The organism is Ruegeria sp. YTSC004, assembly GCF_059609805.1.
Map to the genome: position 1 here is coordinate 55170 of NZ_JBXWMJ010000008.1, position 54861 is coordinate 110030.

The window sequence follows — 54861 nt, forward strand, 5'->3', positions numbered from 1 at the left end:
GGGTGTTTCGGAGGGATCGCGTTTTGTGCCCACTTCAAGACGCGTGTCCAGAAGGGGTGTCCGCTCACTCTGGTTGAGATCAGCGGACACTTCTGCATCTTCAAGCAAGACAGCCTCGTCCGTTTCAACGTCCACGTCCGGTTCTGCGCCTGTAAGAGCGGCTGCTTCTTCTTTGTTCTCACCTTTGTGTTGATTGAGCACGGCCTCAAACGTAGCGCCACTTTCATCCCCCTGCTCGGGATTGATTCCGTGGGGTTTGGCGGTTGCGGTCGGCGAGGATGACATCACTGAAAGAGGGTTGGGCATTATGCTCCGACTCCGGTTGCGCGACCGGAAACCTGCCTGCAGGAAGTTACGTTTATTTTAACTGCTTTCGCTTTTGATCGAAAAAGTTCGATGCAATTTTTGGAGAAAGCAATGAAGGTTTCCCCGCCTCTCTCCCCATCTCACCCCCCTGCCTATTCCCAGAAATTGCGGGAGGCGGCCATAGAACTAGAGGCTGCGTTTCTGAGTGAGATGCTGAAATCGGCCGGGCTGGGCAAAGCGCGCCAATCCTTTGGCGGCGGTGCAGGCGAAGATCAGTTTGCCTCATTTCTTGTTCAGCATCAGGCCCGTGCGCTGGCCAGATCCGGTGGCGTTGGCCTTTCTGAAATCCTGTTCCAATCTATGATGGAGAAAACCGATGCCAAAGACGTCTGAAGCCGACCTTGTAAAATCACTCGAAGACGTTCTTGAGCTTGAGCGAAACGCGCTGGTGCAGGGCGATCTGGATCGTCTGCATAACACGGCTCCGGAAAAGGAAAAACTGATCGGTGCGATTAATGATCTTGACGTCTTTGATAGTGATGAACTGATCCGCCTGCAAAGAAAGGTCGAGCGGAACCAGGCGTTACTAAACAGCGCCGCCGAAGGGATTCGCGCGGTGGCCAACCGCATGGCCGAGTTACGGCGCGTGCGGCAAGAATTCACCACCTATGGTGCGGACGGGCAGCGCAGCGAATTTGCCGTCCGCCATCAAGCCAAGCTGGAAAAACGGGCATAGATAAGGGTTTGATTCAAATCCGAGGTTTCTGACCTTCGCGCTTTAGCACTCCGTTAGGGGATCGACGTCAAAGGTGTTCGGGCACCTGGACAAATCAGGTGGCGCGAACAGCCCGACGGCGGATCGCACCGATCAGAAAGACGTCAAAGCCCGCACCAGTGGCGGGATGAGCATGGGCGCAAAGGGCCCGAACGGAAAAGGAAGAAAGCTAATGTCCAGCATTCTGACAAACAATGGCGCCATGGTTGCGCTGCAAACTCTCAAGTCGGTCAACAAGGATCTTGGGGCAACGCGGAACGCGATCTCCACCGGTAAGGACGTTGCGACTGCGAAAGACAACTCGGCCGTCTGGGCGATTTCCAAGGTCATGGAATCGGATGTCAAAGGCTTCAACGCGATCAAAGACAGCCTGGCACTGGGTGAGTCCACCGTAGCGGTTGCGCGTAACGCGTCCGAAACGGTCACCGATCTGCTGTCTCAGATGAAAAGCAAGATCGTTGCAGCACAGGAAGACAACGTAGATCGCGACAAGATCAACGACGATGTCACCGCGTTAAAGGGCCAGATAAACTCGGTTGTTAACGCCGCGCAATTCAACGGCCTCAACCTGGTTAACGGCTCGGCGGGTTCCGCTTCGATCCTGGCGTCTCTTGACCGGGACAACTCTGGCAACGTGACCGCGTCGTCTATCACTGTTGCGGGTCAGGACCTTTCTACCGGCGGGTACACGGCGGCTCAGGTGTTTGACGGTTCGACCGGGTCTTCCACCGGCAACGACCGCGTTGGTGCGACGATTGACAACGGCACAACTTCGGCAACTGCGCTGGTAACGGATGAATCCAGTGGTGCGTTTGCTGCAGGTGACAAGGTTGTGTTGGCGATCGACGATCAGGTCGTATCCTACACGGTTTCTGCAACGGATGCTGCGGCCTCTACGACCGGTGATATCGTTGCAGTGGGTTTGAAGGCGAAAATTGATGAACTTGGTATCACGGGTCTGACTGTTGATTATGACTCGGGCACCGCGGGCACCTTGTCCGTTGCCAATGCCACCGGCACGGACATTTCGTTCTCGGCTCAGTATGTGAACGCGGGTTCAGGCGGTCTTGGCGCATTGACGGGCATTGATGTTTCAACCGGTGCAGGTGCTACGGCCGCGTTGGCCACAATCGAGACGCTGATTGACACATCGATCGATGCATCGGCGGCTTTTGGTTCTTCGCAAGGTCGGATCGAAACGCAGAAGGAGTTCATTTCGAACCTGGCGGATTCGTTCAAATCCGGAATCGGGTCATTGGTCGATGCGGATATGGAAGAAACCTCGGCACGTCTGCAGGCGCTTCAGGTTCAGCAACAGCTGGCAACCCAGTCGCTGTCGATCGCAAATCAGGCACCGCAGTCGATTCTGTCACTGTTCCGCTAAGTTAAGGAACATGGTCGGGGCGCGGCAACGCGCCCCGATACTGACCGCCAAGTGGCAGATTACCGGAAGGATATTAAGTGACCCCGCAAGCCCTCGCACAACGAGCATATGCACAGACCGCCGCGCCAACGCGCACCCCGCGCGATACGGAATACGAAGCGATTTCGAAAATCACGCGCAGGCTCAAGGCCGCCGCGGCCCGCCAAAAATCAGATTTCGGCGCGTTTGTGCAGGCTTTAAACGAAAACCGGCGACTGTGGACCGTACTGGCCAGTGGCGTCACGGACTCTGACAATGCGCTGCCAAATGATCTGCGTGCGCGGATATTCTATCTGGCTGAATTCACCGAACAACACAGCAGCCAGGTATTGGGGAACAAAGCCTCGGTTGAGCCATTGTTGGAGATCAACATGGCGGTTCTGCGCGGTCTTCGCCAAATGGGGGCTACCTGATGGCAGGGTTGGTTTTGAAATTGGCGCCGAAAGAGCGGGTTTTGATCAACGGTGTAGTCGTGGAAAATGGCGACCGCCGTAGTCGGTTTTCGATCATGACGCCTGAGGCAAATGTACTGCGCCTGCGGGATGCGATCCACCCAGACCAGGTGAACACTCCGGTTCGACGTGTCTGCTATGCTGCTCAACTTGTGCTGTCTGGACATATGGAACCCGATCAGGCACGCCAACAATTGTTACGGCGCGTCGAAGAGCTGAGCCAGGTCTTTACTGACGCCGACAGTCGCCGGGTTCTGTCCGAGGCAACGCAAGCGCTTCTGGATCAGCAGTTTTACAAATGCCTTAAAGCCTTGCGCGCGCTGCTGCCCCGCGAAGAGCGGCTCATGGCCTACCAGTAATGACGTTCCAGCCGGTCATACCTTCGGGCGGCATTGTCGGCTGGCGATTCCTGCAGCGGACATATGACGCGCAGATCGACAGTTTTTCTTCGTCCCCTGTCAACAAAAGGGACAGTGAGTACTTTTTGGAGAAGATCAAAAAGGTCCAGACAGCAGAGGAATTGGTGTCCGATCGCCGGCTGTTGCAAGTTGCACTTGGCGCCTTTGGGTTGGAATCCGACTTGGACAATCGCTATTTCATCCAGAAGATCCTGTCCGACGGGACCAAGGCGCAGGATGCGTTGTCCAATCGTCTGTCCGACAAAAGGTACCGGCAGTTTTCCGAGGCGTTTGGGTTTGGGCCGGGCGAGGTGCGAAAAACCGGGCTGATCACCAACATGGAAGAGATTGCACGTGACAGTGTCGTGTCGCGATTTGAAATTGCTGTGGGTGAATCAGATGAAACGATGCGGATCGCTTTGTATGCGCAGCATGCTCTGGGGGAGCTGGCTCAAAAGGAAGGCAGCAAAGATACCAAGTGGTTTGATTTGATGAGCTTGCCTCCGCTGCGGCGGATGATGGAAAATGCTCTGGGGTTACCGTCCAGCTTTGGCCAGTTGAATATCGACAAGCAACTGGAAGTGTTCAAAGACAGGTTGTCAGGGCTGACCGGGTCCGATGATCTGGCCCAATTCGAGGATAAGGCCGCAATAGAGCGGCTGACAGATCAATTCCTTGCCCGTAGTCAAATCGCCCAGCTTGAAAGCGCGATTTCCCCGGCGCAGACTGCGCTAATCCTGCTTGGTGTCTAAGGCAAAAAAGTGCTTCGGACGCGCGACGACCACCAGAAGCATTGTCGGGTGGCCCTGATTGATTTGAACTGCGCGCTTTTTGTATCTTAAGCGTTCAGAACGGCATCTGCGGACGTTCTGAGAGCATAAGACTCGACCGGTTGCGAAACGTTATGCAGCTTGACGTCGCCAAGAGGCAGCGCATTGGCGCAGGCGGGCACAATATCGGCAGACACCACAATCCTGTGGTTTTTGGTTTTTCCATATTCACCCAGACGCGCAGCGATATTCGCGGCTTGTCCGATCACGGTAAAGTCCAGCCGTTCACGTGAACCGACATTGCCGTAGGTCACGCGCCCGTAGGCAACCCCGATTGAGCAATCACAATGGTTGTCGGAACCTGACTGGCGCAACTCTCCCAACTTTTCTACGATGTTGATGGCGCTTCGCTGCGCGTTCTCGCGGGCGTTTTTTGAATCCTCACCCGCTGGAAACACGGCAAGGACCGCGTCACCGATGAACTTCAGGACTTCGCCGCCGTTTTCATGCACAATGCCAGAAACGGTTTCAAAAAAGTCGTTCAGTAGATTTATGTAGTCGGCGCGCCCCAGTTTCTCTTCCAAGCTGGTCGAATTGCGCAGATCACAGAACATAATGGCGGCATCAATTTCATCCCCGTCACCGCGCCGGATCTCACCCCCTAAGACGCGCGCGCCCGAGCGTTTGCCAACATAGGTTTCAAGCAGGACCTGAGCGTTCTCGCGCTGCATGAAAACCTCATAAAACCGGGCGATGACCAGCGAGCATTCGAACACCAGCCCTAGGTTTTCCGTCGTGAAACCGTCCGGGTGATCGCAGGTCAGGGTCAGAACGTTGGTACGTCCATCCGAGAACGGCAACGGCATGGCGACATAGTCGGTCGCCCCTTTTTCACGCAGGTCCTCCATTATTGGAAAGCTATTGTGGGGATTTTCCGCGTTCAGCCGCTGTCGCACGCCGCCCAGCCCGTTCGACACATGACGTAATGGGCTGTTGATATAAGCCGGGTGGTCGTGGATTTCGTAGGTCGGAACATTGGTCGAAATCTCGGCCTCACCCTTTTCCCAGATGTAGTGCTTGCCCGCTATCAGCGGATGCAGGGACCATGTCAGGATGCTCAGGCGCTGGATGGCGATCCCATGTTCCAGCATTTTCTCGGCCAGCGCTTTGGTGAATGCCTCAGGCGTGTCATTCGCAGACGCCCCACGCATCAGCCAATCGATCAAAGGACCACTGATATTGCCGTCTTCGGGTTCCCGGAGCTGGTTATCGCCCAAATCTATCCGGGTATACGCGTTGGGCAAAAATCCGATATGCCCTTGAATGGCGGCGCTTTCTGGCAGGGCCTCCTCATAGGCCCAAACGGAATTGGCCAGTCGTTCACCATCAAGGATGACGTCGTGATAGGTCGCAGTGCCCTTGAAGGGGCAAAAAGTCTGCAACTCGGTTTCGTCGCTGAGATCCACCAGCACGTCCTCGCGCGGGATGTAGATCGTTGGCGGCAGCCGCGTTTCGTACATGACCTTGGCGTTGCTGCTTTCGGCTAAAAGGTCCTGGTCCCGGTAAATCGCAATTTTACCGCTTAACCGTTCGACCGAGATCCCATAGCCCTTTGGTCTTGCTGTGGCGTGGACGTTCATCATCATCCTCCCTGGCCCGGGGTCACTATAGGATGGGCCTTGTGAAGGGGATTTCCAAGGGGCGGTCTCGGCATTTTTATCGTGCGATAGCTGCGAAACCCCGTCGGATCAGACCATCTGGATTACATCCTTTTCGATGGACAGCATATAGCCTTTCTTGGCGATGTTCTTGACCAGCAGCTCGCTGACCATCTGATTGCCCAAGGCATCACGCAACCTTTTGATCCGCGTGGCGCCGGCAGCTTCGTCACAGTCGGCGGCGCTTTTGCCCGAGATCATCGCCTCGATCTGAACACCGGATAGAACCTCATCATCCAGTCGAGACTCAGCCAGGACGGACAATGTCTCCATCGCTGCGGGCGTCAGTTTGAAATCCATATTGTTCAGGTAGACGGTGTTTTCCTCGCGACTGATCAGCAAGGATGTCACTTGAATACCAGTTCGTTCAATTTGCGCCATCCGACGGTTCAGCATCACTAGCATCACCAGAAAAACCAGCGCCGTCACAAGCATGGCGCTGGCAAAGACCAGCAATACAAATATCACCATACGATAGCTGGACAGCGTATCGGCAAAGGCGGTGCCGGACTGGGCCAATATCTCCAACAGGCGAATTTCAGTCTGCGAGGTCAGATCGCTTTCGACAAATAGCCGTTCAACGCGTGCGTTAAAGGCGTTGGCGTCCGGCAGGGTCCAGAACAAAAAGATGGCGGCAGTGACGAGAATCAGGATGATCGCCGCAATACCCGCACCGACCAGTCTTGTTCCCGACCGTCTGGCTTCAGTAACGGAGATAGAATTGTCCGGCATTGGCCTTCCTTTTTTCCAATCCTTCCGGCCCAAAGACAGACATGACGTTCAACAAGGTCCAGCCCGAAGCACTAAGGCGTTGCGAGACTTCTTGTCGGGCCTGGCCTTTATCACAGGCCGAAACCTGCATCACGCCATAATGCAGCCGCAGGGGGTTGTCCTGCTTGGCCTTGTAGTCCGCATAGCACTCTGCCGACGCGGCGGTACCAAGCGATATCAGGGCCGCAACGGCCAGAGAAGAGAGGATCGGTTTCATAGGCTGCATCCTGCGCATGGGTTTGCACGATATTCAATAACCTAAGGGGTTTGAGGGGCGTGATATCGGATAACAACCGCCCGTTATTGCTTGTCTGAAGCGGGCGGACCCAGTGTTGGGGCATCACGTTTGCGGTCTGTGCCGGATCGCCCCGAAACACCAGGAAGGACACGCATCATGCACCGGAAGTTCATCGCTATTATCGTCGCTACTGCTGTTACCATCACCGGCGTCTCAGCCTCGCAGGCGCGGGCTGCGGATGCCAAGGACATCCTTGGTGGGCTTGCCGCTATTGCGATCATCGGGGCAGGGGTCCACTACTATAACCAGGAAAAACGCAAGAACCGGACCCGGACAACGCGTCATCAGACCTACACGCCCCAACCTTATGTAGCGCAGCCCAGCTACCCGGTGCGCCCTCTGCCGCAGCATGTCGCGCGATATGATCTGCCGCAGAAATGCCTGCGCACATTCAATACGTATTCGAACAATCATCCGCTTCTGGCGCCGAAGTGCCTCAAGAAGCACTACAAACATGCCAATAGCCTGCCGCAAGAGTGCAAGGTCGGATTCTGGAACGGCAATAAGGTGAAGCGGGCATATGAACCCGCATGCCTGCGCCAGAAGGGATACCGCGTCGTTTACAAGTAATCACTTTCGAGCAGGAGCGGCGCCACAGAAGCGCCGCGCAGGAGAGGGTGGCGCAAGCCGCCCTCTCTTTTTTTTTCTTGCGGTGGGGCGCGAAACGCGGTTTTCGGTTGGTATGACAACGCCAGATTATTCGATTGAACAGGCGGCAGTGGCGCAAGGATATCTGCGCATTGCCGGTGTGGATGAGGTGGGCCGTGGGCCATTGGCCGGGCCTGTGGTTGCCGCCGCCGTGATCCTGAACCCCGAAGATATTCCCGAGGGGCTGAACGATTCCAAGAAACTGACGGCGAAACGACGGGCTGTTTTGGATATCGCGGTTCGTGACCGGGCTGAATTTGCGATAGCTGAAGCCTCGGTTGCCGAGATTGACGAACACAACATCTTGCGTGCCTCGCATCTGGCGATGGAACGAGCGGTTGCGGCCCTTGATCCTCCGCCGGACTATCTGCTGATTGACGGAAACATGATCCCTCGCGGTTTGACGATCCCGGCGCAGGCAGTTGTCAAAGGGGATGCGCATTCGGTGTCGATTGCGGCGGCTTCTATCATTGCCAAAAACTGGCGCGATCAACTGATGGTGGATTTGGCGCAACAGCATCCCGGCTACGGATGGGAGAAGAACGCAGGCTATCCGTCAAAACAACACAGAGAAGCGCTGCGAAATCTTGGTGTGACCCCACATCATAGGCGTTCATTCAAGCCGGTACACAATATCTTGTATCAAGAGTAAATCGTAAGCCGCTGATTCAAAAAAGAAATTGACGGCGAATCGACTTTGACTCATCCTTGTCTCAACCAAATGAGCGCAAAAGCGCCGTGGATACTTGAGGCAGTAAAATGACAACAACCACCAAAAAGGGCGTGAAAACGCTCCCTTTAAACACGATTCTATCTGGCGACTGCATCGATGTGATGAACAGTCTGCCTGCGGAGTCGGTTGATCTGATTTTCGCGGATCCGCCGTATAATCTGCAACTCAAAGGCCAGTTGCACCGCCCCGATAACAGCCAGGTTGATGCGGTCGACGATCACTGGGATCAGTTTTCAAGCTTTGGTGTTTATGATCTGTTCACCCGCGAATGGCTGAAAGCGGCGCATCGTCTCCTCAAGCCCAACGGCGCGATTTGGGTGATTGGGTCCTACCACAACATTTTTCGCGTCGGTACAGCCCTGCAGGACGCCGGATACTGGATTCTGAACGATGTTGTCTGGCGCAAATCGAACCCGATGCCGAATTTCCGTGGCAAGCGGTTTACCAATGCGCATGAGACGATGATTTGGGCCTCAAAGCGTGAGGGTGCTAAGTACACGTTCAATTATGAAGCGCTGAAGGCGCTGAACGAAGGCGTGCAGATGCGCAGCGACTGGGTTCTGCCGATCTGCACCGGACATGAACGCCTCAAGGATGAAAATGGCGACAAGGCGCACCCGACGCAAAAGCCGGAATCGCTGCTGCACCGTGTCCTGATTGGTTCGACCAACCCCGGTGATGTTATTCTGGACCCGTTTTTTGGGACGGGCACAACCGGTGCCGTTGCCAAGATGCTGGGCCGCGAATTTATCGGGATTGAGCGCGAGGAAAGCTATCGCAAGGTTGCCGAGAAGCGTATCTCGAAAGTCCGCAAATTCGACCGGGAAGCGCTGGAAGTCAGCGCAAGCAAACGCGCTGAGCCGCGCGTGCCCTTTGGCCAATTGGTTGAACGCGGTATGTTGCGTCCGGGTGAAGAGCTTTATTCCATGAATCAGCGTCACAAAGCCAAAGTGCGTGCGGACGGAACGCTGGTGGGCGACAACGTCAAAGGCTCGATCCACCAGGTCGGGGCGCATCTGGAAAACGCGCCCTCATGCAATGGCTGGACCTATTGGTGCTTCAAACGCGATGGCAAAACGGTGCCGATCGACGTTTTGCGTCAGCAGATCCGGTCCGAGATGCACAACTGATTTCAAGAATGCCGCCGGTGCCTGTGGCCTGACACAAGGCACTACGCCTTGCCCCGCCGATCTCGGCGGGGTCTTTTGTTTTATTCTTCATTCAGTTCCGATATGAGATTCCTTGTCCTGCTGCTCACGGAAGGAACCTTGGCAATGTCGGATACCACAGCCAGCGAAACCCGATTTGGGCGGTTTTTTGTGACACAGCCCGACAAATATGATCTGGACAACAAGTACACCGAGGCTGCGCTGGAACGGCACAAGCGCGAAGGGTTGGAACTGGCTGTCCGCGCCCGCTGGGTAGCGATGGGCCTGACTGGCATTTTGTTGATCTACCTGAACCCCCATTGGGACGTTCTGTGGTATCACTTCATCCTGTTATTGATTTGCGCCAATGGTTGGTTGATCCGGCGGGCTGGCAGCGTGGGCCAGTCACGGGTCGAGCTTTTGCTGATCTTCGTCGACTTGCTGATCATGACTTTGGGGATGATCGTGCCGAACCCGTTCAGCGATGATGTTCGACCGCTGGCAATGCAATACCGGTTCGACAACTTCCAGTATTTCTTCATCATTCTGGCAGCGGGAACTCTGGCCTATTCGTGGCGCACGGTCGTGGCAATCGGCACGTGGACGGCGACGATGTGGACGGTAGGCTGGATCATCGCCTGGTGGGTCGCTACGCCAATTCCGGGCATCAGTGAGCGCATGTTCGAGGCATTGGCCGGGTATCCGGATGTTGCGGAGTTGCTGGACCCCAACAGTTTCATGGTCCCTCAGCGTATTCAGCAGGTGATCGTATTCCTGATGGTCGCGGTTACGCTTGGTATCTCGATGCGGCGGCTCAATCGATTGTTGATGACAAATGCCGGGCTTGAAAGGGAACGCGCAAACCTGTCGCGATATTTCTCTCCGAACGTTGTGGACGAGCTCAGCCAGAATGATGAGCCGCTCAAGCAGGTTCGCAAAGAAGACATCGCCGTTTTGTTCATCGACATCGTGGGGTTTACCAAATTCGCTGCCGGGCGCGACCCCTATGACGTCATTGAAGTTTTGCGCGGGTTTCACGCCCGAATGGAAACCGAAGTGTTTCGCCATCATGGCACGTTGGACAAATATCTGGGGGACGGATTGATGGCAACCTTCGGCACACCGGTGCCGACCCCATTGGATGCCAGCAACGCGGTCGCCTGCGCCCGTGATATGGTGGGCGTGATCGATCGTTGGAACATTGAACGGCGGCGCGCGGGCGAGCCCGAGATTCACGTGGGGATCGGTGTTCACTACGGTTCGGTGGTTTTGGGGGACATCGGAGCGAACCGACTGGAATTTGCGGTTATCGGGGATGCGGTGAATGTCTCCGCCAAGCTTGAGGCGCTGACGCGGGAACTGGGCGCGCGCGTGGTGCTGAGTGATGCGGTACGGGCACAGGTGATACAAGAAGGCAACAACGCTACCGATCTGACAGCAGGTTTTGTGAGGCATGAGAACCAGCCGGTCCGTGGGGTTCAGGGCTCTATGGATATCTGGGTTCGGTAGGACGGGTGGCTCCCGCCGATCTGCCACGCATCAAAGATGCGGGTCATCCCGTTGGGCCGGGCAGCGCGCTGGCGCGCGCTGCGGTCAGGACCGCGGCAACGGGTTGAGCGATTTGTTGTACGGCTTCCAGTCGGTGACTTCTGGATAATATTGACGCCGCCATGCCCTGACGCGGGGGTTCATGACGCGGCGCCACAGCGGTGGGATCATCGCAGCAACCGTCATGACCGGATAGCCGTAGGGCAATTGTGGGGCTGCGTCTTCCGAGTGATGCTGCAGCAACGGAAAGCGCCGGTTTGGTTTGTAGTGGTGGTCGGAATGACGTTGTAGGTTGATCAGCAACCAGTTCGACGCTTTTTGCGAGGCATTCCACGAATGGCGCGGCTGGACGTGCTCGTATTTGCCCTTGCCCAGGTGTTTGCGGGTCAGGCCGTAATGTTCGACGTAGTTCACCAGCTCCAGCTGCCATATGGCAACGCCGGCCTGTATCAGGAACAGGGCGACGCCCGACCATCCCCCAACCCCGAAGGCCAGCGCGAGCATGCCCGTCTGCAACGCCCAATAGCGCCAGAACGGATTTGCCGGGTCGGTCCAAGGGCGTTGTTTGCGCGCCAGTTTGTCCTGCTCCGCGCGGAAGGCAGAGCGAAGGCACTGCCACAGGACGCGTGGATAGAAGCGGTGAAATCCTTCGTTATACCGCGCAGTGACCGGATCGCGGGGCGTCCCGACATAGCGGTGGTGTACAAGCAGGTGTTCTGACCGGAAGTGAGAATACAGCACCATGGCTAGTAGAATATCACCCAGCCAACGTTCTGACCGCCCTTTCTGGTGCATCAGTTCATGGCTGTAGTTGATCCCGATGGTGCCCGAGATCACACCCATCCCGAAGAACAACCCAATCTTGCTAAAAACAGACAGGTGATCGGTATGTGTGGCGTACCAGAGCAACCCAAACAGCGTAAGAAACTGAACCGGGGCCCATGCCTTGGTCAGCAGAATGTACCATTTGAGACCGCCGTCCGGCGTGCCCGGATCGGCATTTTCAAGGTTCAGCCCCGTTAACCGATCCAGAACTGCAAACGCCCACCAAGTCGAAAGAGGCACAAGCAAGACCCACCAGCCTCCGGCAACGGCGGTAAGCCAGACGACGGGGATCAGCAGGAAGGACACCCAGAAGGGCAATGCCGCTTGCCAGCGTGACAGACTGTCTGATGCGATCATCGCTTCGCTCCGAGAAACTGTGGGCAGACTAGCCCCACCCGGCAATGCCACACAATGGGTTACGTAGAGCGCCAGAGATCATAGGCCTTGCGCATAACAGTTGGCAGATCACCGGGTCGGAAAGTGTGTTTTTCCATGACAATCAGATCGTCATGCGACCAGCCGACCGGCAGCTTGGCCGTCCAGATGCGCAGGATCAGGTGGAAGTGGGTAAAGGTATGGCGTACCTCGCCCGGCAGCACCTGCCATTCGCAGGGAAAGGGCGGTGCTTCGGTCGGGCCGTCTGACCATTCTGATCCCGGCCAACCCAGCATGCCACCCAGCAGCCCCTTGTCGGGACGACGTTCCATCAGAAAGGCTCCGTTATCGCCTTGGGCTATATAGACATGGCCGTATCGCGTGGGTTTGGGCTTTTTTGGTGTCTTGCGTGGCAAATCGGATTGCGTTCCAGCGGCGCGAGCGGCGCAGGTGGCTTGCACCGGGCAGATACCGCAGGCCGGAGATTTTGGTGTACAGATTGTTGCCCCCAGGTCCATGACCGCCTGCGCATAGTCTCCCGGTCGCGTGGCAGGCGTAAGCGCAGCCGCATGCTTTTTCAGTTGCGGTTTTGAACCGGGCAAAGGGTCGTGAATGTCGAAAAGTCGGGCCATAACCCGTTCTACGTTGCCGTCCAACACGGTTTCGGGTCGGTCGAAGGCGATGGCGGAAATTGCAGCGGCGGTGTAGGGACCGATCCCCGGCAAATTGAGGAGCGCGTCGTAGGTATCGGGGAACGTTCCACCATGCTGTTCGACCACGACCCGGGCGCATTTCAACAAATTGCGGGCGCGAGCATAGTAGCCAAGCCCGGCCCATTCCCCCATGACCTGATCGTCGGGCGCCGCCGCCAGCGCTTCGACAGTTGGCCAGCGGGTTGTGAATCGCACGAAATAGTCGCGCACAGCCGCAACAGTGGTCTGCTGCAGCATGACCTCGGACAACCATATGCGGTAGGGGTCGGGCATCACGCCCGCAGCCCGATCGGCTGGGGCTACGCGCCAAGGCATCTCGCGGGCATGGCGGTCGTACCAATCCAGCAGCGCACTGCTCACGTCAAATTCACCAGAGTCACGCAAGTTTTATCTATCTCCTTGTCGGGTTTCGCTGGCGCCTGTTGTTCTGCCCTTTACAATAGCGGCGCAGGAGTTGGAAACCAGATGCAGCGCAGACGTTCTTCGACCCGCGGGTTCAAACGCACCGCGACATTGCTGAACGACCAGATCAGGCACGCCGGTGAGAGCCGGGGCTTTGCCGTATCACGCCTGCTGACCCATTGGTCCGAGATCGTTGGACAGGATATGGCCGCTATCGCGCGACCGGTAAAAGTGGGTTACGGGAAGGGTGGCATTGGTGCCACGCTAACGGTTCTGACCACCGGACCGCAGGCCCCGATGCTGGAGATGCAGAAGGAACAATTGCGCGGCAAGGTGAACGCGGTTTATGGCTATAATGCCATCAGCCGGGTGCGCATCACCCAGACTGCTCCGACAGGATTTGCCGAGGGGCAGGCCAGTTTCGACCACAAGCCGAAACAAGCGAAACCCAAGATCGAACCAGAAATAGCAGCCGAGGCAGACCGCGCTGCGCAAGAAGTTCACGATGGTGATCTGCGCGCAGCCCTTGAACGTCTGGGCCGTAACGTTTTATCCAAGCAAAAACGCTGAGAAAGGGCTGAGAAATGAGCCGTATTGCAACCGGAATTTGTGCGGCCGTCGCCGTGGCCGCTGGCGGTTATTGGCTGTCGCTGTCAAATTCCAACCCCGCCTATCCGCTGATCAGCAGCGCCGAGGCGCAAGAGGCAAATCTGGACACCTCGACCATCGTCGAGATGACTCTGGGTGCCGAGGACGCACCAGTCGAGATCATCGAATATGCGTCCTATACCTGCCCGCATTGTGCGAATTTCCACTCGGGAGCGTACAAGCAGCTCAAGAAGGATTTTATCGACACAGGTAAGGTGAAGTTCATCTATCGCGAGGTCTACTTTGACCGTTATGGCCTGTGGGCGTCGATGGTAGCGCGCTGCGGCGGGCCCGAAAAGTTCTTTGGCATCTCCGACCTGATCTACGAAGGACAGTCCGAGTGGACCAACGCCGGTGGTCCCGCTGAAATCGTGGACGAGCTGCGTAAAATCGGGCGTCTGGCTGGTATCGACAATGATCAGCTTGAAGCCTGCCTGCAGGACGGCACCCGGGCGCAGACGCTGGTCGCATGGTATCAGGAAAACGCCGAGCGCGATGGTATTCAGGCGACCCCGTCCTTCATCGTGAATGGCAAGCCGGTCGAGAATCAGTCCTATGACGGCTTCAAAAAGCTGATCGAAGACGAACTGGGCAGCTAATTGCTTTTACGACCGGCTCAATCCGGGCCGGTCGTCCTTCAGGGCGACGGGGCGATCTGCAGAAGCATCTGCCTGACCTTGTCCGCCTCATCGACCTTCAGACGAACCGGAAGCGTGATGACCTTGCTGCGAAATGTAGCGGGCAGGCGAACGGCGTCTTTTTCCGTGGTGACCATTTGCGCGCGCAACAAGCGGGCTTCGTTTTCAAGACGGGTCATAAGGGCGGGTGTCAGCGGCTGGTGATCATCCAATGCCTCGGCCCGCAGCAAGGTCGCGCCTTGTTGGCGCAAAGTGGCAAAGAACTTTTCGGGGTGTCCGATTCCTGCAAAGGCGAGAACGGGCGTATCGCTCCAATCCATGCCGGTTTGCAGCGGCTCAACCGCGCCGGTCGCATGTGGGACGGACAGTTTTTTCCCCCAGCGTTCGGCAAACTCGATTTGGGCATCAGCTTCGCCAAGGGACAGCACCAGATCAGCGCGCTGTAACCCGACTTCCACCGGTTCCCTGAGGGGGCCAGCCGGTAAGCACAGTCCATTTCCGAACCCGCGTGCCGCGTCCACCACAATGACCGAGAAATCCTTGGCCACCGAGGGGTTTTGAAAGCCGTCGTCAAGCACGATGACTGTGGCACCCGCCGCGGCGGCTGCCTTTGCTCCAGCGGCGCGGTCTTTGGCGACCCAGACATCGGCAAAAGCCGCCAGCAACAGGGGCTCATCCCCGACCTGCGCCGCGGTATGCTTGCCGGGGTCCACGCGCACCGGCCCTTCGAGCGAACCGCCATGGCCGCGCGTGACCACATGTGTCTCATGCCAGGCATCGCGCAATTGCTCGATCATCCAGATCACGGTTGGGGTCTTGCCAGTGCCACCCGCGTTCAGGTTGCCAATGCAAATGACAGGAACGCCTGGGTTAATACCGGGTTCCGAGGCGACCCGACGCGCCGTTGCCCCGGCATAGAGCTGCCCAAGCGGTGCCAGCATGCGAGCGCGCAAATCCAGCCGATCCGGGGCGGTATTCCAGAAATCAGGTGCTCGCATCGTCTGCACTCCGCTGATCCAGATAGTCCTGAATCATGTCGATCAGGTGATCCGCTTGCGGCGCACCTTCGGTTACGATCTGCCACCCGGCCAGCGCCATATTGGCGGCCTGATCCGGTGCCAACAGTTCCACCACTGCATCGCCCAGCTCGGTGGCGGATCTGACGGTGCGCGCGGCCCCCGCCCGGTCTAGCTGATCGTATAGCTGTTGTTGGCTGTGCACAAACGGGCCGTGGATCACGGCGGAGCCCAGCGCTGTGGCGACGAGCGGGTCTGCGCCTCCGGCACCGCGTTCCAGTGAGCTGCCCATGAAGGTCACCGGCGATACACGGTGCCACAGGCCCAGATCCTCGGGCACGGCGGACAGGATCACTTGAGTCATGTCCTCGATCGTCCCGCTTTCATCCCAGTTGGTACAGCGCAGATCCATCGCCTCAAGCCGCCGGTGCAGCGGCCCGGCTTCTGTAATGTCGGCCACTTGCAACACCAATGCCAAACGCGGCAGCATGCGCATTGCCTGTCTATGGGCACTGAGGACCGAGATGAATTCTTTGTCCTGGACCCACGCCGCTAACCAGACCGGTCGGCCAGACAGCGCATGGTTCACTTCGATCAGCTCGTCCTCGGGCCATGAGCGCGGGTTTGGGCTGACATGTAGGGGCGGTGCCTCTTGCACCTTGTTCGAAGCGATGCCCAATCGCCGAATTTGGCGGACGATTTCCGGTGTCGTACACAGGATCGTCTGAAAACAGTCAATCGTGTATCTTGTGATATCGGGCAGCCAACGGCCGCCGCGCGCGATTTTCACGTCCGCCTGTGCTTCGATCTGCATCATGGGAATCCCACGTTCCTCGGCGCGTGTGATCAGGTTGGGCATCAGGCCGCCCCCGACCCAAATTCCGATATCCGGCTGCCAATGGTCTAGAAACACGCGCGCCGCCCCGGTTTGTTCGGTGGGCAGGTTGACCAGAGGGTATCCGCTGCTGGCCCATCTTGATAGATCTGCATCGGGTGGCGCGGTCAGAACCACCGACAGATTGGGGCGCGTCTGCTGCAACCGCTGGCAAAAATCAACAATAGCGCGGTGACGTTCCCACGCATTTATGTGCAACCACAGAACCTCGCCCTCGGGGCGCGCAATATCGCCGTTGCTGGCGGTATTCTGCATACCCCAGGACAGCACGCGATAGGCGGCAAGGCTTAACGAGCGTGGCTTGCTCATGGTGCGATTCCAGGGCTTTCCGGTTCGAGTTGTTCCGACAGTAGCCTATAAACACCTGAACCCGCAGCGATCACACCGTTCAGACGCGGAATTGCGTTGTTGAACCGCAGCGGCAGCCCCGCGCGGTCCGAACACCGGCCGAGGGCTTCGCGTATTATCAGATCACCTGCGGCGATGTCCCATTCCCAGCTGGGCCTGAGGGTCATCATCCCGTCAAATCGACCCTGTGCAACAAGGGCCATGCGATAGGCCAGAGATGGCCGGTAGTTCCGTTTGAAATCGGGTACCTGCCCCTGACGCCAGTGTTGCGGCTGCATGTTGGGTTTCGCCGCCAACACCTCGGCGCTTTCCAACACACTGAGTTCGCTGACCCGGATATTTTCGGCATTGAGCGTGGCACCCTGACCTATTGCTGCGGCGTATAGCAGGTTTCGTAAAGGCAGGTAGATCACAGCGGCCGTCACTTCGCCCTGTTCGGCGATAGCCAATGAATGGGCCCAGGTCCGCGAGCCTTCGGCAAAGCTGCGGGTGCCGTCGATGGGATCAATGATGAAAACACGGTCTTTCGATAGCCTGTCAGTTGAATCCTCGGTTTCTTCGCTCAACCAGCCATACCCCGGACGCGCTGCGGGCAGCATTTGCTCAAGCATCGCGTTCACGGCAAGATCAGCTTCGGTCACCGGGCCGGCCCCGTCGGGTTTATCCCAGCGTTGCGCCGTGGTCCCCGAAAACCGAGTGGCGATCTTTCCGGCCTCTAATGCGGCGTCAATCAGCAGTTGCAGGTCAGGTGCCGGCAAGTGTCATTCCTTCGATCAGGATCGATGGCACCACGCGGGACAAGTACGTACGTGCGTCATTTGCCGGAATAATCCGTTTCAGCATGTCACGCAGATTGCCAGCGATCGTGCATTCGTTGACGGGATGGGTGATTTCCCCGTTTTCGACCCAAAAGCCTGATGCCCCACGTGAGTAGTCGCCGGTATTGGGGTTGATCGTCGATCCGATCATCGAGGTCACCAACAGGCCGGTTCCCATGTCACGCAGCAGATCGTCCCGGCTGTGCGTGCCTTGGGTCAGGCTCAGGTTCCAGTTGCTGGGCGACGGGGGGCCAGACACGCCACGCGCCGCATTCCCGGTCGAGGTCATGCCCAGTTTTCGTGCGCTGGCCAAATCCAGGGTCCACCCGGTCAGTACTCCGTTTTCAACAACGGCCCTTCGCTGTGTTGGCAAACCTTCGGCGTCAAAGGGGCGAGAGCCCGAGATACGCGGGCGATGCGGGTCTTCGATAAGTGACAGGTGTTCAGGCAACACCTGCTCTCCCAGACTGTCCTTAAGCCATGACGCACCACGGGCAATGGCTGCGCCGTTGCTGGCGGCCAACAGATGACCGATCAGCGAAGACGAGATCCGCTCGTCAAACAGAACAGGGAACGTGCCTGTCGCGGGCTTTTGTGCCCCAATCAGAGCAACGGCGCGTTCGCCTGCTGTGCGGCCAATCTCATCAGGGCTGCGCAGGTCACTCTGGAATGTGCGGCTGTCGCCGTCATAGTCGCGTTCCATCCCTGTGCCTTCGCCCGAGATAGCAACGCAAGAGGTCGAGCGACTGCTGCGGGAATACCCGCCGGAAAAGCCATTCGTAGCAGCCAGATGCACGCGGTGGGTGCCATAGGCAGCCGCAGCGTCCGATACTTGGGACACGCCTTCTATGGCCAAAGCGGCAGCTTCAGCAGCCAGTGCATCCTGCAAAAGCGTATCCGCCGATGGTTCCGGCGTCGGGTCGAATTGTTCCAGCGCCGCGATATCCCAGTCTTTTGCAAGCTGGTCGGGCGTGGCCAACCCTGTAAAAGGATCTTCCGGAGCTTCACTTGCCATGGCCACTGCACGTTGCGCCATCGCCGTCAGCGTTTCGGGGCGACTGTCCGAACTTGAGACGATCGCCTGCCGCTTGCCCAGGAACACACGCAATCCCAGGTCGGTGCCTTCGGACCGTTCCGCGTGCTCCAGCGCGCCACTGCGGACTTCAACCGATACCGATGAGCCATCCAGAACGATGGCATCCGCCGCTTCGGCCCCGGCTTTGCGGGCCGCGTCCAGCAGGTTATGGCTGATTTCTTCTGGTGTGCGGGTCATGAGGCCTCCGGTCTGTGTGCATTCGACCTAGCCTTGGACCGCCGGTCTCGCAAGGCCTGCGGCTATTTTAGGTTGAGCAAACTATTGAAATGGAATTCGGCACGATGCGCCCGGTGCCAGAGTTCGCACCACGGGCGAAGGATTGGGAAGGCAGCGGTGCCGCCTTCCCGAAGTGTTACTTGATACGTTGGCCGTTCGCCAGAATCTGACCGTCCGCAGTGAATTCGATTTCTGAATTCAGCGTGTCGGGCTCGTCACCCGGTACGGCCATCAGACCCATCATCATCCGCGCGCCCATTGCATCGCTGTCCGACACCAGCCCCATCTCGATCAACTTGTCGATCAGGGCGTTGGCCCCATTCAGTTTCAGCTTGGCAACGCCGGTCGGCGTGGGCATTCCGTCGAACTCTGAGACGTTGGAGTTGTCGAAGGTGAAATCGCCTTCACCGGTCAGCTTGGCCCCGACCAGAGACACCAGCAGTTCGTTGATCTTCAGCGAGTGCAACTCGCCCGGCGCGGCGTCAGATGCATCCAGGTTTTCGACTGCGGTAGGATCAAAGATGTTCAACAGAACCTTGGCGGTCCCGGTCGTGTCCAGCGCAATAGTCGCCGGGTCGCGCGGCAGGGCGCCTGCTGGGTCGAACATGCTCCACAGGATATCCGACATGGTGAAGTCGGTCAGGTTCATGGCGAATCCAAACGGTTGGATTTCCTCGGATTTCTGCACCGGGATTTCAAACTTGAACCCGGCATTCTCCATCGCGATTTCAATCGGGAAGGGCAGGTCGGCGGTCGTCACTGCGACTTTCGCGCTGTTCTGCTCGATGTCATAGGCAAGACGCTCGGCGTCGATGCTGGCGCCAAATTTGCCACCTTGGGATTCGCTTCCGACCGAGAATGCCTCGCCTTCGCTGGTGCCTGCAATCGCGTTCTGGCCGGATCCGTAGGTGAACAGCCCCGAGAACGAGAAGCCCGCCTTATAGAAGGCCTGCGGGTCCGAGATGTCGAATTCGGATGGGATAACGTTTGTACCTTCAAACGCCAGCTGGCTCATCGAGCCGTCTACCTTGGCCGTGTCGCCGCTGTCCGGGTCCTGGAACGCCATATCATAGGTCATCTCACCCGCGGTGAATTTCTGATCAATGTCACGGTTTTCGCCGATTTTCATGACCGAGCTGCCAGCCAGATCTGTCATGTTCAGGCTGAGCGCCAACGCATCAGCGGGCATCTTTTCGCCGTCCACATTCAGACCATCCAGCTTGATGCCTATCGTGTCGGCCGAATAGTCGTAAGTCATTTCGTCGGGCGAGCCTGAAACGATCAGGTTCATCTCGCTCTGCGAATAATCGACATTGACCGAGAACTTTTCGCCGTCCCCCTCTCCGGAAATCGTCATGGGAAATTTCTCGGGGAAACCAATGCTGACCGTACCGTCGCCATTTTCCGTCAGGGTCATTTCTGGAACGACCATCTGAAAAGTTGCCTCTTCTTCCGGTAAGTCCATGGACATGGCCATGTTGGCAATCGTTGTGACATTTCCTGCAACGGTCTGGTCGCCCGAAATGGTGTACCCCATCTGACCCAGATAGGTTTTCCAGTCATTCCAGACGTCCTGCGTGGTTAGATCGGCAAGTGCGCCTTGTGTGATAACGGCATAAGCCAAAACAGCACCGCAACTGCGGCGAAGGAAAACGGACATTACAGTACCCTTCTAGATAATTTTGCGGGCATCGTCGTGTTTGTGACGGCGGGCGTCAAGGGGCAAGGACTGGACCCTTTACCCATTCGCGCGGTAAGCATTCACACAAATTCAAACCGTTGGAGGTAGAGGAACCAAATGCAGGGAAAAACCGTACTGATAACCGGGGCCAGCCGCGGCATCGGAGCAGAGGCAGGGCGCGTTTTTGCCGCAGCAGGCGCAAACGTGGCACTGGTCGCGCGCAGCCGCGATCAGATCGCCGCATTGGCATCTGCGCTTGGCGAAAACGCTATCGCACTGGAATGCGACGTCAGTGATTTTGCGCAGGTCGAACAGGCCGTTGCAGATTGCGTCGACCGCTTTGGCGGTTTGGATGTTCTGATCGGGAACGCCGGTGTCATTGATCCGATCTTCCATCTTTCGAACGCGGATGTTGCGGCTTGGGACAAGGCGATCGATATCAACCTCAAGGGTGTGTTCCACGGAATGCGCGCAGCGCTGCCTGTCATGCGGGCGGCGGGTGAGGGCACCGTGCTGACAGTATCGTCCGGCGCGGCCTCGAACCCGGTTGAGGCATGGAGCCATTACTGCGCGTCCAAGGCCGGTGCCAAGATGCTGACAGAATGCCTGCATCTTGAAGAATTGATCCACGGCATCCGCGCCATGGGTCTGTCACCGGGCACCGTCGCAACCGACATGCAGCGGGTCATCAAGACTAGCGGCATCAACGCTGTCAGCCAGTTGGATTGGAGCGATCATATCCCTGCCGACTGGCCAGCCAAGGCGCTGTTGTGGATGTGTACCGCAGACGCGGATGAATTTTTGGGAACCGAAATCTCGCTGCGGCGTGAAGATATTCGACAAAGGGTAGGGCTGACGTGATCGAATTAAACAAAGAAGACGGTTTGTGGATTGTTACCTTGAACAATCCTGGCAAAGCCAATGCGCTGACAGGGGCGATGCTGTCTGAGCTGGCCGAGATTGCTGAAGCCGCCTCCGAGGCGCGCGCGTTGATCCTGACTGGGGCCGGCAAAGTGTTCAGTGCCGGTGCCGATCTGGATGAGGCCCGCGCGGGTCTTGCAACTTCGGATGTATGGGAGCGTTTGTCGGGCGCAATCGCTGCGCTGCCATGCCTGACGGTCGCCGCGTTGAATGGCACCCTGGCTGGGGGTGCGAACGGTATGGTGCTGGCCTGTGACATTCGAATTGCGGTCCCGTCCGCCAAGTTCTTCTATCCCGTGATGAAACTGGGGTTTCTGCCGCAACCGTCTGATCCCGCGCGCATGTCGTCCCTGATCGGGCCATCCCGCACCAAGATGATCCTGATGGCCGGTCAAAAAATCACGGCGGATGAGGCTTATACCTTTGGTCTGGTGGACCGGGTGGTGGCGCCGGATGCGCTGATGCAGACAGCGTGTGAACTGGTCGCCGATAGCACCGCCGCCGATCCCAAGATCGCTGCCGGTATTGCCGGGCTGTGCGGATGAGGCTGTCTGGCTTGCGACTGCGCGTCGCCGATCCTGAACAACTGGGCACATTCTATACGGATGTCCTTGGGATGTCGGTTCAGGCCCAGGGGGTGAGTCTGCGCATCGGTTATTTGGGGCAGGGCGCCGATTTGCTGCTGATGCCTGGCGGCGGCGGATACTCCCATGACACAGGACAACGCTATTGGAAGATCGGCATTACAGTACCGGACGTTGATCTGGCCGCCGCGTTCCTGCGGGGCAAGGGGGTTGAGGTCTCGGACCCGAAACAGTTCATGGACATCGGGTACATGTCTCACCTCAAAGACCCCGAGGGGTTCGTGATCGAGCTGCTTCAGCATGATTTCGAAGGCAACCGGCCAGCAAATGCCGCAGACCCGAACGAGCCGTTTGCACAAGCTTGTATCGGTCAGATCACCCTGCGCACCGGGGATATGGCAGCCGAGGACGCATTCTGCCGTGATCAGGGTATGCGCCTGCTTTCGATGCAGGACGTCGGGCAGTATGGCTTTGATCTGCATTTTTACGCATTCACCGACGAGGTTCCGCCAAACCCAGACCCTTGGGCTGTGGAAAACCGCGAATGGCTTTGGAAACGCCCTTACACAACGCTGGAGTTCCAGCATGTCGACGGTGCCCAATTTTCCAATGTTCCCGATTATCGCGGGTTGGAGTTTCAGGGGCTTGCCGCGCCGACGCGGGATGCGTTTGGCGACCCGGTTAATCCCGGCTGATCAACGCCCGCGCCGCTTGCCCGGAACCTTCGACCGAAACCCGGGCGGGCGTTTGTGGACCCAATTCAGGAATTTTTCCAGCCGAGGGTGGGCGCGCAGTGCTTCCACAGTGTTGAATTCACGAGCCAATTCAGCCTCTGTCAGGGTCGCGTGCACTTCTTTATGGCAGATCTGGTGCAGCAGGACGGTGGGTCCGCCCTTGCCCCCTTTGAGTTTTGGGATCAGATGGTGCAGGCTTCCGCCCCCATCCGGGATCGGACGGCGGCAGAGCGGGCAGATCGGATCGCTGTTCGTCATCACACAGGTAAGGTTGCGCCGGGTGGCGCGAAAGGCAAGAGGGCAGGGATGGCACAGGCACTGGTGATCGGCGGTGGACCCGCAGGCCTGATGGCAGCCGAGGAACTGGCCAAAGCCGGGCACTCTGTTGTTGTAGCAGAGGCCAAGCCTTCGGTTGCGCGAAAGTTCCTGATGGCGGGAAAGTCCGGGCTGAACCTGACCAAGGACGAACAGTTTGAGATTTTGCTGAGGTCCTATGGTGAGGCCGCGACCTGGTTGCGACCAATGATTGCCGAATTCGATGCGTCGGACGTGCAAACCTGGGCGCAAGGGCTGGGGCAAGAGTTGTTCACGGGCTCGACCGGCCGGGTGTTTCCGACGTCGATGAAGGCATCTCCGCTGTTGCGGGTGTGGCTGGCACGGCTGGCAGAGGCTGGCGTTCAGATCAGAACACGTTGGCGGTGGGTTGGCTGGGACGGTGCCCAAGCCGTTTTCGACACGGATGATGGCAGGCAGAACCTGTGCCCCGATGTGACAGTTCTTGCGCTGGGCGGGGCAAGCTGGTCGCGGTTGGGATCAGACGGAGCATGGGCATCGGTGCTGACGAGTAATGGCGTGCCCCTCACACCTTTCGCACCCGCAAACTCAGCCATTTCCGTGGAATGGAGCCCCCATATGCAGCCTCATTTTGGCGCGGCTTTGAAATCGGTGCGATGGAGGGCCGGAGAGTTGGAAAGCCGCGGCGAGGCTGCGGTTTCGGCGAAAGGGTTGGAAGGGGGCGGACTGTACTCACTGACCCCGGCCTTGCGTGACAGAGCACCGCTTTTTGTCGATTTGGTTCCGGATTTGGATGCCGATACGTTGCGCAATCGTTTTGCGTCAAAGAAATCGAAAACGACCCTTTCGCAGTGGCTGAAGAAATCTCTGCGCCTGTCTCCGCAAAAGGTTGCCCTGTTTCATGAAATGTCCAAGCGCGACGGTCAGATCCAGTCGCTGGACGTGAGGGCGATCAAGCATCTGCAGATCACCCACGCGGGCCTGCGCCCGATGGACGAGGCCATTTCCATAGCAGGAGGTGTGTCACGTGCGGCGCTTAATGAGGGGCTCATGCTGACTGCATATCCCGGAGTGTTTTGCGCAGGCGAGATGCTGGATTGGGAGGCCCCGACCGGGGGGTACCTTCTGACAGCTTGCCTGGCGACCGGCCGTTGGGCTGGGCGCGCGGCGGCACATTGGTTGGATCAAAGCGGTTAGCGGGTCCGCGCCAGCATCGCCAGACGGATCATGGCGCGTTCGACCAATGCCATGGCCGGTGCGGTTTGCCCGGCCGAGCGCAGCGACAGGTCGGTATCGGTCAGAACCGTCAATGCAGTTTGCAATTTTGGCGCACCCCACCCTTGGGCCTGACGCAAAATGCGGTCGCGGCGCTTTCCATAAACGGGGGGGCGCAGCTTGCCGATTCCCTGCGCTGCTCCGCCGGGATCGGATGCGCAGGCATACAAAGTGCGGAAATGCCTTGTCGCGCCGATACACAGGCTGACCGCATTGGTTCCTTGTGACTGCAAACGTCGGATCAGCGGGCCGATTTCACCCGCGCGACCATCGGCAACCACGTTCAGCACATCGTCCAGTGCGGCCTCGGTCGAGCGGGGCGCGCAGGCTTCGACGTCTTCAATGGTCAGTTCGGAGCTGTCATCGCGTTTGTAAAGCGACAGTTTCTCAATCGTTTGGGTAAAGTCACCGGGGCTTATACTGGTTGCCAGCTCAGCAATCGCGGCCATCGAATCGCGCGGGATGTTCTGCAAACCGGCCTCAGAAAGTATTCGTTCGACTTCGGCCCGGGATGGTGGGTCGTCATAGATACCTACCGCATAGGCCGAGCGGTGTGCTTCGAACGCTTTACGAATCTTGGAACTGGCTTTGAGCTGCCCGGCGGTTACGATGATCTGGGCATCGCCAGCTACCCAATCTTCCAGCGCGGCAAGGATTGCTGGGGCGGCCGTGTCGGTTGTGTCTTCGACGAATACAGCGCGTGGCCCGGGAAAGAACCCGACCGCCTTGACCGCGTCCAGCAACAAGGCCGGATCGCCACGCAGATCGCTTCCGGGCAGGCGGGTCAGCCGCATCTCTTCTTCGGCATTGGCGCCCAGCAGAGCGGCCAAAACCTGTTGCCGCTTTAGCGCCACGCGCATCGCATCCGCACCGTAGATCAACAGCCCGGTCTTATCCGCGTCGGGTCTCGAGAAATATCCCTCGGCCTCGCGCGGGCTCAGCTTCATGCGGACAGGCCCGGCGTGGCGTACAGCCTACTGATGATCTGATCGGACAGAATCACCATCAGGCGCTGCGTAGCATCCCGCTCATCAGCCAGTGTGGATACGGTGGAACCAGCAGCCGAATACCCCACGAAGTCCGTCACCGAGCCAGAGGCAAGAACTTGCCCCGTCGCTTTCGATCTAAGCGAATAGTTGGCGGTCCCGTTGATGATAAGACGGTTGGTTTCGTTCGTTGAGGTGATCGATGCCGCCACCGTCTGGGTCACGACGGAAACGTCCAGACTGTATTCACTGCCGGATGTTGCGCTACGGCCTAGCTTTTGTTCCAGATCTTCGACCAGAAGAAAGCTGGTGACCGTGTTTGGTGCCGACACTTCTACGCGACCAAAAAGGGCCGAGCCCGATCCGCCTGGAGCGTACACAGGTTCAAACCCGCAGGCGGCAAGCGCCAAGGGCATCAGCAACAAGGTTCTGCGGTTAAACGACGACATTCACAATCCGGCCCGGTACAACGATTACTTTCTTGGGTGTGGCGCCATCCAGCGCCTTTTGCACAGCTTCGGTGCTCAGCGCGACTTTTTCAACCTCGTCCTTGGGCATATCTTTGGCCACGCAGATTTCCGCGCGGCGCTTGCCGTTGATCTGGATCGGCAGGGTGACGGTGTCGTCCACCAGCATAGCTGCATCCGCAACCGGCCATGATGCCGTGGCAACCAGCCCTTCGCCACCCAGCAGCTGCCAAAGCTCCTCGGACAGGTGCGGGGTCATCGGCGACATCAGCTGTGCCAGCGTTTTGGCGGCCTCGCGTTTGGCTGCGGTGCCCGCCTTGGATTTGGCCAGGGTGTTGGTGAAAGCATAGAGCTTGGCGATTGAGGCGTTGAAGCCGAAAGATTCGACTCCGCCTGTGACGTCATGGATGGCTTTGTGCATCTCGCGCAGCAGGGTTTCATCCTCGGCATTGGCCGGAACATCCGATTCGGCGATTTCCGAGGCGATCCGATGCACACGGCTGAGGTGCTTGAACGCAGCCTCGGCCCCGGATGCGGTCCACTCCACATCCCGTTCAGGCGGCGAATCGGACAGGACGAACCAACGCGCGGTATCCGCGCCGAAGGCCGAGATGATGCTGACCGGGTCGACCACGTTTTTCTTGGATTTCGACATCTTGGCCGAGGGGATAATTTCAACCTCGGTGCCGTCGGCCAGTTTTCCGTCGGTCACATCTTCGGGCAGGTGATAAACCGGACGGCCATTGGCGTCGCGTGTCTGATAGATTTCATGCGTGACCATGCCTTGCGTGAACAACGCATTGAACGGCTCGATGGCTTTCTTAGGCAGGTGACCCGTGATGTTCATCGCCCGCGCGAAGAAGCGCGAGTAGAGCAGGTGCAGAATCGCGTGCTCGATACCGCCGATATACTGGTCGACGTTCATCCAGTATTCGGCCTCGGCCAGATCGGTGGGTGTGTCAGCGCGTGGCGCGGTGAAACGGGCGAAATACCACGACGAATCGACAAACGTATCCATCGTATCCGTTTCACGTTTGGCAGGCGCGCCGCAAGACGGGCAAGGGGTGTCACGCCAATTGGCATGGCGGTCCAGCGGGTTGCCGGGGATCGAGAAGTCGATGGGTTTGCCGTTGCCATCGTCGTAAGGCAATTCGATCGGCAGATTTTCTTTCTTCTCGGGCACGGTGCCACATTTGTCGCAATGCACGACCGGAATCGGGCAACCCCAATAGCGTTGACGGCTGAGCCCCCAATCGCGCAGGCGATATTTGGTGACGCCTTCACCCCAACCTGCTTTTTCCGCGAAATCGACGGTGGCGTTGATCGCCTCATCCCCAGAGGCCTCGGTCAGGCCTGCGAAGTGGTCCACCCAGCGGACTTTTTCAGTTTTCGGCGGCACAAAGGCGATCTTGTCGACCGGCTTATCGTCATCCAGTGCAAAGAAGGTGTCGATGACCGGCAGGCCATACTTGCGGCAGAAATCAAGATCACGCTGGTCATGCGCGGGGCAGGCAAAGATCGCGCCAGTTCCATAATCCATCAGGATGAAATTGGCGATCCAGACCGGCAGTTCCCAATTCGGGTCCAGCGGGTGACGCACGCGAATGCCGGTGTCGTAACCCAGCTTTTCGGCCGTCTCGATGGCCTCTTCCGTGGTGCCACCCTTGCGGCATTCGGCAACAAACTCAGCAACTTCGGGGATTTCGGCCTCAAGCTGCTTGGCAATCGGGTGATCCGGCGAAATACCAACAAAGGACGCGCCCAACAGCGTATCGGGCCGAGTCGTATAGACGGTGATGGGCTCACCACCATCAGTACGTTCGAAGCCAAATTGCAGGCCGCGCGACTTGCCGATCCAGTTTTCCTGCATCAGCCGCACTTTGGCAGGCCAGTTCTCTAGCGTATCAAGCGCATCCAGCAATTCTTCGGAATAGTCCGAGATTTTGAAAAACCACTGGGTCAGCTCGCGCCGTTCCACCAGAGCGCCCGAGCGCCAACCGCGTCCATTTTCCACCTGCTCATTGGCCAGAACGGTCATGTCGACCGGGTCCCAGTTCACCACGGCGTTTTTGCGGTAAACCAACCCGGCATCGAGCATATCGAGGAACAGAGCCTGTTGCTGGCCATAATATTCGGGGTCACAGGTGGCGAATTCGCGGGACCAATCGATCGACAAGCCCAGCGGCATCATCTGCCCGCGCATGTCGGCGATGTTGCTGTATGTCCAGTCTTTCGGGTGGCCGCCAATGGCCATGGCGGCGTTTTCTGCCGGCATTCCAAAAGCATCCCAGCCCATCGGGTGCAGCACGTTGTGCCCCGTCGCCAGCTTGTGACGCGCAATGACGTCGCCCATCGTATAGTTGCGCACATGCCCCATATGGATTCGCCCTGACGGGTAAGGGAACATCTCAAGCACGTAATACTTCGGCTTGTCTGCCGTGTGGTCGGCGGTGAAGATCCCGGCCTTGTCCCAGGCCTCTTGCCATTTTGCTTCGATTTCGGTGGCCGAGTAGCGCGACATTGTGCGGTCCTTCGTGAATGAAAACGCCGGGCGTGAACCCGGCGTGGTAATATTGTGATTTTCGGCGGGTGGCTAGAGTTTGTTGTCCGCAATGCGCAACTGGCGTGCGCGGTTTAGGATCGCATCCTCGACCGCCCGCGACGTCGCGGCGCTTACCGGAGCGCCCCCGCTGGTCTGCAGTGCCACCGAAAGCGACCGCGCCGCCAGGGCCGGGTCGCTTATATGCACGGTCGCGCGATAAGAGCGTCCGCCACCAGGCGGCGTGCCGTAACCTGTTACGATCACGCCGGTAAATGGATCAACCTCCTGAATCGGGAGGAAATTCAGCACATCCAGCGAGGCAGCCCAAAGATACCGATTCACATTGACGATCTGTTCGGCATTCCCGCGGTTGAATACGTCCCAGATTGTTGTGCGCTCCGGATCGTTCAGCTCTCGTTCTTCTGTACGTGTGCTATCTGTATACAGCAATGCGGGATTCGGAGCCGCACTCTGATTCTGTCCGCAGGCCGACACGGCAGCAGTTATTATGATCAAACCGAAAATCGTCTGCAGGCGCATTGTCGACTGGTCCTGTTTCACTTGGTCTACTTTGTTAAGTGTTACTCCTAGACAAGGTCCAGTTCAGCAACAACCCTATTCTTGTTACACATGTCAGTGTGGACGGCAGTTTAGTCCCCAAATATCGACTGTGGCATCCTTGCACCAATTTGGGGCCAATGCACCCTTCACATTTAAGGCAAGCTTGCGCTTTGGGGGTAATCCGAGCGAAACGGTTCCCGTGCTGAGACATGTGCTGAGGCATATGTCGAGTAGAAAAACTTTTGAAACCGAGGGAAACAAGATGAAAAAAGTTCTCTTCGCATCGACCGCTCTGATTGCAACCGCAAGCGTTGCAGCGGCCGACGTTAAATTCAGCGGCTACGGTCGTTTTGGTATTGGCTACCTTGAAGACCGTACCGGTACTGTTGACAACTTCACCGTTGATCCGGCAACTGGCGCAGTTACTGCCGCTGGCACCGCGACCGTCGACACCGACAACACCATCCTGGTCTCGCGCTTCCGCCTGAACATCGACGGCACCGCAGAAACCGATGGCGGCGTTGAGTTCTCGGCTCGTGTTCGTCTGCAGGCTGACGAAAATGCCGGCAACGGCGAAGCCAACTCGGCTGGCCTGAACGGCGCACGTTTCTCGGTCATCTACGGTGGTCTGCGTGTTGACGCGGGCAACGTTGCGGGTTCGTTCGACAACCTGGCGAACTACTACGGTAACGAGCCTGGCCTGGAAAGCTTCATCGGCCAGTACTCGGGCGTTGACTACAGCTTCCTGGGTTACTCGTCGACCGGTTCGGGTGCGAACGCTGTGTTCTTCCAGTACGCAGTTGGCGACTTCGCTTTCGGCGCATCTTACGACCAGGCAACTGTTGCTCTGGACGGTGTTGCGCAGGACGCAGACCGCTGGGACGTTAGCGTAACCTACAACTTCAACAACATCACCGCAGCGCTGGCCTATGGTGAAACCAAGGCGAACGTGAACAGCAGCAGCGAAAAGCAGTCGCTGGCCGTTCTGACCCTGGGCGCAGAATTCGGTGACTTCTCGGGCACACTGTTTGTAGCTGACGATGACGTTGTAAACGACGCTCGCAACGGCACCGCATACGGTCTGTCGCTGGCCTACAACCTGGGCGCGGCAACCACTCTGACCGCCGCTTACGGTGACGGTTCGGCGGATGACGACCTGCAGCAGTATGGTATCGGCGTTAAGTACGACCTGGGCGGCGGCGCATCGCTGCGCGGTGGTCTGGGCCAACAGAAGCGTGGCGACGGCGACAGCCAAGTACGTGCTGACTTCGGTGCTCAGTTCAACTTCTAAGTTGATCTGAACCACAAAGTTTAAGGGCAGGTCTTTGGACCTGCCCTTTTCTTTTGCGCGGACTTGGTGTTTTTCTGCCCTCAAAGCAGAGAAAGGAATTCCATGTCGCTGCACGACATCACTGCCCGCATCGCCAAGGCCGAATCCGCCGCCGGACGACTTGCGGGATCGACAAAGCTGATCGCGGTTTCAAAGGTCCAGCCGAATGAACGTGTTGAGGCTGTGCTAAGCCAGGGCCACCGTTGTTTCGGGGAAAACCGCGTGCAGGAAGCGGCCGAAAAATGGCCGGGCTTTAAAGAGAAATTCTCAGAGATTGACCTGCATCTGATCGGACCGCTGCAAACCAACAAGGCCCGGCAGGCAATGGAGCTGTTTAACGCGATTCATTCGGTGGATCGGCCCAAGCTTGCCAAAACACTGGCACGGTTGGCGCAAGAGGTTGGCCACTGCCCGGATCTGTTCATTCAGGTCAATACCGGAGAAGAAGAGCAAAAAGCAGGGATCATGCCGGTTGATGCGGACGCCTTCATCGCCGAGTGCCGCGAACTGGATTTGCCGGTTCAGGGTCTGATGGCAATCCCGCCGGTTGAAGAGGAACCCTCGCTGCATTTTGCGTTGCTGGCCAAGATCGCCGAACGCAACGGTTTAGAAGGGCTCTCGATGGGGATGAGCGGTGACTTCGAGCAGGCGATCGCGTTGGGGGCCACCCATGTGCGCGTGGGGTCCGCCATCTTTGGCGAGAGGGTCAAACCTGCGGGATAATCAGACGCGTTCCGGGGGAAATTCTACGCGCGATCCAATGCAGATGGTCGCGGCGAAAAGCGACACAGCCTTCGGTCGGGTAGCCGGGGCGTCTCCACTGGTGAAGGAAAATGGCTGATCCCCGGCCTGACACAGAGTTCGGCCAGTTCCAGTCGGTGATCAGAACAAGATCGTACAGGGGGTCCGCGCGCCGCAGCTTTTCGTGGCTGGGGGCATAGGGCTCGCTGACCATCTGATTGTACTGGCTGTCCGCGCTGTCATCAGACCAAAGATCGCCGGGGCCTATTGGGATGGCCCATGAGGACGGAGCTGCAATTCTATCTGGTCGAAACAGCATACCGACTATGTGATGCACACCGATTGGCGTTGCCCCATCGCCTTCGTGCTTGTCATCCGTCAGGCCGCCTTTTCCGATCGAACAAGGAAAGAGGCGCCCGGCAAACCGGATGCCCCGTGGTGTAAGAACCAGATCGTCCGGGGTCACAGCAAATGGCCCGACTTTGCGGCCTTGGTTGCCAGGTATCCCCGATTATGGGCTGTTTCGCCCACTTTCAGCGGTACTCTTTCGGTCACCGCGATGCCTGTCTTTTCCATCATCGCGATTTTCGCCGGGTTGTTTGTCAGCAATCGAACCGACGAAAACCCAAGTTCTTTCAGAATGTCCGATCCCAGTCGGAAATCACGTTCATCGTCTTCGAACCCCAATCGGTGATTGGCCTCGACCGTGTCAAAACCCTGATCCTGTAGGAAATAGGCCCGCATTTTGTTGGCAAGGCCGATGCCGCGTCCTTCTTGATTGAGGTACAGCAACACGCCAGCGCCCTCGGACCCCATCTGGGAAAGCGCACCACGCAGCTGGGGTCCGCAATCGCATTTCAAGCTGCCCATCAAGTCGCCCGTGAAACAGGCCGAATGCAAACGGGCCAGCACAGGTTTGCTTCTGTCCGGGCGACCGATTTCCACGGCATAGTGCTCTTCTCCGCCATCTTCTGGGCGGAAAACGTGCAGGCGACCGGCCTCGGACACTTCCATCGGTAGGCGTGCGGCGGCAATGGCGTGCAGCGCGCTGCGGTCCGCGAGGTGCGGCGCGGCACGGGTGTGGTCGATGCAGGTCAGGCCATGTGCCACCGCAAAATCGCGACCGTCATCAATTGGAACCACCACGGCGGCCGGCAAGAGGCGCGCGGACTTCGTCAAAGCGATGGCAATACGGTGCAGGTTGGCACTACCCTGACGCTCGGACATCAGAGGGCCTTTCATCGGGGTATTTAGATCTTCCGAGGGATCGGCGACCGCCTGAACCCATGCGATGTCGGTGTCTGATGGGATAATTACCCGTGCGAGGTCGCCATCATAGGCACGTGCCTTCAGCGTTTCTGCGCGTCTTACGGTGATCGCGACCACAGGCTGACCTTCGAAGTTCCGTAGATCGGCCAGCCGTTGCGCGCTTAACGTCTCAGATGCTATCGCTATGACGCTGAACCCGCTGTCATCAGTCAATACGACGGGAACGCCCATACGCAGATCCGCGCGGGCCCGTGCCAGCAATTCCGAGATATCGGGGATAAGACTCATCTATGTTACCCTATAACGTGTTGGTCTTCGTCTAACCCGAACAGAAGAAAAAGTGAAACAATTCCTCTGCGTCAGACACGAGGGCGTGAGACCATTGCAGTAAATCTTGTTGATTGCATCTTCCGCACGCAAATGGTGGAAAAGGCTTAGGAGGACCGGACATGGCTCAGCTCAAGAAAATCCTGCTGGTGGATGACGATGAAGATCTACGCGAAGCGCTCAGCGAGCAACTCGTGATGACCGAGGATTTCGACGTGTTCGAAGCGGCGGATGGGCAATCCGCCATGGAGCGGGCGCGCGAGGCGATTTATGATCTGGTCATTCTGGACGTCGGTCTGCCGGATACGGACGGTCGTGAGCTGTGCCGTCTGATGCGCAAACAAGGCGTCAAAAGCCCGATCCTGATGCTGACCGGCCATGACAGCGACGCAGATACGATTCTGGGTCTGGATGCCGGCGCCAATGATTACGTCTCTAAGCCGTTCAAATTTCCGGTCCTACTGGCCCGCATCCGCGCGCAGCTACGTCAGCATGAGCAATCCGAGGACGCGGTCTTTGTGCTGGGGCCGTATACCTTTAAGCCGGCGATGAAGATGTTGATCACCGAAGAGGATCGCAAGATCCGCCTGACCGAGAAAGAAACCAACATTCTCAAGTTCCTATACCGCTCGGCAGATGGCGTGGTCGCCCGCGACGTCCTGCTGCACGAGGTCTGGGGTTATAACGCCGGTGTCACCACACATACGCTGGAAACCCACATATACCGCCTGCGCCAAAAGATCGAACCCGACCCATCGAACGCGCGCCTTTTGGTCACAGAATCGGGCGGATATCGCTTGGTTTCGTAACTCCGGGTGGATTGACGTGGATCAAAGTGATACTCTGGATGTGTAATTAGATTACTCCCAACCCGCGCATGTCCGGGTTATGACATGCACCTCCCTGTTGGACTGCCGGGCCTTATGGCCCGGCCTTTTTTTGTAGACGGTGGGGATTTGAAGTCCGCTTTGAGCCCAAAGGAGACATTGTCAGAACCGAAGTACAAACCGTATTGTTTGAAAGGCAACTTTTGTGGTCATGTTTGACCGACAGAAACTCAGAGCAAAGCAGAGATGAACTTCTTTGTCGCCTATTCGCGAATTACGCGGTCGATTTTTCGCTATTTGGCGTTTTTCACACTCAGTCTGATCTGCTTCCCCCTATCGGCATTGCCTATGTCATTCAATGTGGAGCCATCTCCCATCAATGACAAGGTCACGCTGGTTGTCGGTAAAGGTGCTATCGAAACCGGCGATGCGGCTCGCTTCGAGGACGCGATAAGTGCACATCCACCAAGTATTCATGCACTGTTAGTGACTAGTCCAGGCGGAAATGTTGCCGCTGCTGTTGAACTGGCGAAACGCATCACAGCAAATTCATATGGAGTCATCGCCCATCAAGAATGCGCGTCATCTTGTGCTATGATCCTCTTTCCCGCCGGAGATTATTCAATCTTGACGAAGGGTTCTATGTTGGGAATTCATTCGTGTTCTGCATCTGGCGTTCGCCACAATTTGTGCAATGAAGCTATTGCAGAATTCGCAGTCTCAAACGGATTTCCCTTTGGTACGCTCGAAATGTTTTCCGATCTCTATGGGCCGGGGGAAATGAAGTGGATGACAGAAATCTCGGCTCGTTGCTTTGGGTTTTACCGTCGTGTTGATGACCCCAAGCCAATTCACGGGGGACGCAAAGCTTGCGTAGACGGAGTTATTAATACGATGGGACCAGACGTTCGACTGCGCCCATTTGGCCCTAGTTTCAACTGCGCGAAGGCGACAACCAAAGTGGAACAGCTCTTCTGCATCGATAAAGAACTTATGCAGAGCGACAGCATCCTCGGGCGCGTATATGATGCGGCAATTGCTAGAAAGAACAGCCGCGAAAAGAAAGACTTGCGGACGAACCAGCGTCAGTGGATCGCAAGCCGCAACGCAGATTGTGAACAACTGTTTACTTCAAGTATGGATTTCATGAGCACAAGAGACGCAGCATTGTGCTTGTATCAGCAAAATGAAGAACGAATTTACACCCTAATAGACACCCTCTATTGATCCGAAGCTAGACAAGGCGAAGGCCCGTTTTGTCCGCTTAACAGCCACCGAATAATCCACGCCCTTCGGTGATCTTTTTCCATGGCACCCCATCCCACACCACGTTAACCTCCGCCTAACCGCGACAGAGGAATCCCCCATGCCCTTTACTCTTGCTACCTGGAACATCAACTCGGTCCGCCTGCGCGAGCCTATCGTGCTGAAATTACTGCAGGAAGAAGCTCCCGATGTATTGTGTTTGCAGGAGTGCAAGTCGCCGGTTGAGAAAATCCCAACCGACGGATTTGCCGAACTGGGGTACACCCACATGGTTGCAAGGGGCCAGAAGGGGTATAACGGCGTCGCCATCCTGTCGCGCCTGCCGATGGAAGAAGTCGGTGACAAGGATTTTGCAGGTCTCGGCCACGCGCGCCACATCGCTGGGCGGTTGGAAAATGGTGTCACCATTCACAACTTCTATGTCCCGGCCGGTGGCGACATCCCAGACCGAGAAAAGAACGAGAAGTTTGGGCAGAAGCTCGACTACCTCACAGATATGCGCGACTGGTTCCATGCCGAAAAGCCCGAAAAGTCCATTCTGGTTGGCGATCTGAACATCGCCCCGCGCGAGGATGACGTCTGGTCGCATAAGCAACTTCTCAAAGTCGTCTCACACACGCCGATCGAGGTTGAGGCGCTGGCCGAAACGCAGGACGCAGGCGGATGGGTGGACATTACCCGTCAGGACATCCCCGACGGGCAGCTATACAGTTGGTGGTCCTACCGGGCCCGCGATTGGGACGCAGCCGACAAGGGGCGGCGTCTGGACCATGTCTGGGCCACGCAGGATATCTCGAACGCAGGGCACTCCAGCCGCGTTCTGCGCGATGCGCGCGGGTGGGAAAAACCCAGCGACCACGCACCAGTCTTTGCGACATTCGACCTTTGACCCTGCAACTCTCCCCTTGGTTTCTGCACATTGCAGTTGCATATAGGGGCCAAATTCGAACGAAAGAGTGAATGCCATGGACCTTCTGAACGCCGCAGCCGGACCCGATACCGCCGATCTGATCAAGGACGGATCCGAGGCCACCTTTATGGCCGATGTCGTCGAGGCCTCACAGGAAATCCCTGTGATCGTGGATTTCTGGGCCCCCTGGTGTGGTCCGTGCAAAACGCTTGGGCCGCTGTTGGAAGAGGCTGTGACCGCCGCCAAAGGGGCGGTGAAGATGGTTAAGATTAATGTGGATGAGGCACAGATGATCGCCTCGCAAATGCGCGTTCAGTCGATCCCGACCGTATACGCGTTCTACAAAGGTCAACCGGTCGACGGGTTTCAGGGTGCCGTTCCAGGGTCCGAGATCAAGGCGTTTGTGGACCGAGTGATTGAGGCCTCCGGTGGTGAAAGCCCCGGAGGGCAGCTGGATGACGCTGTTCTGGCCGCCGAAGAAATGCTGGCCGATGGCGCAGCTGTGGATGCCGCGCAGACCTTTTCCGCCATTCTGGGGGAAGATCCAAACCACGCCGCCGCTTATGGCGGTCTGGTGCGTGCCCATATTGCCGCGGGCGATTTGGAGCAGGCCGAGGCCATTCTGAACGGCGCACCCGCAGAGTTTTCAACCTCGGCCGAGGTTGAAGCAGCCCATGCCCAACTGGAGCTGGCGAAACAGGCTGCCGATGCTGGTCCTGTGGGTGAACTGAAAGCGGCGGTCGAGGCGGATGCAGACAACCATCAGGCGCGGTTCGATCTTGCACAGGCGCTGCACGCCAATGGTGAAGTTGAAGAGGCTGTTGCGCAGTTGCTGGAACTGTTCCGCCGCGACCGCGAGTGGGATGACGGTGCCGCAAAGGCACAGTTGTTCACCATTTTCGACGCGCTGAAGGCCAATGATCCGATTGTTCTGAACGGGCGGCGCAAGCTCAGCTCGATGATATTTGCCTAAATCCTGATCAGGGCTACACTCGGGTACATGATGCATCCCGCTGACCTGCCGGAGACGGTATCCGTTTTCCCATTGCCCGGGGCGCTTTTGCTGCCCCGGTCTCGCTTGCCGCTACATATTTTTGAGCCGCGTTACCTGCAAATGCTGGACGACGCGCTGAAAACGCCTGAACGGCTGATCGGTATGATCCAGCCGAACTCATGTCAGTCCAACGAAAGCAAACTGCATCAAATCGGCTGTGCCGGGCGTGTGACGCAGTTCTCTGAAACCGAAGACGGTCGGTATCTGATCACACTGTCCGGCGTCTCGCGGTTTAGGATCAAGTCCGAGTTGGATGCGTTTACGCCTTATCGCCGTTGTGCTGTGTCATGGGTCGGGTTTGACCGCGATCTTGGCAAGGCCGAAGCGGATAATGCGTTCGATCGGTCGCGATTTTTGGATCTGCTTGAACGGTTTTTTTCCTCGCGCCAGCTGTCGACCGACTGGGACACGTTGAAGGATGCCGATGACGAGTTGTTGGTGAATTCCCTGTCGATGCTGCTGGATTTCGATCCCGAAGAGAAACAGGCGTTGCTCGAGGCACCTTGCCTTCGCACGCGCCGCGAGACATTGGTGACATTGATTGAATTCGCCATGCGCGGCGGATCGAGCGAGGAAAAACTGCAATGACCGAAGCCGAACACCCATTTGATCGTCACATGCTTGAGGCCCTGATCTGTCCGCAGACACACACCACGCTGCATTATGATGCCGAAAAGCAGGAACTGGTGTCCAAAGCTGCCAACCTTGCCTTTCCGATCCGCAACGGTATCCCGGTCATGCTGGTGGATGAAGCGCGCGAGCTGGATTAAATCGCGCGCCCTTGCAGGAGTTTCGGCAGATCTCCGGTCAGCCCGGCCGCCTCACGCACAAAGCCGCGGCGCAGGCCGGGGACCGAGCCAACGATCTCCATCCCGATGTCGCGCCCGAAACGCAAAATCGGGTTGTCGTTGGAAAACAGCTTGTTGAACACATCGGTCGCCATGGCCAGCGCCGCCGTGTCGAACCGTCTCCATTCCTGATAGCGCTCCAGCACCAGAACTGATGCGATATCCTCGCCGCGCCGTCCAGCCAGTGTCAGAACTTCCGCCAAAGCGCCTACGTCGCGAAGGCCTGCATTCAATCCCTGACCTGCGATAGGGTGCATGCCGTGGGCGGCGTCGCCTACCAGCGCCATACGGTCACCGATGAAGGAATTGGCGATGGTCAGGTTCAGCGGATAGGTGAATCGGTCACCCTGCAGACGGATATCACCCAGAAAATCACCAAATCGCGGGCGCAATACCTGCAGGTAATCCGTTTCGGGCATCGCGTTGATGCGCTGCGCCATTGCGGTGCGCTCGCTCCAGACGATCGAGCTGCGATTGCCAGTCAGCGGCAGAATCGCCAAAGGGCCGGGGGGCATGAAGAACTGATGCGCGACGCCATTGTGGGGCAGGTCATGCTCAATGGCACAAACCAGCGCGGTTTGGCCGTAATCCCAGCCGGTGCGCTTGATCCCGGCACGCGCGGCGGTGCCACTGCGGCGCCCGTCACAGCCAACCAACAATCCGCCGGTCAGGGTCGTGCCATCATCCAGCGTCAGCGTTACGCCGGTATCATCAGAGGCCTGCGCGACAACGGTTTTGCCGCTGATCTGCGTGATGCTGCCCTGTCCGACCATGGCATCCAGAAACGCGCGGCGCAGGTGGCGGTCTTCGACCATGTAGCCCATCGGGCCTTCTTCAATCTCGGCATGGTCAAAATGCAGGAAAAACGGGGATGGACCAACGCCGGAATGGCCATCAGTGACCTTGATCTCAAGCATGGGCTGGGCATGGTCTGCCACTTTGTCCCAGACGCCAACTGCATCCAGCAGCCGCTGCGAGGCCAGCGCCAGAGCATAGGCGCGCCCGTCAAAAGCCGCGTTTTTTCGGGCTTTTTCGGCCAATGCGTCGATGACGGTGACAGAATGCCCTGTCTGGGCCAGTGCCAGCGCCAGGGCCGGGCCGTTCAGGCCGCCGCCTACGATCAGGATATCCGAGTTGTGTTCCATGGCCTGCAATATGCGCGCCCTTTCGGGATTGTCCATGTGCGGTCCTGTCGCTACCGTCCCTCAAAGTGCTTTTTTCGCAAGGGGGCAGGGATGCAGGACTGGCTGACCATGACGGCGTGTGATCTGGGTCGGGGCATCGGCATGGGACAGATCGATCCGGTTGAATTGACCGAGACTTATCTGGCCGCCATCGACGCGCATCCGCACCGCGACAGGATCTATGCCCGCGTTACGCATGATCGTGCTAGGGCCGAGGCATTGGCTGCGCAGGAGCGCGCCAATCTGGGCCTGCGGCGGTCCCTGCTGGATGGTGTGCCGATCAGCTGGAAAGATCTGTTCGACACCGCCGGCACCGCGACTGAGGCAGGCTCGGCCTTGCTGAAAGGCCGGGTGCCCGAAATGGACGCGGTCGTTGTGCGTAACGCCACTGCCATGGGCACGGTCTGTCTGGGTAAGACGCATATGAGCGAGCTGGCTTTCTCAGGCCTTGGCCTGAACCCGATCACTGGCACGCCCCCATGCATTGACGATGAAGACGCTGTATCCGGAGGCTCTTCTTCCGGCGCGGCGGCATCGGTGGCCTGGGGGCTTGCCGCCTGTGGGATCGGTTCGGATACGGGCGGGTCAGTGCGCATTCCAGCGGCCTGGAATAATCTGGTCGGGCTGAAAACCACCGCCGGGCGCGTCAGCCTTGAGGGTACAGTGCCTTTGTGTCTGCGGTTCGACACTGTTGGTCCACTGACCCGCTCAGTCGAGGACACGGCTCAGATGCTGGCCCTGCTCGAGGGGCGCTCTCCACCGGATCTTCGCGGTGCCAGCCTGAAGGGCCGCCGCTTTGCCAATCTTCAGACTGTGGCGCAGGACGACCTGAGGGATGAACCGCGTAAGGCTTTTGAGGATGGGTTGCAAAGACTCACCGAGGCAGGCGCCGAGATCGTTCCGCTTGACGTCCCCGAGCTGCACGACGCCATGGCGCTGTCCGGCATTCTGTACACGACCGAAGCTTATGGGTTGTGGCGCGATGTGATCGAAGCCAACCCTAACGCCATGTACCCCGAGATTCTGGAACGGTTTCGGTCGGGTCAAAACGCGACCGGTGCCGATTACATCGCGGCCTGGTCCAGGCTGAAAGCCTGTCGGGCTGCATGGGATGCCGCCACATCCGGGTTTGATGCGGTGCTTGCGCCGACAGCGCCCATTTTGCCGCCGAATCTGGATCGGTTGATGAATGACCATGACTACTATGTCACGGAAAATCTGTTGGCGCTGCGCAACACCCGTATTGGCAATCTGATGGGACTTGCTGCACTGACACTGCCGACCGGAATACCCGGGTGTGGCGTGATGATCATGGGATATCCGGGGTCAGAAGAGGCCCTGCTAAGGCTGGGATCTGCCGCCGAGACGGCGTTGGCCTGAATGCCACAATCCCCTGATTCGCCACCTCTTTGTCTGGACGAAACCGGGTGCGATCTGTAGTCTGCCTGTAAAACGGGGCGAAATGATCCCGGTATTGAGGCAGTAGTTATGAATTTCCCCGAACGGTTTTCGGACCTACCGGAATATGCATTCCCGCGTTTGCGCACCCTGTTGGATCACCACCAGCCGGGTGGCGAAGTGATTCACATGACCATCGGCGCGCCTATGCATGATTTTCCGGCGTGGGTCACCGATGTGATCACAGAAAACGCGGCCGGGTTTAAGGGATACCCGCCAAACGAAGGATCGCCCGAGTTGCGGTCGGCGATTACAGGTTGGATTGATCGCCGCTATGGCGTTTCGATGGACCCCGACGCCAACGTGATGGCGCTGAACGGCACGCGCGAAGGATTGTACAACGCGGCGATGGCACTGTGTCCCGAGCAGAAAAATGGCGAAAAGCCCGCCATTCTGTGCCCGAATCCATTCTACCAGGTCTATATGGTGGCCTCGCTGTCGGTTCGTGCCGAGCCTGTATTCGTATCCGCAACTGCCGCCACAGGTCACTTGCCGAACTATTCGGGGCTACCAAAGGATGTTCTGAACCGCACCGTGGCGGCCTACATCTGTTCTCCCGCGAACCCGCAGGGCGCAGTCGCCTCGCGCGATTATTGGGTCGAACTGATCCAACTGGCCGAGACCTATGATTTCCGCATCTTCGCGGATGAGTGCTATTCCGAGATCTACCGTGACACGGCACCAACCGGTGTACTGACCGTTGCGCAGGAACTAGGGGCCAATCCGGAGCGGATCACCTTGTTCAATTCACTGTCGAAGCGGTCCAATCTGGCTGGTCTGCGCTCGGGCCTGATCGCCGGTGGTCCCGAGACCATCAAGAGGGTCAAGCAGTTACGCAACTACGCAGGTGCGCCTTTACCGCTACCTTTGCAGGCTGCCGCCGCAAAAGTTTGGGCAGATGAGGCGCATGTTGTCGAGAACCGCGCGCTGTATCAGGAAAAGTACACGATCGCGGATGAGGTTTTCGCGGGCGTGCAGGGCTATTTGGCGCCTGAAGCCGGGTTTTTCCTATGGCTGCCGGTCGAAAATGGCGAGGAAACCACATTAAGGCTGTGGCAGGAAACCGGTGTTCGGGTGCTGCCTGGTGCATATCTTTCTCAAGGTGATCCGGGGCAAAACCCGGGCGAGCAATTTATCCGGGTCGCAATGGTGGCCCCAAAAACAGAGTTGCGGCAGGGGCTTATTACGCTCCGTGACTGCATCTATTCGTGAGGTACGAGGGCAAAATGGCATCATATAACGCGCGCAACCGCGATCCATTGCTGGACAGTACGACCCAGGCCGCCATCGAAAGGCGTAGCAAGGAACTGATCGGGATCGCCCTGATCCTGCTGGGGCTGGCTTCAGCCGCGATGATCTGGTCCTACACGCCGGATGATCCGAACTGGATGGTGTCGACAGACGCGCCAGTGCAGAACTGGATGGGGCGGATTGGGGCGTCGATCGCCGCGCCGCTGTTCATGATCGTCGGATGGGGCAGTTGGAGCATCGCGCTGGTGCTGATTGGCTGGGGCATACGCTTTGCCGGGCACTTCGGCGAGGACCGCGCAGTGGCCCGCCTTATCTTTGCTCCGATCTGGATTGCCATCGTTTCCGTTTATGCCGCGACTTTGGTGCCGGGTGAGGCATGGCGCACGACCCACAGCTTTGGTCTGGGGGGCTTGTTCGGTGATACCGTCATGGGTGCGTTGCTGACACTGCTGCCCATCTCATCCCATTTCATGGTCAAACTGATGTCGCTGGCGATGGCAGCTGGCATGCTGGTGCTGGGTACATTTGTCCTTGGATTCACAAAAGCCGACGTGCGCAAAGGCACGCGTGCCTTCTTGTTGGGCCTTGTGATGTCCTATGACATGTTGATGAACCTCTTGGGTCGCAGTGCGTCGGTTACCGCACAGGCGGCACGAGATCGCCGGGCACAGTGGGAAGAGCGCAAGGCCATCCGCGCAGAGGCCAACGACGCGGTGTTTGACGATGATATGGCGTATGCCGATCCGATGTTCGAAGAGCCGGATTTCGAAGAGCCCGAACCCGCAAAACCCGGTCTGCTGGCGCGGATGCCAAGCCTGATCCGCCGCGCCGATCCCATGCCGGAACCTGAACTGGTCGCTCGCGAACCGGTTGCCGGATTCGATGAAATGCCGGGTGAAGATCGTATTAAGTCCAAGATTTCCGCAGCCGTACGCAATCGCAAAGTGGCCGCGGGTGAAGTGGCGCCAGAGGTCGATCCAACCCTGCCTTTGACCAAAGGGCGTGGCCGGGGGCCGGATCCGCTGATCCTGAACGCCAGAGGCGGAGAGGAGCTTCCGCCCGAGCCGCCGATGACATTGGACGGTCTGCCGCCTGAGCCGATGCTGACAGCAGAGCCAGAACCCGATTGGCAGCAGGAACCCCTGCATCATGATTTTGCGCCCGAGCCCGTCTATGAGGATGAGGCCGTATTTGAAGACGCACCCGAACCCGAACCGGCCCCGCTTCCTGCGATGAAAATTCCAGTGGCCGAACCGCGCAAACCCGTAGTGGCACAGCCTGTTCGCCGCACCCCTGCGCCGTCGCGTCGTGCCCAGGCCGAAGCGCAGCCTGGGCTGTCCTTTGAAGACCGGCATTCGGACTTTGAGCTGCCGCCTCTAAGCTTGCTGTCCAACCCTTCTAGCATTCAGCGCCATCACCTCAGCGATGAGGCATTGGAAGAAAACGCGCGCATGTTAGAAAACGTGCTGGACGACTATGGCGTCAAGGGCGAGATCACTAGCGTCCGCCCCGGCCCGGTCGTTACCATGTACGAACTAGAGCCTGCGCCGGGCCTGAAAGCCAGCCGGGTTATCGGTCTGGCCGACGATATCGCGCGCTCGATGTCGGCACTGTCGGCACGTGTTTCGACCCTGCCGGGCCGCTCGGTGATCGGGATCGAATTGCCCAATGAAAACCGCGAGATGGTGGTTTTGCGCGAAATCCTTGCCAGCCGTGATTTTGGTGATGGTAACCACGCGCTGCCACTGGCGCTGGGCAAGGATATCGGCGGCGAATCCATGGTCGCAAACCTGGCCAAGATGCCCCACTTGTTGATTGCGGGGACAACCGGTTCCGGTAAGTCGGTTGCGATCAACACCATGATCCTATCGCTGCTATATAAGCTGACACCGGACGAATGTCGCCTGATCATGATCGACCCCAAGATGCTGGAACTGTCCGTCTATGATGGCATTCCGCATCTGCTGTCGCCCGTTGTGACCGACCCGAAAAAGGCGGTTGTCGCGCTGAAATGGGTCGTGGGCGAGATGGAGGACCGCTATCGTAAAATGTCCAAGATGGGCGTGCGCAACATCGCGGGTTACAATGGTCGCGTGAAGGACGCGTTGACCAAGGGCGAGATGTTCAGCCGCACCGTGCAGACCGGGTTCGACGATGAAACCGGCGAGCCAACGTTCGAGACAGAAGAGTTCGCGCCCGAAGCGATGCCCTACATCGTCGTCATCGTTGATGAGATGGCGGACCTAATGATGGTCGCGGGCAAAGAGATCGAGGCCTGTATCCAGCGACTGGCGCAGATGGCAAGGGCCTCGGGTATTCACCTGATCATGGCCACGCAGCGCCCCTCGGTCGATGTGATTACCGGTACTATCAAGGCGAACTTCCCAACCCGGATTTCGTTCCAGGTGACCTCGAAAGTCGACAGCCGTACTATTCTGGGCGAAATGGGGGCCGAGCAACTGCTGGGGCAGGGCGACATGCTGTATATGGCAGGTGGCGCCAAGATCACCCGTTGCCACGGCCCGTTTGTTTCGGACGAGGAAGTCGAGGAAATCGTCAACCACCTGAAACAGTTCGGCCCACCGGACTATGTGAACACCGTGCTGGACGGTCCATCTGAGGACAAAGCCGACAACATCGACGCGGTTCTGGGCCTGAACACGGGCGGCAATACGAATGGCGAGGATGCTTTGTACGATCAGGCGGTAGGGATTGTGATCAAGGATCGCAAATGCTCGACCTCATACATTCAGCGGAAACTTGCCATTGGCTATAACAAAGCTGCGCGACTTGTTGAGCAAATGGAGGATGAAGGTGTTGTTTCGTCGGCAAATCACGTCGGGAAACGCGAAATCCTCGTCCCTGAGCAATAGGATATTTAATAACAAGGGCAGAGCGCTTATCTGGGGAGTTATGAAACAGATTGCCTTTGCCCTTGCTTTGACACTCGCCGCGCCTGCGGCCTGGGCGGCTGATAAGCTGCCGTTGTCCCAAATCTCAAACTACCTCAATGGCCTCAAAACCGTTGAGACCACGTTTACACAAGTCAACGATGACGGCTCGCTGAGCACCGGAAAGCTGTGGATAGAACGCCCCGGTAAGATGCGGTTCGAATATGACCCGCCCAACAGCGCTGTGGTTCTGGCGCGCGCAGGTACGGTGCAGATCTTTGATCCGAAATCTAACCAGCCCCCTGAACAGTATCCGTTGAAACGCACACCCCTGTCGCTGGTGCTGGCGCGTAACGTCAATCTGGGGCAGGCGAATATGGTGGTTGCCCATGATTTTGACGGGACGGCCACGGTTGTTACCGCTCGGGACCCAAAGAACCCCGATTCCGGCCGGATTGAACTGATGTTCACGGGGGACCCGATCGAGCTGCGCAAATGGGTCATTCACGACAATGCCGGCAGTCAGACGACCGTTCTGCTGGGGCAGCTGAGTACCGGCGGAAATCTCAGCAACGATCTGTTTTCCAGATCAAAAAGAAGCGGGTCAGGCAATCGCTGACCCGCACTCCTGTCAGTAGCGGCAATTGGCCAGCTGCGCCTGATAGAGCTTGGCGCGTGCATCCACGTCATTGGCGACGTTCAACAGCCAGGATTTGCTGTTATGGCTGCCGCGGGCAAAGCCGGTGTGCCCCTCGTGATAGGCCAAATACTGGTTGCGCGTATCTGTGGGGTGAATACCGTTCCGCTGATGGCTTTTGTTCATGTACCAGCCGATGAAATCTGACGCATCGCGGATGCGGTCCCGCTTGGCGCGGCGTTTGCCGGTTTCCTTGCGATATTCATCCCAGGTGCCGTCCAGCGCCTGGCTGAATCCGTAGGCGCTGCTTTGACGGCCCATGGGGATCACACCCAGAACGTATTGGTGCGGCGTACGTGCGTCGTGCTTATAGCGGCTTTCCTGATAGATCGTCGCCATCTGAACGTGAATCGGGACGCCCCATTTCCGTTCGGTGCTTTTGAACGCCTTGATAAAATCAGGCCGTTCGCGCGCAATGCTGCACGCGTCGTTCAGTCTGCTCGGTGGCTGTTTGGACCCGCCACCACAGGATGCCAAAAGCAGCACCCCAAGGAGTACAAAGAAAATTCTGCTCATGTGCCTCGTGCCTTTTTTCTTTATTCTAGCGCAGATTGAGAGTTTAGGAAATCACAATCGTTATAGAACAATCGCTAGAATTAAGGGCAAAGCGCCCACAGACAGCACCGTTGACACCATGACCATCCCGGCAACCGCGTCCGAATCCGCGTCAAACCGCTCGGCTAGCAGGTACGATGTAACCGCGACTGGGGTGCACATCTGCAGGACTAGTACTCCAAAGGCGATGGAATCCAGATCAAAGACGCGCGCGATTGCCCAGCCCAGCCCAAAGCAGACAAGAAGTTTAAGGCCTGATAGCCAGATCGCCTGACCCAATTTGCGCGTTGTCAGCCTTGCAATTGCCACGCCAACTGTAATCAACATCATAGGAATGGCCATTTGGCCCAGCAGCTCTAGCGTATTGGTCAGGAACAGTGGCGTTTCCCAGTCTTGCCAAAGAAACAAAGCTCCAAGCAGGGTCGCCCAAACCATCGGTTCGCGCGCAACTTTGCCGAATGCACCCTTTCCAGCGACCAGATAAATTCCATAGGTGAAGGAAAACAGGGCGGTAATGGCCAGGAAAATGACTGCAAATCCAAGGCCTGCCTGGCCAAACGCAAAAATGCACAGCGGCAGGCCCAGATTGCCAGTGTTCCCAAAAATAAGCGGCGAAAGGTAAGTGCGACGGTCCAGGTTTGAAAGGCGAACAAAAACGCCAAACGCCACGGCAAGCCCAACATGACCCGCAATCGCAGCTAACGTGAAACGGGTCAGTTCTCCTGCCGGAATCTCGGTTTGCATCAGCGCCACAAAGATCAGGCTGGGCACGGCCAGCGTCACGGCAAGGCGCGTCACAAACTCCAAACGATACTCAAAACCAAGTTTGACCCAGGTGAATCCGATGCCTGCCAGCAGGAAGACCGGTGCCACAATTTCGAACACTGTCAGTAGGATGTTCACAGACTGTTTCCTTTAATTTCCGATCAATGATTGGCATTCCGGCCCGGAAAGAGGTAGTAAGATCTCTGGGGGCTGAAAAAATGCTGAAGACAAATGCCAAGTACCGCCTGGGACAGGTGGTCCGCCATAAAAAGCATCCCTTCCGAGGGGTGATTTTTGACGTGGACCCGGAATTTTCCAACACGGAAGAGTGGTATCAGGCCATTCCCGAGGACAGCCGCCCCATCAAGGATCAACCGTTTTATCATCTGCTGGCAGAAAACGATCAATCCTTCTATGTGGCTTATGTTTCAGAACAAAATCTGGTTGCGGACCAATCCGGGGAACCGGTTGAGCATCCTGATATTCCTGACATGTTCGGTCCTTTCGAGAATGGCGCGTACCCGCTGCACTTTAATTTAAACTAAGTAATTTGGTGCGCCAGATTGCGCGCCTTGGTGGTCAATAGCCTAACGCACAACCGTCTTTTCTGGGGTCGCTTGCGCCCTCCAGAACGCCATCTGTGCGGATTCGGATTGCTTGCGCCCCGCCAAGGGGTGTTTCTGGTATCTCAACTTTGTGCCCCAAATCGCACAATTGTTGAGCTGTGCTGTGCGAAATTCCGCGCTCAAGTTTCAGAACGCCGCCGTCTGCAAAGGCACGCGGGGCGTCTACAGAAGCCTGCAAACCCAACCCATGATCCGTGAGGTTGGACAATAGGCGTGCATGGCCTGTTGGCTGAAAAGCTCCGCCCATCACTCCAAACGGCATGATCACCCGGCCATCCTGTTTGAGCATACCGGGAATGATCGTGTGCATCGGGCGTTTGCCTGGGCCAAGCTCGTTTGGGTGACCGGCGCTCAGGTTGAAGCCTGAGCCGCGGTTTTGCAGCAATATCCCGTACTTTTCTGATGCGATACCGGACCCGAAGCTATGAAATATGGAATAGATCAGCGAGACGGCCATCCGATCTTGGTCAACAACCGTGATATAGACTGTGTCTTTGTGAATGGACTCGGTTAGCGGGGCTGCCGCCGGCATGGCGCGCTTGGGGTCAATCAACGCGGCCAGTTTATCGGCCACCGTCTGGTCAAGGAACCGTTCAGCGTGGGTTGTGTGATCTGGGTCCGCAATGAACCGATTGCGCGCGTCATAGGCGAGTTTCGAAGCCTCGGCCTCAAGATGTATGAGTTCGGGGCCAAACGGATCAAGGCCCGTCAGGTCAAAGTTCTTCAGGATATTCAAAAGCAGGATCGCCGTCGCACCCTGTCCGTTTGGCGGGTGTTCGACCAGATCAATGCCCTTGTAACTTCCGCTGAGGGGCTGGTTTTTTGTGCATTGCGTGGCCAGAAAATCCTGAGCCGTGTGAACTCCACCCAATGCCGTCAGGGCGTCGATCATATCCTGCGCAATTTCACCGGAATAAAGGGCATCACGGCCATTGCGTGCAATCTGGCGCAGGACCTCTGCCTGCCCCGGCGCGCGAAAGATCTGGCCTACATTTGGTGCTTTACCGTCAGTCAGATAATGCTTGCGTGCAGCCCCTTGCAGCGTGTCAGCCCCCGTTTTCCAATCATAGGCGACCCGGGGTGCGACCGGGACACCGGCTTCGGCATAGTGAATGGCAGGTGCCAGTATCACATCCAGCCCAAGCCTGCCCTCGGTTTCTGCCAGATGGCACAAGGCATCAATCGCACCGGGAATTGTTACCGCATCGGGTGTGTTCAACGGCACTGTATTCAGCCCCTTGGCCCGCAACTTGTCCGCATTGGCTGCGGTTGGAGCGCGTCCGGACCCATTCAGGGCGCGTATCTGATCTTCGCCTGCGCGGTTGAAAAGGACAAAGCAATCGCCACCGATGCCCGTCATCTGCGGCTCGCAAATGCCCAGCAGCACAGCGCCTGCGATGGCGGCGTCCATGGCATTGCCGCCTTGCTGCAGGATATTTACGGCAACCTGCGCGGCTAGAGGATGCGATGTGGCGCACATTCCCTCGGTAGCCAAAACTTCGGACCGGCCTGGAGTGTGAAAATCCCGCATAGGTTTGCCTTCCCCTTTTGAACACGCCGAACGTAAAGCGCGGTCACGGATTGTCTAGTCACATCAGCGGGAAGGGAGATCCTCGGCGCCGTTCACTGGGTGGGGGCTGTGACACTAGGCGCCGAGGGAAGCTATCTGAGCTACAGATATCTTTTTGCCCTTTGTTTGCGGCGCGCCAATGGTGCGATCGGGGCCTTTATGTGGCCTTTTTGAGTCCGGCGGAGCGGTTTGGGAAGTCAAACCGCAGTGACAACCGGTTGCAGCCATTGCGATGCTCATAGCGAATGTCGCTGGTCAGTTCATGGATCAGGAACCAGCCAAACCCGCCTTCGGGTAACTCATCGAGCGTCGATCCCAAAGGCGCAGGCACACCATCCGGCACGCGAAATCCGGGCAGAGGATTCCCCGTGTCAGAGATCAGAATATCCAGCCAGTTTTGATGCAGCCGACAATGCACCCTGACCTTGGCCGGAGTGACGCCCGCATAGGCATGCTCGACCACATTGTTGATCGCCTCGGCCAGCGCGATTTTAACGTCGCTCGCCTTGTGTGACGGCAGGCCCTGCACCTCAAGCCCTTTGCTAAGCTGGGCGATGCCAACGCTGGCTTCGGTTTCGGTGGCAGCAAAGCTCAGATCCAAGCAGTTCCCATTCCCCATGGACATCGCGCCTATTCAATCCGTGAATTCATTCCGCCGACCGTTCAAGGGCGTCGTCCAGGGTCTGGTAAAGATTGAAAACCGTATCCATACGGGTCAGCCGAAACACCTTTTCGACAAAAGGGTGTAGCCCAGCCAGATCCAGTCTGCGGTTGCTGCCCAGTTGCTTCATCGACGCGACGATGGCCCCAAGGCCGCTTGAATCGATGAATTCGACACCCGTCAGGTCCAGGACAACGCGCGGCGCGCCACCGTCGGCTTCATTGCGCATGTCTTCCTTGAACTGAATGGCCATTGCGGCATCAATACGGTCAGAATGCACCGTTATAATCTGCGTTGCGTCTGTTGTTTTACTGGTCAGGGCCATGCGCGCGGGCTCTCTAAACTAAAAATCACTCGTAGAAATACGCTAGACGGCAATTCTTACCATTCGGTATCCATCTCAGTAGAAAAGCGGAGGAGCATCCAAATGAAACAAGTCGTTATCGCTGGCGCAGCACGTACCCCGATGGGTGGTTTTCAGGGGATGTTCGATACAGTGACAGCAGCCGATCTGGGCGGCGTTGCGATCAAGGCCGCGCTGCAGGGTGCAGGGGCAGAGATCGTCGACGAAGTTCTGATGGGGTGCGTCTTGCCTGCCGGACAGGGCCAGGCACCCGCTCGTCAGGCCGGTTTCGCAGCAGGGTTGGGCGAAGACGTTCCTGCCACGACGCTCAACAAAATGTGCGGCTCGGGTATGAAAGCAGCCATGATGGCCTACGATCAGATTGCATTGGGGCACGCGGACACAGTGATTGCAGGCGGGATGGAGAGTATGACGAACGCGCCATACCTTCTGCCCAAAATGCGCGAGGGCGCGCGATTGGGTCATGCGCAGGCAATGGATCATATGTTTCTGGACGGGCTCGAGGACGCCTATGACAAAGGTCGCCTGATGGGCACATTCGCCGAAGACTGCGCCGAGGCCTATCAGTTCACGCGAGAGGCACAGGATGAATACGCGCTGCGTTCTTTGTCGAATGCACTGGCCGCACAGGAAAATGGTGCATTTGCGGATGAAATCACGCACGTCTCTGTCCGCACTCGCAAGGGCGAAGTCACCCAGTCCGCGGACGAGCAACCGCTTTCTGCGCGGCCCGAGAAAATCCCAACGCTCAAGCCGGCCTTTCGAAAGGATGGCACCGTCACGGCTGCAAATTCTTCTTCGATTTCAGATGGTGCTGCCGCGTTGGTGCTGGCATCGGAGGACGCGGCACAGGCGCAGGGCCTGAGCGTCCGCGCCCGTATTGTCGGCCACGCCAGCCACGCGCAGGCTCCAGCGCTGTTCACGACCGCACCAGTTCCAGCCGCGCAAAAATTGCTGACCAATATCGGTTGGTCGAAAGAAGATGTTGACCTGTGGGAGGTCAACGAAGCCTTTGCCGTCGTGCCGATGGCGTTCATGCACGAGATGGGTCTGTCCCGCGATATCGTCAACGTGAACGGCGGGGCTTGCGCACTTGGGCATCCGATTGGTGCGTCGGGTGCACGGATCATGGTCACCCTGCTGAACGCGTTGGAAAAGCGAAACCTGAAGCGCGGGGTGGCGGCCATCTGCATCGGCGGCGGCGAAGGCACGGCGATAGCCATCGAACGCGTTTGACGCTTCACCTTTTTCCAAATACTCCGGAGCAAAGCCCTGCCACGAGTTCCGACATGACAGCTGATTACGATACACTTGCCAAGACCATCGCCGCACTGACCGAGGGGGAAACCGACGACGTGGCCCTGATGGCCACCATCGCGTGCGAGGTGCATCATTCCGATGATCGTTTTGACTGGACAGGGTTTTATCGTGTCACCGAGCCGGGGCTTTTGAAAATTGGACCTTATCAAGGTGGGCATGGCTGTTTGGTCATCCCGTTCGACCGCGGTGTGTGTGGCGCTGCCGCCCGTACGGGCGAGGTACAGTTGGTGCCGGATGTGGATGCGTTTCCGGGCCATATCGCCTGCGCATCTTCGACCAGATCCGAGGTGGTGCTGCCTGTGCGCAACGCCACCGGTGACGTCATTGCGGTGTTTGATATCGACAGTGATCAACCCAACGCGTTCAATGAAAAAGACGCAAGTCAACTGAGCAGAATTCTGTCCAGCGTATTCGCCAAATAACAATGGCCGAGGGCGTACCCCCGGCCATTTTGATTAGTGTGTGCTTCCTATCAGGTGCTCAGAAGCTTGGCTTTCTGCGCCGCAAACTCCTCATCCGTCAGAACGCCTTTTTCCTTGAGCGCGGCAAGCCGTTCCAGCTCATCCGCAGCAGATACTGTGGCTACCGAGCGGATATAGTCCTTTTGCGCCTGTTCGATCTGGCTCATGGCCTCGGCATTGTGCTGGTGCATCTTGTCGCCGCGGACGATCAAGTAAGCCAGAACGCCCATCCATGGAATCAGGATGACAAAGGCGATCCAGACTGCCTTTCCACCGCCACTTAGGTCCTTGGATCGGAAGACATCGGCCACAACCGAAATCATCACCCAGAACCAGGCCACCATCAGGAACAGCCAGAAGATTGACCAGACTATGTCGAAGAAACCGATACCGTTTTCCATTTGTCATCCAACCCTTTGCGAATGCGTAAGAATATTCATATTCAGATAACACTGGACTGTAGCAGACAGTTTGCCGGTTGGTTAGTGTCAATTCTTTAATGGTATTACTACGCTACGCCAGGCTGGGTAATTCAATGACCGTTAGAAGATAGGCCAGCACAGCTTGAATGCCGAATATCCCAAAGATGTAGTATGAAAACAGCCGCTTGCGGGTTTTGTGTCTGAAAATCCACCGCCCCAGCAATGCGCCTGGACTGCCGCCCAGCGCCGCTAACCACAATAGGTTTCGTTCCGGGATACGCCTTTTCCGCCGTCTTGCCCGCAGCTTATCCCAGCCAAAGGCAAGCAAAGTCAGGGTGTTGACGACCCACAGATAAATCACCGCAATCCACATGGTGGACGGATATCCAAACATTGTTGTGGACCCAAGTGAAAAAAATCTTGGTTTTTTCACGGAATCACTGCATCGTGAAAAACGAGGAGAAAATTTCACCAAACTTCGGAGCGTTCAGTGAACAGCCAAGCCCCGCACAGTGCCACACTCGGAGCCGATCTTCGGGCTTTGCGTAAGGCGCGTGGGTTGACGCTGACTGAGATCGCCGCACGTCTGGGTCGTTCTGTTGGTTGGCTTAGCCAAGTCGAGCGCGACAAGTCCGACCCCTCAATTTCCGACCTGCGCCAGATTGCCGAATGTCTGGGCGTGCCGATGTCGATGCTGTTCGCGCATTCTTCCTCTCCGGCAGATGAGCAGGGGTATGTGGTGCGCGCCGGAACGCGCCGCCCGATGGGGTCCGGTGAGGAAGGGTTGATCGAAGAACTGCTGTCGCCCGATCTGACCGATGATTTCGAAATGGTGCATTCCACATTCAAGCCCCGATCGAAAATGCAAACCCCGGCCAACCGACCAACGCAGGAGGTTGGGTACATGGTGTCAGGGCGGTTGGAACTGACGATCAGTGGGCGCCAGTTTTCGGTCGGCCCCGGCGACAGCTTTCGGATCAAACATGAACCCTATCAATGGTCGAACCCCTATGATGAGCCCGCAGTGGCCATCTGGGTTATCGCTCCGCCGGTGTACTGATGAGCTTTGAAGCCTGGACCATATTCGCGCTGTTTTGGGTGGTGTTCGTCACCACGCCGGGGCCGAACGCGGTCAATTGCATTTCAAACGGGATGAGCCTGCCGTTTCCCAAAGCGATGCTGGGCGTGCTGGCGATTCTAACGCAGGCCAGCACGTTTCTTGTCCTGTCAGCGCTGGGTGTGACCGCGTTGATCGCAGCATCCCCAACCGGGTTTTTTATCGCCAAACTGGTAGGGGCAGGGTTCCTGATCTGGGTTGGGGTTCGCGGCTGGATGAATGCCACGCGCCCGGCCCCGGCAAGTGAACGACCCGCGCGCCATGTGTATCTGCACGCACTGGCGGTCGCTACGATCAATCCTAAAAGCGTGGCAGGGTACCTCGCTGCCTTTTCCCAGTTTGTGCAGCCTGATGTTCCGATCTGGCAGCAGATGGTCGTCATCATGCCTACGGCGCTGATCATCACCACGCTCAGCTACACCGGGTTCACCGTGTTGGGCGCGCTGATGGGCAAGGCTGCGCTGGGAGCGGTTTTCAACACTTGGGTGCGTCGTGTCATGGCCGCCTGTTTCATCATCTATGGCGTGTTGCTGGGGGCCAGCTCCACGCCCACAGCAAGGGGGTAGTCACATGCAAACTGGTTCTTGCCTCTGCGGCGCTGTCGCGTTCACGATTGAAGGAGAGCTTTCACCGCCTTCGGCCTGCCATTGCGGTCAATGCCGCAAGCAATCCGGCCATGTTTGGTCTTCGACCTGGACACATCAGGATAACTTGAGCTTCACCGCCAGCGACACGCTTACGTGGTTCCGCGCTTCGGACACCGCCCGCCGCGGTTTCTGCCGTTCCTGCGGCTCGTTCCTCTTCTGGCAGCACAATGACGAGGACACGATTTCAATTTCCATGGGTGCGCTCAGCGAGCCCACGGGTCTAACGCTCTCGAAGCATATCTTTGTCGCCGACAAGGGCGATTACTACGACATCACAGACGATCTGCCCCAACGGGCACAGTAACAAGGATCAAGACCAATGAGCGATTTTCCGACAAAAGCCCGCGTGGTTGTTATCGGTGGCGGTGTGGTGGGGGCCTCCTCGCTGTACCATCTGGCCAAGAAGGGCTGGACTGATTGTGTTCTGCTGGAAAAGAACGAACTTACCGCTGGCTCGACTTGGCACGCGGCGGGTAACGTTCCGACCTTCTCGAATTCATGGGCGATCATGAACATGCAGCGGTACTCAACCGAGCTGTATTCGCGTTTGGGCGAAGAGGTCGACTATCCGATGAACTACCACGTTTCAGGCTCGATCCGTCTTGCGCACAGCAAGGAGCGGATGCAAGAGTTCGAACACGCCATGGCGATGGGACGCTATCAAGGCATCCCGATGGAGATGTGGACCCCGGAAGAAGCTAAAGAGCGCTATCCTTTCCTGGAGACGCACGATCTTGAAGGCGTTCTGTACGATCCCACCGATGGTGATATTGATCCGGCGCAGCTGACACAGGCACTGGCCAAGGGTGCCCGTGACATGGGCCAGAAGATCATCCGCTTTTGCCCGGCAACTGGCGTAACTCAGCACGACGACGGCACCTGGACCGTACACACCGACAAAGGCGATATAGCCTGCGACTATGTTGTGAACGCCGCTGGGTATTACGCGCAGCGCGTGGGAGAGTGGTTCAAGCCCTTTGGCGGCCGCACAGTTCCCGCGATGGTGATGAGCCACCAGTACCTGCTGACGGACGAAGTTCCAGAAATTGAAGAATGGTCCAAAGCGAACGGTGGTAAGAAACTGCCACTGCTGCGCGACGTGGATATCTCGTACTACCTGCGGCAGGAAAAGAATGGCTTCAACCTTGGTCCGTATGAGCCTAACTGCAAGGGCCACTGGATGACTGAAGACGATGCTATGCCCGAGGATTTCTCGTTCCAGCTGTGGAATGACGATCTCGACCGCATCGAGGATATCGTCACTGACGCGATGGAGC

The 54861-nt window shown here is 57.7% G+C and carries 61 protein-coding genes (2 of these 61 running past the window's edge); 35 read left to right on the forward strand and 26 right to left on the reverse strand.

Annotation, left to right across the window (positions count from 1 at the left end; translation table 11 throughout):
• On the reverse strand, window positions 1–306 hold the 5' portion of the coding sequence (locus tag AC2FFP_RS14960) for a flagellar hook-length control protein FliK (RefSeq protein WP_496881207.1). Its footprint begins 900 nt before the window's first position; the window shows 306 of its 1206 coding nt (coding positions 1–306); its start codon is at window positions 304–306; its stop codon lies beyond the left edge, outside the window.
• 111 nt (window positions 307–417) lie between these two features.
• On the opposite strand from AC2FFP_RS14960, the gene AC2FFP_RS14965 reads away from it, so the two are divergent.
• From AC2FFP_RS14965 to AC2FFP_RS14990, 6 genes are all read left to right on the forward strand, one after another.
• Window positions 418–699, forward strand: coding sequence for a rod-binding protein (locus tag AC2FFP_RS14965; RefSeq protein WP_496768610.1), 282 nt, complete (start codon window positions 418–420; stop codon window positions 697–699).
• Window positions 683–1042: a flagellar biosynthesis protein FlgN gene (locus AC2FFP_RS14970; protein WP_282120342.1), complete on the forward strand. Its 360-nt coding sequence runs from the start codon at window positions 683–685 to the stop codon at window positions 1040–1042. The genes AC2FFP_RS14965 and AC2FFP_RS14970 overlap by 17 nt, the downstream gene beginning before the upstream one ends.
• A 211-nt stretch (window positions 1043–1253) precedes the next feature.
• Complete coding sequence (locus AC2FFP_RS14975) at window positions 1254–2465, forward strand: flagellin N-terminal helical domain-containing protein (protein WP_170417286.1); 1212 nt, start codon at window positions 1254–1256, stop codon at window positions 2463–2465.
• A gap of 77 nt (window positions 2466–2542) precedes the next feature.
• Window positions 2543–2917 (forward strand): flagellar biosynthesis regulator FlaF, encoded by a 375-nt coding sequence (gene flaF / locus AC2FFP_RS14980; RefSeq protein ID WP_496842242.1) that lies wholly within the window; start codon window positions 2543–2545, stop codon window positions 2915–2917.
• Window positions 2917–3315 carry a flagellar biosynthesis repressor FlbT gene (flbT, locus tag AC2FFP_RS14985; RefSeq protein WP_496842244.1) on the forward strand — a complete coding sequence of 133 codons (399 nt, stop codon included), beginning with the start codon at window positions 2917–2919 and terminating at the stop codon, window positions 3313–3315. Before flaF ends, flbT begins: the two co-directional genes overlap by 1 nt.
• Window positions 3315–4106, forward strand: a complete 792-nt coding sequence (locus AC2FFP_RS14990; protein WP_496779425.1) for a DUF1217 domain-containing protein — start codon at window positions 3315–3317, stop codon at window positions 4104–4106. Before flbT ends, AC2FFP_RS14990 begins: the two co-directional genes overlap by 1 nt.
• 86 nt (window positions 4107–4192) lie before the next feature.
• On the opposite strand, the gene AC2FFP_RS14995 is transcribed toward AC2FFP_RS14990, so the two are convergent.
• From AC2FFP_RS14995 to AC2FFP_RS15005, 3 genes are all read right to left on the reverse strand, one after another.
• Window positions 4193–5764, reverse strand: a complete 1572-nt coding sequence (locus AC2FFP_RS14995; RefSeq protein WP_496726540.1) for a DUF427 domain-containing protein — start codon at window positions 5762–5764, stop codon at window positions 4193–4195.
• Window positions 5765–5872: 108 nt separating this feature from the next.
• Entirely contained in the window at window positions 5873–6574 is a 702-nt protein-coding gene (locus AC2FFP_RS15000; protein WP_170563590.1) for a winged helix-turn-helix domain-containing protein, read from the reverse strand.
• The gene (locus AC2FFP_RS15005) at window positions 6546–6830 is read right to left on the reverse strand and encodes a hypothetical protein (protein WP_496768601.1); all 285 of its coding nucleotides are present in this window, start codon (window positions 6828–6830) and stop codon (window positions 6546–6548) included. The genes AC2FFP_RS15000 and AC2FFP_RS15005 overlap by 29 nt, the downstream gene beginning before the upstream one ends.
• Before the next feature lie 177 nt (window positions 6831–7007).
• Between AC2FFP_RS15005 and AC2FFP_RS15010 the strand changes: the two genes are divergently transcribed.
• The 4 genes from AC2FFP_RS15010 to AC2FFP_RS15025 all read left to right on the forward strand — a co-directional run bounded on the left by AC2FFP_RS15010 (window position 7008) and on the right by AC2FFP_RS15025 (window position 10949).
• On the forward strand, window positions 7008–7481 hold the full coding sequence (locus tag AC2FFP_RS15010) for a hypothetical protein (RefSeq protein WP_496768599.1): 474 nt from the start codon (window positions 7008–7010) through the stop codon (window positions 7479–7481).
• 112 nt (window positions 7482–7593) lie between these two features.
• Complete coding sequence (rnhB, locus tag AC2FFP_RS15015) at window positions 7594–8211, forward strand: ribonuclease HII (RefSeq protein ID WP_496739368.1); 618 nt, start codon at window positions 7594–7596, stop codon at window positions 8209–8211.
• A gap of 107 nt (window positions 8212–8318) precedes the next feature.
• Window positions 8319–9422 carry a site-specific DNA-methyltransferase gene (locus AC2FFP_RS15020; protein WP_496768598.1) on the forward strand — a complete coding sequence of 368 codons (1104 nt, stop codon included), beginning with the start codon at window positions 8319–8321 and terminating at the stop codon, window positions 9420–9422.
• Between the two features lie 144 nt (window positions 9423–9566).
• A complete protein-coding gene (locus AC2FFP_RS15025) occupies window positions 9567–10949 on the forward strand; it encodes an adenylate/guanylate cyclase domain-containing protein (RefSeq protein WP_496768595.1) in 1383 nt (460 codons plus the stop codon).
• A gap of 84 nt (window positions 10950–11033) precedes the next feature.
• Here the strand turns inward: AC2FFP_RS15025 and AC2FFP_RS15030 are convergent, their stop codons facing one another.
• Both AC2FFP_RS15030 and mutY read right to left on the reverse strand, forming a co-directional pair.
• A complete protein-coding gene (locus AC2FFP_RS15030) occupies window positions 11034–12170 on the reverse strand; it encodes an alkane 1-monooxygenase (protein ID WP_496768593.1) in 1137 nt (378 codons plus the stop codon).
• A 59-nt stretch (window positions 12171–12229) separates the two neighbouring features.
• Window positions 12230–13285: an A/G-specific adenine glycosylase gene (gene mutY / locus AC2FFP_RS15035; RefSeq protein WP_496768591.1), complete on the reverse strand. Its 1056-nt coding sequence runs from the start codon at window positions 13283–13285 to the stop codon at window positions 12230–12232.
• Window positions 13286–13366: 81 nt separating this feature from the next.
• Between mutY and AC2FFP_RS15040 the strand changes: the two genes are divergently transcribed.
• Both AC2FFP_RS15040 and AC2FFP_RS15045 read left to right on the forward strand, forming a co-directional pair.
• Window positions 13367–13873 (forward strand): DUF721 domain-containing protein, encoded by a 507-nt coding sequence (locus tag AC2FFP_RS15040; protein ID WP_496726549.1) that lies wholly within the window; start codon window positions 13367–13369, stop codon window positions 13871–13873.
• A 14-nt stretch (window positions 13874–13887) separates the two neighbouring features.
• Window positions 13888–14550, forward strand: a complete 663-nt coding sequence (locus AC2FFP_RS15045; RefSeq protein WP_496844673.1) for a DsbA family protein — start codon at window positions 13888–13890, stop codon at window positions 14548–14550.
• A 38-nt stretch (window positions 14551–14588) separates the two neighbouring features.
• Here the strand turns inward: AC2FFP_RS15045 and lpxK are convergent, their stop codons facing one another.
• The 5 genes from lpxK to AC2FFP_RS15070 form a co-directional block, all read right to left on the reverse strand.
• Complete coding sequence (lpxK, locus tag AC2FFP_RS15050; RefSeq protein WP_496739374.1) at window positions 14589–15587, reverse strand: tetraacyldisaccharide 4'-kinase; 999 nt, start codon at window positions 15585–15587, stop codon at window positions 14589–14591.
• Complete coding sequence (locus AC2FFP_RS15055; RefSeq protein WP_496768584.1) at window positions 15574–16809, reverse strand: 3-deoxy-D-manno-octulosonic acid transferase; 1236 nt, start codon at window positions 16807–16809, stop codon at window positions 15574–15576. The genes lpxK and AC2FFP_RS15055 overlap by 14 nt, the downstream gene beginning before the upstream one ends.
• A complete protein-coding gene (locus AC2FFP_RS15060; protein WP_496844672.1) occupies window positions 16806–17606 on the reverse strand; it encodes a 3'(2'),5'-bisphosphate nucleotidase CysQ in 801 nt (266 codons plus the stop codon). The genes AC2FFP_RS15055 and AC2FFP_RS15060 overlap by 4 nt, the downstream gene beginning before the upstream one ends.
• On the reverse strand, window positions 17593–18939 hold the full coding sequence (locus tag AC2FFP_RS15065; protein ID WP_496881208.1) for a TldD/PmbA family protein: 1347 nt from the start codon (window positions 18937–18939) through the stop codon (window positions 17593–17595). The genes AC2FFP_RS15060 and AC2FFP_RS15065 overlap by 14 nt, the downstream gene beginning before the upstream one ends.
• Window positions 18940–19114: 175 nt before the next feature.
• Entirely contained in the window at window positions 19115–20638 is a 1524-nt protein-coding gene (locus tag AC2FFP_RS15070) for a DUF2125 domain-containing protein (protein ID WP_496881209.1), read from the reverse strand.
• Window positions 20639–20776: 138 nt separating this feature from the next.
• Between AC2FFP_RS15070 and AC2FFP_RS15075 the strand changes: the two genes are divergently transcribed.
• The 3 genes from AC2FFP_RS15075 to AC2FFP_RS15085 are packed head-to-tail and all read left to right on the forward strand — an operon-like array spanning window position 20777 to window position 22859.
• Window positions 20777–21520 carry an SDR family oxidoreductase gene (locus AC2FFP_RS15075; protein ID WP_496881210.1) on the forward strand — a complete coding sequence of 248 codons (744 nt, stop codon included), beginning with the start codon at window positions 20777–20779 and terminating at the stop codon, window positions 21518–21520.
• Entirely contained in the window at window positions 21517–22125 is a 609-nt protein-coding gene (locus AC2FFP_RS15080; protein WP_496844668.1) for an enoyl-CoA hydratase/isomerase family protein, read from the forward strand. The genes AC2FFP_RS15075 and AC2FFP_RS15080 overlap by 4 nt, the downstream gene beginning before the upstream one ends.
• A complete protein-coding gene (locus AC2FFP_RS15085) occupies window positions 22122–22859 on the forward strand; it encodes a VOC family protein (protein WP_496881211.1) in 738 nt (245 codons plus the stop codon). Before AC2FFP_RS15080 ends, AC2FFP_RS15085 begins: the two co-directional genes overlap by 4 nt.
• Here AC2FFP_RS15085 and AC2FFP_RS15090 read toward each other — a convergent pair whose 3' ends face one another.
• Window positions 22860–23156: an HNH endonuclease gene (locus tag AC2FFP_RS15090; protein ID WP_480792021.1), complete on the reverse strand. Its 297-nt coding sequence runs from the start codon at window positions 23154–23156 to the stop codon at window positions 22860–22862. It lies immediately after the preceding gene.
• A gap of 48 nt (window positions 23157–23204) precedes the next feature.
• Here AC2FFP_RS15090 and AC2FFP_RS15095 point away from each other — a divergent pair, with 48 nt between their 5' ends.
• Entirely contained in the window at window positions 23205–24389 is a 1185-nt protein-coding gene (locus AC2FFP_RS15095; protein WP_496844667.1) for a TIGR03862 family flavoprotein, read from the forward strand.
• Here AC2FFP_RS15095 and holA read toward each other — a convergent pair.
• The 4 genes from holA to AC2FFP_RS15115 all read right to left on the reverse strand — a co-directional run bounded on the left by holA (window position 24386) and on the right by AC2FFP_RS15115 (window position 29002).
• Window positions 24386–25414 (reverse strand): DNA polymerase III subunit delta, encoded by a 1029-nt coding sequence (gene holA / locus AC2FFP_RS15100; protein ID WP_496768566.1) that lies wholly within the window; start codon window positions 25412–25414, stop codon window positions 24386–24388. The two genes, AC2FFP_RS15095 and holA, sit on opposite strands and share 4 nt — an antisense overlap.
• The gene (lptE, locus tag AC2FFP_RS15105) at window positions 25411–25902 is read right to left on the reverse strand and encodes an LPS assembly lipoprotein LptE (RefSeq protein WP_472724567.1); all 492 of its coding nucleotides are present in this window, start codon (window positions 25900–25902) and stop codon (window positions 25411–25413) included. Before lptE ends, holA begins: the two co-directional genes overlap by 4 nt.
• Window positions 25889–28441 carry a leucine--tRNA ligase gene (gene leuS, locus AC2FFP_RS15110; protein WP_496768563.1) on the reverse strand — a complete coding sequence of 851 codons (2553 nt, stop codon included), beginning with the start codon at window positions 28439–28441 and terminating at the stop codon, window positions 25889–25891. Before leuS ends, lptE begins: the two co-directional genes overlap by 14 nt.
• A 72-nt stretch (window positions 28442–28513) precedes the next feature.
• Window positions 28514–29002 (reverse strand): DUF3576 domain-containing protein, encoded by a 489-nt coding sequence (locus tag AC2FFP_RS15115; protein WP_496726561.1) that lies wholly within the window; start codon window positions 29000–29002, stop codon window positions 28514–28516.
• A 283-nt stretch (window positions 29003–29285) separates the two neighbouring features.
• Between AC2FFP_RS15115 and AC2FFP_RS15120 the strand changes: the two genes are divergently transcribed.
• The gene (locus tag AC2FFP_RS15120) at window positions 29286–30314 is read left to right on the forward strand and encodes a porin (RefSeq protein ID WP_496726562.1); all 1029 of its coding nucleotides are present in this window, start codon (window positions 29286–29288) and stop codon (window positions 30312–30314) included.
• A 102-nt stretch (window positions 30315–30416) separates the two neighbouring features.
• The gene (locus AC2FFP_RS15125; protein ID WP_496782843.1) at window positions 30417–31076 is read left to right on the forward strand and encodes a YggS family pyridoxal phosphate-dependent enzyme; all 660 of its coding nucleotides are present in this window, start codon (window positions 30417–30419) and stop codon (window positions 31074–31076) included.
• Here the strand turns inward: AC2FFP_RS15125 and AC2FFP_RS15130 are convergent.
• Window positions 31060–31560 (reverse strand): L,D-transpeptidase family protein, encoded by a 501-nt coding sequence (locus AC2FFP_RS15130; protein WP_496782840.1) that lies wholly within the window; start codon window positions 31558–31560, stop codon window positions 31060–31062. The genes AC2FFP_RS15125 and AC2FFP_RS15130 overlap by 17 nt on opposite strands.
• Window positions 31557–32651, reverse strand: coding sequence for a GTP cyclohydrolase II (ribA, locus tag AC2FFP_RS15135; RefSeq protein WP_496844665.1), 1095 nt, complete (start codon window positions 32649–32651; stop codon window positions 31557–31559). The genes AC2FFP_RS15130 and ribA overlap by 4 nt, the downstream gene beginning before the upstream one ends.
• A 161-nt stretch (window positions 32652–32812) precedes the next feature.
• Here ribA and AC2FFP_RS15140 point away from each other — a divergent pair, with 161 nt between their 5' ends.
• The 6 genes from AC2FFP_RS15140 (at window position 32813) to AC2FFP_RS15165 (ending at window position 37517) form a co-directional block, all read left to right on the forward strand.
• Window positions 32813–33499, forward strand: coding sequence for a response regulator transcription factor (locus AC2FFP_RS15140; RefSeq protein ID WP_058272567.1), 687 nt, complete (start codon window positions 32813–32815; stop codon window positions 33497–33499).
• A gap of 264 nt (window positions 33500–33763) precedes the next feature.
• Window positions 33764–34744: a lysozyme inhibitor LprI family protein gene (locus AC2FFP_RS15145; protein ID WP_496881212.1), complete on the forward strand. Its 981-nt coding sequence runs from the start codon at window positions 33764–33766 to the stop codon at window positions 34742–34744.
• A gap of 139 nt (window positions 34745–34883) precedes the next feature.
• Window positions 34884–35672, forward strand: a complete 789-nt coding sequence (locus tag AC2FFP_RS15150; RefSeq protein ID WP_282152973.1) for an exodeoxyribonuclease III — start codon at window positions 34884–34886, stop codon at window positions 35670–35672.
• Window positions 35673–35748: 76 nt separating this feature from the next.
• On the forward strand, window positions 35749–36666 hold the full coding sequence (gene trxA / locus AC2FFP_RS15155) for a thioredoxin (RefSeq protein ID WP_496844664.1): 918 nt from the start codon (window positions 35749–35751) through the stop codon (window positions 36664–36666).
• 27 nt (window positions 36667–36693) lie between these two features.
• Window positions 36694–37335 (forward strand): LON peptidase substrate-binding domain-containing protein, encoded by a 642-nt coding sequence (locus tag AC2FFP_RS15160; protein ID WP_496881213.1) that lies wholly within the window; start codon window positions 36694–36696, stop codon window positions 37333–37335.
• Complete coding sequence (locus tag AC2FFP_RS15165) at window positions 37332–37517, forward strand: Trm112 family protein (RefSeq protein WP_109310669.1); 186 nt, start codon at window positions 37332–37334, stop codon at window positions 37515–37517. The genes AC2FFP_RS15160 and AC2FFP_RS15165 overlap by 4 nt, the downstream gene beginning before the upstream one ends.
• On the opposite strand, the gene AC2FFP_RS15170 is transcribed toward AC2FFP_RS15165, so the two are convergent.
• Complete coding sequence (locus AC2FFP_RS15170; protein ID WP_496881214.1) at window positions 37514–38776, reverse strand: FAD-dependent monooxygenase; 1263 nt, start codon at window positions 38774–38776, stop codon at window positions 37514–37516. The genes AC2FFP_RS15165 and AC2FFP_RS15170 overlap by 4 nt on opposite strands.
• A 54-nt stretch (window positions 38777–38830) precedes the next feature.
• On the opposite strand from AC2FFP_RS15170, the gene AC2FFP_RS15175 reads away from it, so the two are divergent.
• From AC2FFP_RS15175 to AC2FFP_RS15190, 4 genes are all read left to right on the forward strand, one after another.
• Window positions 38831–40159: an amidase gene (locus AC2FFP_RS15175; RefSeq protein WP_496881215.1), complete on the forward strand. Its 1329-nt coding sequence runs from the start codon at window positions 38831–38833 to the stop codon at window positions 40157–40159.
• Between the two features lie 108 nt (window positions 40160–40267).
• Window positions 40268–41449: an aminotransferase class I/II-fold pyridoxal phosphate-dependent enzyme gene (locus AC2FFP_RS15180; RefSeq protein WP_496844660.1), complete on the forward strand. Its 1182-nt coding sequence runs from the start codon at window positions 40268–40270 to the stop codon at window positions 41447–41449.
• A gap of 14 nt (window positions 41450–41463) precedes the next feature.
• Window positions 41464–44361 carry a DNA translocase FtsK gene (locus tag AC2FFP_RS15185; RefSeq protein ID WP_496768546.1) on the forward strand — a complete coding sequence of 966 codons (2898 nt, stop codon included), beginning with the start codon at window positions 41464–41466 and terminating at the stop codon, window positions 44359–44361.
• A 40-nt stretch (window positions 44362–44401) separates the two neighbouring features.
• Complete coding sequence (locus AC2FFP_RS15190) at window positions 44402–44998, forward strand: LolA family protein (RefSeq protein WP_282120310.1); 597 nt, start codon at window positions 44402–44404, stop codon at window positions 44996–44998.
• A 12-nt stretch (window positions 44999–45010) separates the two neighbouring features.
• On the opposite strand, the gene AC2FFP_RS15195 is transcribed toward AC2FFP_RS15190, so the two are convergent.
• The gene (locus tag AC2FFP_RS15195) at window positions 45011–45592 is read right to left on the reverse strand and encodes a transglycosylase SLT domain-containing protein (RefSeq protein WP_496768544.1); all 582 of its coding nucleotides are present in this window, start codon (window positions 45590–45592) and stop codon (window positions 45011–45013) included.
• 60 nt (window positions 45593–45652) lie between these two features.
• Window positions 45653–46534 carry an AEC family transporter gene (locus AC2FFP_RS15200; RefSeq protein ID WP_496768542.1) on the reverse strand — a complete coding sequence of 294 codons (882 nt, stop codon included), beginning with the start codon at window positions 46532–46534 and terminating at the stop codon, window positions 45653–45655.
• An 80-nt stretch (window positions 46535–46614) separates the two neighbouring features.
• Here AC2FFP_RS15200 and hspQ point away from each other — a divergent pair, with 80 nt between their 5' ends.
• Complete coding sequence (hspQ, locus tag AC2FFP_RS15205; RefSeq protein ID WP_108861127.1) at window positions 46615–46941, forward strand: heat shock protein HspQ; 327 nt, start codon at window positions 46615–46617, stop codon at window positions 46939–46941.
• A gap of 34 nt (window positions 46942–46975) precedes the next feature.
• On the opposite strand, the gene ggt is transcribed toward hspQ, so the two are convergent.
• From ggt to AC2FFP_RS15220, 3 genes are all read right to left on the reverse strand, one after another.
• The gene (gene ggt / locus AC2FFP_RS15210; RefSeq protein ID WP_496881216.1) at window positions 46976–48553 is read right to left on the reverse strand and encodes a gamma-glutamyltransferase; all 1578 of its coding nucleotides are present in this window, start codon (window positions 48551–48553) and stop codon (window positions 46976–46978) included.
• 196 nt (window positions 48554–48749) lie between these two features.
• Complete coding sequence (locus AC2FFP_RS15215; RefSeq protein WP_496768538.1) at window positions 48750–49211, reverse strand: ATP-binding protein; 462 nt, start codon at window positions 49209–49211, stop codon at window positions 48750–48752.
• Window positions 49212–49239: 28 nt separating this feature from the next.
• Complete coding sequence (locus AC2FFP_RS15220) at window positions 49240–49578, reverse strand: STAS domain-containing protein (protein WP_496768536.1); 339 nt, start codon at window positions 49576–49578, stop codon at window positions 49240–49242.
• Between the two features lie 102 nt (window positions 49579–49680).
• On the opposite strand from AC2FFP_RS15220, the gene AC2FFP_RS15225 reads away from it, so the two are divergent.
• Both AC2FFP_RS15225 and AC2FFP_RS15230 read left to right on the forward strand, forming a co-directional pair.
• On the forward strand, window positions 49681–50853 hold the full coding sequence (locus AC2FFP_RS15225; protein ID WP_496881217.1) for a thiolase family protein: 1173 nt from the start codon (window positions 49681–49683) through the stop codon (window positions 50851–50853).
• Between the two features lie 53 nt (window positions 50854–50906).
• Entirely contained in the window at window positions 50907–51359 is a 453-nt protein-coding gene (locus AC2FFP_RS15230; RefSeq protein WP_496768531.1) for a GAF domain-containing protein, read from the forward strand.
• A gap of 50 nt (window positions 51360–51409) precedes the next feature.
• Here AC2FFP_RS15230 and AC2FFP_RS15235 read toward each other — a convergent pair whose 3' ends face one another.
• Both AC2FFP_RS15235 and AC2FFP_RS15240 read right to left on the reverse strand, forming a co-directional pair.
• Window positions 51410–51799 (reverse strand): SHOCT domain-containing protein, encoded by a 390-nt coding sequence (locus tag AC2FFP_RS15235; protein WP_496768529.1) that lies wholly within the window; start codon window positions 51797–51799, stop codon window positions 51410–51412.
• Window positions 51800–51911: 112 nt separating this feature from the next.
• Window positions 51912–52193 (reverse strand): DUF1294 domain-containing protein, encoded by a 282-nt coding sequence (locus AC2FFP_RS15240; protein ID WP_496768527.1) that lies wholly within the window; start codon window positions 52191–52193, stop codon window positions 51912–51914.
• A 117-nt stretch (window positions 52194–52310) separates the two neighbouring features.
• Between AC2FFP_RS15240 and AC2FFP_RS15245 the strand changes: the two genes are divergently transcribed.
• The 4 genes in view from AC2FFP_RS15245 to AC2FFP_RS15260 are tightly spaced (at most 15 nt apart) and all read left to right on the forward strand, a layout consistent with a single transcriptional unit that may run on beyond the window.
• A complete protein-coding gene (locus AC2FFP_RS15245) occupies window positions 52311–52880 on the forward strand; it encodes a helix-turn-helix domain-containing protein (protein ID WP_496768525.1) in 570 nt (189 codons plus the stop codon).
• A complete protein-coding gene (locus tag AC2FFP_RS15250) occupies window positions 52880–53503 on the forward strand; it encodes a LysE family translocator (protein WP_496768524.1) in 624 nt (207 codons plus the stop codon). The genes AC2FFP_RS15245 and AC2FFP_RS15250 overlap by 1 nt, the downstream gene beginning before the upstream one ends.
• Window positions 53504–53507: 4 nt before the next feature.
• Window positions 53508–53888: a GFA family protein gene (locus tag AC2FFP_RS15255; RefSeq protein WP_496768522.1), complete on the forward strand. Its 381-nt coding sequence runs from the start codon at window positions 53508–53510 to the stop codon at window positions 53886–53888.
• Between the two features lie 15 nt (window positions 53889–53903).
• Window positions 53904–54861, forward strand: the start of a protein-coding gene (locus AC2FFP_RS15260; protein ID WP_496768521.1) for a GcvT family protein. The gene runs 1493 nt beyond the window's last position; the window shows 958 of its 2451 coding nt (coding positions 1–958); it begins with the start codon at window positions 53904–53906; the stop codon falls past the right edge of the window.

Bases quoted from the DNA above. Each gene is read 5' to 3' on its own strand.
- AC2FFP_RS14965 (WP_496768610.1), top strand. From the start codon at position 418: ATGAAGGTTTCCCCGCCTCTCTCCCCATCTCACCCCCCTGCCTATTCC.
- AC2FFP_RS14970 (WP_282120342.1), top strand. From the start codon at position 683: ATGCCAAAGACGTCTGAAGCCGACCTTGTAAAATCACTCGAAGACGTT.
- AC2FFP_RS14975 (WP_170417286.1), top strand. From the start codon at position 1,254: ATGTCCAGCATTCTGACAAACAATGGCGCCATGGTTGCGCTGCAAACT.
- flbT (WP_496842244.1), top strand. From the start codon at position 2,917: ATGGCAGGGTTGGTTTTGAAATTGGCGCCGAAAGAGCGGGTTTTGATC.
- AC2FFP_RS14990 (WP_496779425.1), top strand. From the start codon at position 3,315: ATGACGTTCCAGCCGGTCATACCTTCGGGCGGCATTGTCGGCTGGCGA.
- AC2FFP_RS14995 (WP_496726540.1), bottom strand. From the start codon at position 5,764: ATGAACGTCCACGCCACAGCAAGACCAAAGGGCTATGGGATCTCGGTC.
- AC2FFP_RS15000 (WP_170563590.1), bottom strand. From the start codon at position 6,574: ATGCCGGACAATTCTATCTCCGTTACTGAAGCCAGACGGTCGGGAACA.
- AC2FFP_RS15005 (WP_496768601.1), bottom strand. From the start codon at position 6,830: ATGAAACCGATCCTCTCTTCTCTGGCCGTTGCGGCCCTGATATCGCTT.
- AC2FFP_RS15010 (WP_496768599.1), top strand. From the start codon at position 7,008: ATGCACCGGAAGTTCATCGCTATTATCGTCGCTACTGCTGTTACCATC.
- rnhB (WP_496739368.1), top strand. From the start codon at position 7,594: ATGACAACGCCAGATTATTCGATTGAACAGGCGGCAGTGGCGCAAGGA.
- AC2FFP_RS15020 (WP_496768598.1), top strand. From the start codon at position 8,319: ATGACAACAACCACCAAAAAGGGCGTGAAAACGCTCCCTTTAAACACG.
- AC2FFP_RS15025 (WP_496768595.1), top strand. From the start codon at position 9,567: ATGTCGGATACCACAGCCAGCGAAACCCGATTTGGGCGGTTTTTTGTG.
- AC2FFP_RS15030 (WP_496768593.1), bottom strand. From the start codon at position 12,170: ATGATCGCATCAGACAGTCTGTCACGCTGGCAAGCGGCATTGCCCTTC.
- AC2FFP_RS15040 (WP_496726549.1), top strand. From the start codon at position 13,367: ATGCAGCGCAGACGTTCTTCGACCCGCGGGTTCAAACGCACCGCGACA.
- AC2FFP_RS15045 (WP_496844673.1), top strand. From the start codon at position 13,888: ATGAGCCGTATTGCAACCGGAATTTGTGCGGCCGTCGCCGTGGCCGCT.
- lpxK (WP_496739374.1), bottom strand. From the start codon at position 15,587: ATGCGAGCACCTGATTTCTGGAATACCGCCCCGGATCGGCTGGATTTG.
- AC2FFP_RS15055 (WP_496768584.1), bottom strand. From the start codon at position 16,809: ATGAGCAAGCCACGCTCGTTAAGCCTTGCCGCCTATCGCGTGCTGTCC.
- AC2FFP_RS15065 (WP_496881208.1), bottom strand. From the start codon at position 18,939: ATGACCCGCACACCAGAAGAAATCAGCCATAACCTGCTGGACGCGGCC.
- AC2FFP_RS15070 (WP_496881209.1), bottom strand. From the start codon at position 20,638: ATGTCCGTTTTCCTTCGCCGCAGTTGCGGTGCTGTTTTGGCTTATGCC.
- AC2FFP_RS15075 (WP_496881210.1), top strand. From the start codon at position 20,777: ATGCAGGGAAAAACCGTACTGATAACCGGGGCCAGCCGCGGCATCGGA.
- AC2FFP_RS15085 (WP_496881211.1), top strand. From the start codon at position 22,122: ATGAGGCTGTCTGGCTTGCGACTGCGCGTCGCCGATCCTGAACAACTG.
- AC2FFP_RS15090 (WP_480792021.1), bottom strand. From the start codon at position 23,156: ATGACGAACAGCGATCCGATCTGCCCGCTCTGCCGCCGTCCGATCCCG.
- AC2FFP_RS15095 (WP_496844667.1), top strand. From the start codon at position 23,205: ATGGCACAGGCACTGGTGATCGGCGGTGGACCCGCAGGCCTGATGGCA.
- holA (WP_496768566.1), bottom strand. From the start codon at position 25,414: ATGAAGCTGAGCCCGCGCGAGGCCGAGGGATATTTCTCGAGACCCGAC.
- lptE (WP_472724567.1), bottom strand. From the start codon at position 25,902: ATGTCGTCGTTTAACCGCAGAACCTTGTTGCTGATGCCCTTGGCGCTT.
- leuS (WP_496768563.1), bottom strand. From the start codon at position 28,441: ATGTCGCGCTACTCGGCCACCGAAATCGAAGCAAAATGGCAAGAGGCC.
- AC2FFP_RS15115 (WP_496726561.1), bottom strand. From the start codon at position 29,002: ATGCGCCTGCAGACGATTTTCGGTTTGATCATAATAACTGCTGCCGTG.
- AC2FFP_RS15120 (WP_496726562.1), top strand. From the start codon at position 29,286: ATGAAAAAAGTTCTCTTCGCATCGACCGCTCTGATTGCAACCGCAAGC.
- AC2FFP_RS15125 (WP_496782843.1), top strand. From the start codon at position 30,417: ATGTCGCTGCACGACATCACTGCCCGCATCGCCAAGGCCGAATCCGCC.
- ribA (WP_496844665.1), bottom strand. From the start codon at position 32,651: ATGAGTCTTATCCCCGATATCTCGGAATTGCTGGCACGGGCCCGCGCG.
- AC2FFP_RS15140 (WP_058272567.1), top strand. From the start codon at position 32,813: ATGGCTCAGCTCAAGAAAATCCTGCTGGTGGATGACGATGAAGATCTA.
- AC2FFP_RS15145 (WP_496881212.1), top strand. From the start codon at position 33,764: ATGAACTTCTTTGTCGCCTATTCGCGAATTACGCGGTCGATTTTTCGC.
- AC2FFP_RS15150 (WP_282152973.1), top strand. From the start codon at position 34,884: ATGCCCTTTACTCTTGCTACCTGGAACATCAACTCGGTCCGCCTGCGC.
- trxA (WP_496844664.1), top strand. From the start codon at position 35,749: ATGGACCTTCTGAACGCCGCAGCCGGACCCGATACCGCCGATCTGATC.
- AC2FFP_RS15160 (WP_496881213.1), top strand. From the start codon at position 36,694: ATGATGCATCCCGCTGACCTGCCGGAGACGGTATCCGTTTTCCCATTG.
- AC2FFP_RS15165 (WP_109310669.1), top strand. From the start codon at position 37,332: ATGACCGAAGCCGAACACCCATTTGATCGTCACATGCTTGAGGCCCTG.
- AC2FFP_RS15170 (WP_496881214.1), bottom strand. From the start codon at position 38,776: ATGGACAATCCCGAAAGGGCGCGCATATTGCAGGCCATGGAACACAAC.
- AC2FFP_RS15175 (WP_496881215.1), top strand. From the start codon at position 38,831: ATGCAGGACTGGCTGACCATGACGGCGTGTGATCTGGGTCGGGGCATC.
- AC2FFP_RS15180 (WP_496844660.1), top strand. From the start codon at position 40,268: ATGAATTTCCCCGAACGGTTTTCGGACCTACCGGAATATGCATTCCCG.
- AC2FFP_RS15185 (WP_496768546.1), top strand. From the start codon at position 41,464: ATGGCATCATATAACGCGCGCAACCGCGATCCATTGCTGGACAGTACG.
- AC2FFP_RS15190 (WP_282120310.1), top strand. From the start codon at position 44,402: ATGAAACAGATTGCCTTTGCCCTTGCTTTGACACTCGCCGCGCCTGCG.
- AC2FFP_RS15195 (WP_496768544.1), bottom strand. From the start codon at position 45,592: ATGAGCAGAATTTTCTTTGTACTCCTTGGGGTGCTGCTTTTGGCATCC.
- hspQ (WP_108861127.1), top strand. From the start codon at position 46,615: ATGCTGAAGACAAATGCCAAGTACCGCCTGGGACAGGTGGTCCGCCAT.
- ggt (WP_496881216.1), bottom strand. From the start codon at position 48,553: ATGCGGGATTTTCACACTCCAGGCCGGTCCGAAGTTTTGGCTACCGAG.
- AC2FFP_RS15215 (WP_496768538.1), bottom strand. From the start codon at position 49,211: ATGGGGAATGGGAACTGCTTGGATCTGAGCTTTGCTGCCACCGAAACC.
- AC2FFP_RS15220 (WP_496768536.1), bottom strand. From the start codon at position 49,578: ATGGCCCTGACCAGTAAAACAACAGACGCAACGCAGATTATAACGGTG.
- AC2FFP_RS15225 (WP_496881217.1), top strand. From the start codon at position 49,681: ATGAAACAAGTCGTTATCGCTGGCGCAGCACGTACCCCGATGGGTGGT.
- AC2FFP_RS15230 (WP_496768531.1), top strand. From the start codon at position 50,907: ATGACAGCTGATTACGATACACTTGCCAAGACCATCGCCGCACTGACC.
- AC2FFP_RS15235 (WP_496768529.1), bottom strand. From the start codon at position 51,799: ATGGAAAACGGTATCGGTTTCTTCGACATAGTCTGGTCAATCTTCTGG.
- AC2FFP_RS15240 (WP_496768527.1), bottom strand. From the start codon at position 52,193: ATGTGGATTGCGGTGATTTATCTGTGGGTCGTCAACACCCTGACTTTG.
- AC2FFP_RS15250 (WP_496768524.1), top strand. From the start codon at position 52,880: ATGAGCTTTGAAGCCTGGACCATATTCGCGCTGTTTTGGGTGGTGTTC.
- AC2FFP_RS15255 (WP_496768522.1), top strand. From the start codon at position 53,508: ATGCAAACTGGTTCTTGCCTCTGCGGCGCTGTCGCGTTCACGATTGAA.